This window comes from Candidatus Limnocylindrales bacterium (assembly GCA_035559535.1).
Taxonomy (GTDB): domain Bacteria; phylum Moduliflexota; class Moduliflexia; order Moduliflexales; family JAUQPW01; genus JAUQPW01.
This window is the reverse complement of sequence record DATMBG010000051.1, coordinates 461371-519041: the sequence shown is the minus strand read 5'-3', so window position 1 is coordinate 519041 and position 57671 is coordinate 461371. Positions and strand designations below refer to the sequence as shown.

Below are 57671 nucleotides of genomic sequence, written 5' to 3'. Positions count from 1 at the left end.
ATCAAAGGACTTCTTTTCCTGGGATAGGAGTGGGATTAGGTTTTTAGTTTTTCTAAGGCTTCCAGCAAACGCTTGGAGGTTGAAACGCTTCCGAAGACGCCTCCCTGCATTTTAATCATTTTAATAGCTGCCAGGTAATTTCCATAATCAGTAGCCCCTGTACAATCTTCCAGAAGAAGGCACTCATATCCCCGGTCATTAGCATCTCGCAGAGTTGTGTGGACACATACATCGGTTGTAATACCTGTAAGGATCAGATGGGTAATCCCCCGATTTCTAAGGATCAACTCCAGGTCCGTAGCATAAAAACTTCCTTTCCCCGGTTTATCCAAAATAAGTTCTCCGGGAAGTGGTTTAAGCTCTTCAATGATATTCCATCCCGGTTCACCTCGTATAAGGATACGACCCCGGGGTCCCAGATCTCCGATTCCGGCACCGATTCTTTTACTTCGCCATAATTTATTTGCTGGAAGATCGGATAGATCAGGCTTATGACCCTCGCGGGTATGGATAATAGTAAAACCTGGGATTTTTCGTATAGCAGTTAAAACCGTTTGGATAGGCTTAATAGCGGCTCGGGTCAAAGAAATATCATATCCCATCTGATCTATATAACCCCCTTTCCCACAGAAGTCGATCTGCATATCAATTACCAGAAGAGCCGTTCGTTCGGGGACCAAATTTCCGTCATAGGGCCAATCGTAGGGGTCTGCCTGGACAATAACCGGGGATTTTACCATAAATTTCTCCAGGGAATCTACTTACCCCATGAACCAGGGAAGGAGGATTTTTGTTCACAGTCCATGGGGTAAAGTCCTTCTATCTTGAATCTTCTATGCTGGATTTTTATAACCTGAGACAGATAAAAATTTCAAAATAAAGGTGATAGGAAGTTGATTATTTGAACAGATCTCCTTTCACCCGAGGTTGTTCTTCCAGAGCTTCTTTAATTTGAGGAACCAGATCTTCAATAACCATTTGAAAGAGTGCTTCTCCCCACTCGGCGGTAGATTCCGTTGTTTTTCTACCGACGATACCTGTCGGAGTATATTGATCCATTCGATAATCCCAGAACACTTTAATATCGTCGTAATTAGAGGCTTTACTCATATCTACCAGGTCTGGACGTATGGCCAGTACACAGGAAGTCTCGGCAATATTGGCATGAATCCATGTGGGATCTTCTGGGTTATCTTCGGCAGCTTTATTACGAACCCGTTCGGAGACTTCCCACCAATTCATAAAACGGACCCGCATATCCCGGGGGAATTCGTCCAGAATTTTATCCCGAACAGCCTGTAAAGAACCGATATTCCACATATGTCCGTTCAGCAGTAGCAGTTTACGGATTCCAGCCTTATAAAGCCAGTGAGCAATGTCTAAAACGGCCATCATAAAGGTTTCCGGTCTGAAGGCAATGGTTCCTGGGAAGTCTCCATGGCGTTGGGAAACCCCATACCAAAAGGGTTGTAGGACGGGTACCCCGGTTGCCGCTGAAATTCGTTTGGCTACCTCATAGACATCCAGAGTATCCACACACAATGGGAGATGTGGACCATGCTGTTCAATTGCTCCACACGGTAAAATGGCCATTTTCATGGTTTTAGTAAGTTCTTGAACCTCTGTCCAAGAAAGTTCTTCCCAAAGTAGAGGTTTTCCTTTTTGAGGTATCATGATCTACGGACTCAAGGGCCATGAACCCTAAACCCCTGTTTAGAGTTCATAGTCCTTGGTACACTCTTTTTAGTGTAGTGGTTTTAGCCTCGGGCGTATAAGCTCTCATTAAGTCCATCTCCCAATAGAGAAAAACCTAAAAGGAGGGTAAACAGGGCTATTCCCGGGAAGAAGGAAATCCACCAATCTCCGGAAACAATATAATTACTCCCTTCATTGATCATAAGCCCCCATTCCGGGGCCGGAGGTTGAATGCCAAAACCTAGATAGCTAATTCCGGCGGCTGTAAGGATTACCCAGGAAATGGTCATAGGAAACTGGGTGATCACAGGATTCAAACTATTGAACAAGAGATGATGAACCAACATCCGATTTTTAGAACATCCTGTAACGACGGCCGCATCGGCGTATTGTCGTCTTTTCTGTTGCAAGATTTCCCCTCGAATAAGTCTGGCATAAATGGGAATGGAGACCAGAATTAAGGATAGGATGAGGTTTACCACCCCAGAGCCTAGGATTCCAGCAAATATCAGGGCTAAGATAAAGCTGGGGAAGGCAAAGAGAAGATCCATGATCCGCATGATCACCTGATCTACCCCCCCTCCATAAAATCCGGCTATAGCCCCCAGACCGATTCCCATGAATACCGCTCCAGTTGTTGAAATAATGCCGATGAGTAACTCATATTTCGCTCCGTATAATATTCGGCTGAGAAGGTCACGTCCAAATTGATCTGTTCCAAGCCAGTATTTATCCAGGGGTTTAAGTCGTTTATCGCCTTGAAAAACCTCTTCTGGACCATAGGGCGCTATGAAAGGAGCCAGGAGGGCCACCAGAACCCAGAACGTAATTAAAATTAGACCGATTTGGATCCGTCGATTGCAGGTCAGTCCCAGAAATACCCCCAGCCTTCGAAGGGGACTTTGCATCCTTTGCCGGAAGATTTCTTCAGCCTGAAAAAGACTTTCCCTTTCAACAGCCATTAAAAGTTCAGAAAACAGAGACCATGGGCAGTTTTTTACTCCACTTCTTCCTGCCCCCTAGCTGCTGCTTTTAGCCTAAATCGTTGGTTTTCTCCATGAGGCTGAATCGAGGCATAGAATCTGGAAAGTAAACAAATCCCTTCAGGTTCTTTCGGTGGGGATAAATCCACTGAGGGGCAAAGAGATAAACGGCATGAACGTCATTAATTAACAGGGTTTGATGTTTCTTCATGAGTTCAATGCGTCGGGGATCTTTAGGATCCATATAGATAAATTCTTTAGCGATTTTATCAGCCTCGGGATTTTTATAATTAAAAAAATTGGCAAAACTATCTTCCAGGAGATTCCAGTGGGTATGATATCCTCCATCGGCAATCCAGGGCATAAAAGCAGCCACGGCAGAGTCAATTTTCCTGGCAATCAAGGATTCCCATTTTTTAGCGGCCGTCATTTTCTGGATACTTACATTGATTCCAATTTTTTTGAGGGCATCCTGGATCAGGATAGCCGTTCGTTCTTCATTGATATTATCGTTATCCACTGCCATCTCCACCTCAAATCCTTTGGGACGACTCGACTGATTGAGATATCCTTTTGCTTTATCCAGATCATATTCGTAAGGCCATAGAGTTGGATCATACCCGGGTACCGGAATGGGATAGCAACTCTTGAGGCGGGTAGCAAAATTGTACCAGACCGTATTAATGATTTCATCGTAGGGAATGGCGTGGGCAATGGCTTTGCGAACATTTAAATCCTCAAAGGGAGGCGTTTTCCAATTCATACCCAGGTACCACCAATCCAGGGTTTCGTATCCTTCGACCAGGAAGTTGGGATCTTTTTTCAAAATTTCCAGATCCTTCATATCCAGATTAGCCGGCATATCCAGTTCGCCCCTTTGGGCCATCATGTAACGGGTTGAAGGGTCCGGGATAATTTTAAAAATAATCCGGTCTATTTTCGGTTTACCCTTATAGTAATCTTCCCGTGCGGTCACCACGAATTGATCTCCTGTTATCCACTTCTCTATCTTGTAAGGACCTGAACATACCGTTTCCCGCTCCAACCACTTTACCCCATAGGGATCGCTCTCGGTGGCATGTTTCATAATTTCATCTACATCCACGATGCTGAGCAGTTGAATATAATTGGCAATGGCCCCCCAAGGAGCTGGATAGGTAAGCTGGTGGACCAGGGTCCTTGCATCCACAGCATACACATCCTCTAGCCGGGTAATTCCATCGACCTTCATCTGGGCAGCCCCAATACTATCCCGCTTAAAGTACCATCGGAAGCACTTCTCACAGGCATAAGCATCAATCTTCTTCCCGTTGGAGAAGGTCCATCCATCCCGAATGGTCCATGTAAGGGTCTTACGGTCATCAGAAACCTTAAGGTCACTGGCAATGAGCATATCATAACGATCATTGTCATAATAGAGTTTCCCATTGACCTCTTGAGTCTGGTAATGGAGCAGGCAGTCGTAGATGGTGCGTTTGATGACATGTTCGGTCATTCCCGCCCAAACATCCGGGAGCAAAGAAGCGATATCCGCAGGAAAAGCCACCGTCAGGGTTACTTTTTTACCGGCAGCTTCCCCGACCTTCTCCCATCCGGTTAGTAAATCCCCTGCGGCCATCAAACTTCCTGTAGCTCCCACAAGCTTTAGAAAGGAGCGCCGGTCAAGGGTAAGGTTGACCATATCCGCTTCTGTATGATGATTTTGAACTCTGCCTTTCCTCATCTTCTGACTCCTTTTTATAAGGGGGATGGGACTTACTTATACCAAATTCCCATAGATATAGGTCCTATCCCATTTGTTCTAAGCCTGAAAAAAGATGAATGGGGTATAGCCCGTGGCCAGCTTCCATGTGAAGTCAATATGACACTTCCCTATACCTGTGTGGCAAGAACCATCCACTTCTCTGGATTACTGAATATACCGGCTATCTGAAAGAGCAAGGCCTATACCACCCCAGGTCTAAATATTGAAAATTTAACTAACTCTTTACAAAATAAGAGATTAGGAGATAAAGGGCAGAAAGACAGGTCGATCAAGGGTGCTAATTTTCTATACAGTTCTGGGATTATTCGCTTATTTTGTGGGCGTTTCTGGAGTCTTTCTTTGGGAAGGTAGGGGGAAATTTCAAAACAAAGGGGACTATAAAACTGGAGGTAGGGGTCATATTCCTTATCCCTTTATTCGGGGGTCTAGATAAAAGTAGATAAGATCTATGATAAAATTTACGAGGAGGGAACAGACGATAACCACGAGAATAAACGCACGAACCGGGGCCAGATCGGCAACCTGCAGGCTGTTTACGGCATAACGCCCGATACCATTCCAGGCAAATACGACTTCGACCAGTACGATTCCTCCAATGAGGTGGGTAAATAATTGACCGCAAAGGGTTATGACCGGAATCAGAGCATTTCTTAGGGCGTATCGATAGCGGATAAGGCGTTCTGGGAGTCCGTAGGCTTTAGCCGTTCGGATATAGTTTGAGGATAAAACATTTAAAATGGAGGTATAAACCATACGGGAAATCGGAGGGATGAGCAGTATGTCCAGACAGAGGACCGGCAAAATCAAGTAGTGAAGACTCTTAAAGAACAGGTCAAGATCTCCTTCCAGAAGGCTATCCAGGACGTAAAACCCGGTAATCGGAGAGGGGGGTTCATCTAAGATACCCAGACGGCCAGTGGGTGCCGGGGCGAGATGAAGAAGAAAGTAGAAAACATAAACTCCCATCAAGGCCAGCCAAAAAATAGGAATGGCTCCTCCCAAGATTCCAAATACCTGCGTGGCAATATCTGCCAATCCTCCTTTACGAAAGGCACTGACAACTCCCCAAACTAATCCTAAGAAAAAGGAAGAAAACATGGCCCAGAAGGCCAGTTCCAGTGTGGCCGGGAGACGAACTTTAAGGTCTTCTACCACCTCGTTTCCTGTCTTCCAGGAATGACCCAATTCTCCTTGCAGAATATTTTTTAAATAAATTAAATATTGTCGGTGAAGAGGTTCATCCAGTCCCATCAATTTTCGCATGTTGGCTATGGCCGTGGGGTCTGCAAATTGACCCACCTTCATAATGGCGGCATCTCCCGGGATGACCTGAGTCAGAAAAAACGTCAGGGTCAGGGCCCCGATCAGGGTCGTGAGCATCCCTAAAAACCTTTTAATTAAAAAAGTTAGAAACATAGATTAAATGGAATGCTCCCCAGGCTTTCCAGATAGCAGAGGGACCCGACTCTGGCCGGATGAAGTCTTACCAGAGGTGACAGGCCACCCTATGCTCCTTGGAAAGGTAACGCTCCTCAGGTTGTACTTCTCTACATATTTCCTTGTGCTCCCTGCAACGGGAATAAAACGCGCAACCTGTCCAGGTATGCGAATCGCCCGGGAACCCGGTGGTTTTATGGTTTATCTCCCCTTCTAATAGAAAAGTATCCGAACCGGGGATACTGGAGAGAAGAAGTCTTGTATACGGGTGTTTGGGGGAAGCAAAAATATCTTGGGTCCTGGCTAATTCTACCATTCGTCCTCGATACATGACGGCGACCCAGTTACAGCAGTATCCGATGACCCCCAGGTCATGGGAAACCATCAAATAAGCCAGTGAAAGCCTTTGTTGAAGATCTTTAAGGAGGTTTAAAATATTTGCCTGGGTAGATACATCCAGGGCGGAAGTAACCTCGTCCAAAAGAAGTAATTTGGGTTTTAAGGCTAAGGCCCGTGCTAAGCCTACGCGTTGACGTTGCCCACCACTTAATTCATAAGGGAATCGCTCCATATAACTTGCGTTTAACCCGACCAGATCCAAAAGCCTAACCACCTCATCGATCCGTTTTTCCTCCGAAAGATTATCATGGATCTGGAGAGGTTCTTCGATAATCTGCCGAACGCTAAAACGAGGATTCAAAGATGAATAAGGATCCTGAAAGACCATCTGAATGTGTCGTCTACGGAGTCTCATTTCTTCATAGGATAATTTGGCAATATCCTCGCCATTGAGCAAAATCTGCCCTTCTGTGGGGTCCAATAGCCTGACAATCGTTTTAACCAGCGTTGTTTTACCTGAGCCGGATTCCCCCACAACACCCAGCGTTTCTCCACGAAGGAGTTGAAAGCTGACCCCATCTACAGCTTTTATATAAGCCTTTGGGCGAAAGAATCTTGGTTTCAGTGGAAAATAGGTTTTTAAATTTATTACTCTCAGTAAAGGAGCCTCGAGAACTCCTGATTTTTCTGGGTTCTTATTCAAGATGGTTTCGGTTTTCATAGAGAAAACAACTTACTTGATGGTTGGGTTCAAACTCGATGAGAATAGGTTTTTCCAACTTACAGACAAGCATTCTACTTGAACATCGCGGTTCAAATCGACATCCTGGAGGAGGTTCTGTAAAATCACAAACCGTCCCTTCTATACCGGTTAATCTCTTATCCAACTCACGACTCGGAATGGCATTAATAAGTTTTTGGGTATAGGGATGTGCAGGCTTATGGATCACCGTCTCGACATCCCCTGACTCTACGATTTCACCCGCATACATGACATAAACCCGATGGCATAGAGAACGGATAATACCCAGATCATGGGATATGAGGAGCAGGGCCGTCTTACGTTCCTGAACCCTCTGTTTCAAAAGTTTGAGAATTTGGACTTGTAGGGTCACATCCAGGGAGGCCGTAGGTTCATCGGCGATAATCAATCGGGGATTACATAGAAGCGCCATCGCGATCAAAACCCTTTGTCCCATCCCACCACTTAGCTCATGGGGATAGCTCCTCAAAATTACTTCCTGTCTGGGAATCCCAACATCCTTGAGGATTTGAAGGGCATGAGCGGTAGCTTTTTTTCGTAGATCCCCTTTGTATAAAGGAAATCGCCGAGAACTTTCTCCCAGAAGGTTATGAGCCAGAATAACATCCACCAGTTGTCTTCCCACCGTCAAAACAGGATTTAAATAACTCATCGGATCCTGGAAAATAATACAAATCCTGCTCCCCCGAATGGTTCGAAGATAATCCTCATCCTCTTGAAGTAAATCTCTTCCCTCGAAAAACACTTCTCCTTCTACAGAAGCCGATATCGAAGGTGGAAGTAAACGAAGCGCTGTGAGTGCTGTTAATGACTTTCCACTACCAGTTTCTCCTATCAATCCCACAACTTCCGATTCTCTAATATAAAGATCAATGTTATTCAAAATGCGAGCTGGTTTTCCCTGACCGTACAGAGTAAGACTCAGGTCTTTAATCTGGAACAACATTTCATCTGTTTGCTTTCTGTTTGTAAGAAGTTGGGTACCGTACATAATCTTACCGATGACCCACCGTCAAACGAGGACGTTTGACCGACCTTGCCTGTTGAAATCTTTTGAAACCTCTGAAAATATAAAAGCAAAGGGAGTACCATCTTGTGGTTGGTTAAATACCTGTGTAAGGTACCATAATTTCTAAAGTTCTGGGAAAAGAAGTAAGATTCCCCCCTGATGAAAATGCCAGCTTTTTAGGCAAGGATACCAGATACCTGCTTAATAAATTGGCCATCAGGAAGGAGTTAACTCAGGACGAGGAATATATGCAGGATATAACGTGATCAGCCCCTCTTTGACGGGTGATTATTTCACCGCTGCACCTGGTATGCTGGTGTTAAAGAAGGGAAACGTAAACAAAAAGAAGAAACAAAATATAGACCGTTATTATCGTTCTGATACCCTTGATTCAAGTGGACTTCCAGGGGAAAATATTTTTACAAGGGGAGAGTATCTCGATTTTTTCCCAGCCTGGACAAAAAAGTCTGCAAAGAAGTTTGTGATAAGGCGATCAGATAAAGACATGGAGATCACAAAATATGGGAAAGGTCATAGTTTTTTAGTTTGATAATTTCCCTTAAAGCCGATTTCTCTAAGGATTTGTCGATACAATCGAAGGCTCCATAAGCTCGAGCTTTAATATACATTTCCGCCCCTAAGTTAGGAGCAATCAAAATTATTTTGGCTTTGGATCTTAAACGCCGCACAAATTCTAAAATTTGGGTTTCATCGGATCCTGGAAATCCAAACTCACCGATAATCAGAGAAAAATTTTCATCCTTAAAAAACGGGGCTGCTTCACCTATTCCCCCAACCCCTCTGACCTGATAACCCTGTTCATTCAGCATTTCCTCCAGACTTTTTCGACTACTGGGATCCGAGTCTATGACCAAAGCCTTGGGAAAATGATCTGTTTCTAGCATGGTAACGCCTCCTTGTTTTTACTGGGACTACCCACTACCTTTGTATCTTTATCCTTATCATTCAATCCAATTGACTCATATTAAGAATCTATGAGTTAAGATAGGAATAAATTAAAACCGGTCGGAAGAATTTTTGTGATATATTCTATGCACATATTCCCTAAGTAGTCAACGGAAATTTATAGGGTAAAAAATACTAAAAATAATCGAATAGCATAAAACAATACAAATGATAATAAAAAAGCTGTTATTCTGATAGTTAGAACTCTTAATACGAGAAGAAGTCTCATTTATCTTTACTTAAGTCAAGGATAGGGCTTAATGATTAAAAAAATATAAAAAAATAATGAAAGGAATATTAAATTTGCCGGCTTTATAAGCCGGGGAGCCTTCAAGTCTTGCTTTTCCGATTCCTCGCTCACCTATTCTTTTTATCCTCCAGAGAGATCAGGAGGGATGAGGGGGTCAGGTTAGAAAAAACTACCTCTTAGTCAAAGGGGATTTCGATTATCCCTCTAACCGGGGTGTCCTTTGTATCCGAGTTAGAGATCAAAGGTTATTACAAATACTCAAAACCTTCAGCTGAATTGGTTTACTGCTGAAAAAATGATAAAATCCTATTGACAGTTTTCATCCCCTGGTATACTTAATACATAGCTGTGAGCTTGAATGGGATTGATCCCCCGTTATGATCTAAAGGTCGTAGGGGAATCTTATATCAATATAAGAATTTCTTATTTTATGGATCCTGGAATCCTGCAAGAACCGGAGATCCTAAAGTAGGACGGTTTAACTATGAAAACGATTAATCCATCTACAATCTATCGTTTCAATGGAGCAATACCCTTGAGGAGTAATTCGAGGAGTGATTGTTTATCCTATCCTTACTATTCCCTGGTTCCCTTTAAGGGAAGTGTATTACCTGCCTCTGTGAAAACCTCCCCCCATACTTTAACCTTCCTCCGAGCCTCCATGTCCTCCCCCTGTTGTTGCAACATGTGTTGTTGTAGCTAGTTCTGAGTTCCTTCATAAAAATTTCCCAATAAACCGTTATGAGCGGCAAATAACTCAAGTTTCTTAAAATTTTATTTTGGTACCTATTGGGGTCCAAGGGTTTTGCCGGCAGTTTTCTGTCTATGCCGGGTTCTTTATCAAAGGTCTTTAGTCCCATGAGCAGATGATGTGGGGAAAATAACCCACGGAAAATTTTAAAAGGGAATTATTAGAACCCTGAAGGTTATCCCCTGGAAAGAGAGAAGGGAATTATGGACTTTAGACCCATAACTTTTTGTGTTTAAGATACGGAGGACCTTTCTTGAAACCAGGTAAGCAAACTCAAGGAGAAAGATATGGGTGAAATAGGGACGTATGATCAAATCATCAAAAAGAATCCTCGAGAACGGTTGAAGAAGGAGAAAATGCCGTTGGAGATTATCCACGAACTTCCTGAACTGATCCAGAAAGGCTACGAGGATATTCCCGAGGAAGATATGGTTCGTCTTCAATGGTACGGGTTGTATCATGACAAACCTAAAATGGGTACTTTCATGATGCGTATTAAGATCCCTAACGGCATTTTGACCCCTCAAAAATTAAGAACCATCGGAGAGATTTCCAGGAAATTTGGTAAGGGCTATGGAGAAATTACGACCCGACAGGATATTCAACTTCACTGGATTCGACTGGAAACCTTGCCGGAGATCTTCCAAATCCTTCAGGAAGCAGGTTTATCCACGGTGGGAGCCTGTGGGGATGTGGTAAGAAATATAACCGGGTGTCCGGTAGCCGGATTGGATAGGCAGGAATTGTTCGATGCATCGCCCCTTGTAAGGGAAATTGCCCGATTCCTGGATGGGAATCCAGAATATTCAGATCTTCCCAGGAAACATAAAATAACACTTTCCGCCTGTGCCTATCGATGTAATGCCCCAGAGATTCACTGCCAGGCCTTTGTAGGGGTTAAAAGGATGGTAGCAGGTCAGGAGCAACTGGGCTTTACAGTTTGGGTCGGAGGAGGTCTCTCAACAGTACCAAGGATTGCAAAACCGTTGGGGGTTTTCGTTTCCATGGCAGATACTTTACCTGTGATTCGGGCCATTCTGGATGTCTGGAAAGATGACCTGACCTATCGCCGATCTTTTATCAAGGCACGCCTGAAGTTCATGGTCGATGATTACGGTCCGGAAGCTTTTCGAAACCTCATTGAGAACAAGTTAGGAAGGAAGCTGGAAGATTTCCCGGAACTACCTCTGCTGGAGCAATCTGTTGGTCGAACTTCCCACCTGGGTATTTGTGAACAGAAACAAAGGGGATTCTACTACCTGGGGTTTCCGGTGTTCACAGGACGCCTTAGCAGTGAGCAGATGATTCAGATAGCAGAGCTTGTTGCCCAGGAGGGAAAGGATATTCGTCTAACCCGAGAGCAGAATTTTATTATCACCTATATTCCCGAATCCCGACTAACCCAGGTTCTTGAAAGAATGGAAGCAATAGGTTTTACACTCAAAGTCAGTCGGCTCCGGGGACCCGGAATTGCCTGTACCGGACAACCTCATTGTAACTTTGCCGTCACCGAAACAAAGGGAAGACTTGCCGAGATCATTTCCCATCTGGAGAATGCCATGGGGGAAGGAGTCGACGATCTTCGGATTTACCTGGACGGGTGTCCCCATGCCTGTGGGGCCCACTGGGTGGGAGATATCGGTCTTCAAGGGACCACGGCCCGATCTCCTGAAGGAGAAAAAATAGAAGCTTATGATATCTTCCTGGGAGGTGGATTGGGAAATAAGCCCCTTATCGGCAAGGCCATAGGACGAAGAGTACCGGCAGATCAAGTTAAATACTACCTGGAGAGGTTGATCCGGGCTTATCAGGCTTACCGGAAAGAAAAGGAGGCTATAAGTTTTCAAGAATTTTGTCTCAAACATCAGGACGAACAACTTAAAAATTTAATGGAGGGAAAATAAATTGGAAACGACCAACTTATTACAATCAGAACCTCGACGAAAGTTAGACGACTTAGAAGTCGGAGAACTGGCCGTTCAGTTCGACGACCAGGAACCAACAGAAGTCATCCGATGGGCTTTCCAAGAGTTTCATCCGAGATTGGCGTTGATTACCAGTTTTCAAATAGATGGGATGGTTCTTCTGGATATGGCCTGGCGAATCAATCCCGAGGTACGGGTCATCACCCTGGATACCGGTCGACTTCCAGAGGAGACTTACGAACTCATGGAGGAAGTAAGGGGGCAATATGGAATCAACATAGAGGTCTACTATCCCAATACCCACGAGGTGGAGAAGTTGGTCAAAAAACATGGAGTCAACCTCTTTTACCGAAGTGTTAAACTCCGATTGATGTGCTGCGAAGTTCGAAAGGTGCGCCCCTTACTTCGGGCTTTAACTGGGTTGGACGCCTGGATAACCGGATTGAGAAGAGATCAATGGGCCTCCCGAACCAATATTCGGAAAATCGAGCTGGATCACGATCACGGGGGTGTGGTGAAGGTTAATCCTCTGGCCGATTGGACGGAGGAAGAGGTTTGGGATTATATCAGAACTCATCGGGTTCCCTACAACAGACTTTACGATAAAGGTTATACCAGTATCGGTTGCTATCCCTGCACGCGTCCTGTTAAACCCGGCGAGAATCCCCGGGCAGGCCGCTGGTGGTGGGAAATTAATGCACCTAAGGAGTGTGGTATGCATTGCAGCCTTCTCACAGGCGGATTTGAGCACGAACTGGAAGCTTTATTGAAAGAAGAGGAAGGATGAAGGAAAGGGCTTAGAATGGCTAGAGTTTTCTCCAACTCTAGCTCACTTTAAGCCCTTTAAGGATGGATACCTGAAAACTTTTTAAATGGAAATAGATCTTCAAGAAAAAGAACTCCTTATACGGGAAATAAAAGCCCTTACTGGGCAGCTTCAGGGAGAAACCCGTAATAAATATATTTCACTCCTGGAATCCCTTGAAAAGGGAGAAGTTCCGGAAGAACTCATGGGCTATGTGGAAAGACTCCTGGAAATAGGTTTTGAAACAGGTAGAATCGGGAAGGTTTACGATCGTGAAGATGAGCAAGTTTTTCTACGAATTTATCACAAAACTTTAAGAGGCTCCAGGATCCTGAGTTTGATCAAAGAAACCAATCGGTCGCTGACCACCCTAAAGGATCAATTAATCCGAAATATTTCTTTCTCCCTTAAAAATCCAGGAGCCTATCGCCTGACCATCGATACCCACCTTTGTCATATCATCTTGGGTATCGATGCAGATGGGGCCAGGATAGAAAATATTGAGGTAGGTATTTAAGGATGGGCCGTAGACTATGACCGTACATGGGAGGTAGCCGGTTTTACTTCCCATGGTCTAGGGCCTACTCCTTATGGATTGCGGTGTCTTATTATCCCATTTGCCTCGAATTAAAAGGCCGAAAATGCCTGGTTATAGGCGGAGGAGAGATAGCCGAGCAGAAAGTCAATTCTTTGTTAGCCTGTGAAGCCTCGGTAATGGTCATCAGTCCCGAAGTGACCGCAGGATTGAAAGATTTAATTGATCAGAAAAAGGTCACGTATCTACCCAAAAAATATGACGAGAAAGATCTGGACCAGGCGTTCCTCGTCATAGCCGCTACAAACCGACCTGAGGTTAATGCCCGGGTTTATCGGGATGCTTCGAGAAGAAACATCCTGGTTAATGTAGTGGATTGTCCCAGATATTGTAACTTTATTGTTCCGGCTTTGGTTAAGCGAGGTGATCTGTTGTTGAGTATTTCTACCAGTGGCAAGAGTCCGGCGTTGGCTAAAAAAATTCGAGAAAAACTGGAAAGGGAATTTGGGGAGGAGTACGAACCCTTTCTGAAAATCCTGGGAGAATTAAGGGAAAACATACACCGGCAGGTTAAAGACCCCTTTCTGAGAAGAACGCTTGTTCATCAAATTTTAGATTGGGATATTTTAGATCTTCTCAAAAAAGGGGAACTGAAATCTGTTCAGGAGAAAAAGTTAACTATCCTGGAGAAGCTGGGATTACAGAATTAAGAAACCTCTCTATTCAAGGGTTTTCCCAGGTAAGTAAAGGCATGGGTTTTAATTAAGCAGTAAACGGGCATACCTTCTTTTAGATTAAGATCATGGAAGGCTTTAATGGTTAATTCTGCCAGTACCACGACGCCGATATCTACCTCCACCAATATCCGGTTGCCCACATCCGTCATTCCGAGAATCTCTCCTTCAAGCTGATTTTGAATGGAAGTGCCTGTCACAGGCTGAATAGCCAGGGCAATATCTTCTGGTCGAACCGATACAAAGGTTCTTTCTCCCTCTGGAATAGAGGAGAAGGGTAGATTCAAGGTTTGATGGTGGAGCTTTGCCAAGGTGAGTCCCAACTCCCGCTCGTGTCCTACCACCTCTACGGGTATGACATTCTCCAGCCCGGATAATTTAGCCAGTTCCAGGATTTTTTCATCTTTCATAACTTTCAGAAAAGAACCCTGACCAAGAATTCGTCCATTCTTAATTACGACCATTTGATCGGTTAACTGGAGAATTTCGCCGATGGCATGGCTCACATAAATCATGGGGATATGGGTTTCAATGGCAATTCTTTTCAAAAAAGGCAGAATCTGCCTCTTAAGGCCTTCATCTAGAGAAGCCAGAGGTTCGTCCAATAACAGGAGCCTGGGAGACGTTAAAAGGGCTCGGCCTAGAGCAACCCTTTGCTTCTCGCCCCCAGAGAGGTTTCGGGGATAGCGAGAAAGTAGGGATTGAATTTCCAGCAAATTTACGATTTGATCAAGTTTAAAACGTCTTTGGTTTCGAGGAACAAGACAATAACCATAGAGGAGATTGTTTTTTACAGAAAGATGGGGAAAAAGTTGACCATCCTGAAATACATATCCGATTCTTCGTTTATGGGGCGGCAGGTTAATTTTCTTTTCTGTATCATAGAGCAGGATCTCTCCCAGTTTGATTTTACCCGCTTGAGGAGTGATAAGACCTGCAATGACATGGAGGAGCGTACTCTTGCCGGAACCCGAGGGTCCAAAAACGCCCGTGATGGGTTCATGGAGTCTCAAGCTTGCCTCCAAACTGAAACTACCGCGGCTTAATTGGATGTCTAAATCTAACAAGTTATCCTGTCTTCTACCTTCCCAGTAATTTTTCAACCCTTTTGGCCAGTATTTCACTGGTCATCAAAGCCATGAAGGCCAGAGTCAGGGACAAGATCACCAGACGAAGGGCAGGCTTATCCCCCTGGGGGGTTTGGGTATAGGTATAGATGGCTAAAGGTAGCGTCTGCGTTTCTCCTACAATGTTGGATACAAAGGTAATGGTAGCCCCAAATTCTCCCAAACTTCGAGCAAAAGAGAGAATCAGACCGACCAGGATTCCTGGAAACGCAAGGGGTAGGGTGACGGTAAAAAAAACCCATAAAGGTCCGGCTCCGAGGGTACGGGCAGCTTCTTCTAGCTTTGGTTCCACCAGTTCCATAGAGAGGCGGACCGAGCGAACCATAAGAGGAAATCCCATAACCGCGGAAGCTAATACGGCTCCCTTCCAGGTAAAAGCAATGGAAATACCCAGCATTTCTCGAAGCCATTTACCTAAAAACCCTTGATTGCCGAAGGTTAAAAGCAAAAGATATCCCACTACAACGGGAGGGAGAACCAAGGATAAATGAAAAAATCCGTCCAGCAGGGATTTTCCGAAAAAATTCTTTTTAGCCAAAAGCCAACCGCAGATCACGCCCGGAATGGAAGTGATCCCTGCACACCAGAACCCTACTTTAATAGAAAGCCAAATCGCAGAGACTTCTTCAGGTGTGAGTGGAAACAAGGAGAAATTCATATCCGTCAATGTCTACAAAAATTCACCCTAACAACCTGAAAAGGCTTCTCACCTCTGGTAGGGGAAGGATCCTTAATCTTTATTTTGTTTTTATGGTTACTTCTCATCTGCCTGCCTGCGAGGGTCTAATGTTTTAAGACGATAAAACCGTATTTGGTAAAAATATTTCCGGCCTGTTCGGAGGAAAGAAAATCTAAAAACGCTTTAGCCGAGCTTCCGGCACCCTGTATCAATGCGGCAGGATAGGTAATCGGTTTATGGCTCTCCTCGGGAAAAGTTCCCAGGACTTCGACTTTATCAGACTGTTTAGCATCGGTTGCATACACAATCCCTGCATCAGCTTCTCCGCGCTCTACAAAGGCTAAAGCTGCACGAACATTTTCCCCCCTTACGATCCTTGGAGTAAGGGCGTCCCACCATCCCATATAAATCAGCGCTTCTTTTCCATACTTCCCGGCCGGTACATGATCCGGATCTCCCATGGCCAATTTACCGTGAAAAGCTTCAGCGAAGTTAAAACCCTTTTCCATTTTAAGGGCAAAGGCTTTACCCTTAGGAGCAATCACTACAAGGGAATTACTCAACAAATTCCGGCGGCTCTTCGGTTCGATTTTGTTTTTTCCCTCTAAATAATCCATCCACTCAAGATCGGCGGATATGAAAATGTCTGCGGGAGCTCCGGCTTCAATCTGTTTGGCTAAGACAGATGACGAGGCAAAGGAAGTCTGAATTTTTACTCCCATCCTCTGTTCATAGAGGGTTGCAAGCTCTTTAAGGGCATTGGTGAGGCTGGCGGCCACGTAAACGGTTATTTTGTCTTGAGCCAGGCTGACGGTTCCAAAAACATTACTCAAGATGATGAGACTAATTAGAAAACCCAGGAAGACATTTAGTTTTTTCATATCTGCTCCTTTCTTTATCCTTCGTCTAACTCTTTACTTCAGAGAGAAGCACCGGGTGGAATAGAAATTGCCGGGATCCTTCATTCTTGAATTGTTGAATAGTTTTTTGTTCTTGAGAAGTCAACCAGCCGATCAAAGTCATGGCCATTACGTAATTGACCTGAGGGTGTTTGACAGGGTCAATGGCCATGATACTGTAGAGATTGTAAAGGATGGGATCTCCTTCAAAGAGGAGGTCCAGATCAGACAATTCTTTCAAAGCCAGGAATTTGTTTCGCTCTGCAAGGAGGTAAGCCCTTCGCTCCTGAGCAAGCTCAAGGATCTCCGAGAGCTGTTTTCCTGTTTTTATATACCAGTCCCCTTGAGGGTTTATGTGGGCTAAGGCCCAGATTTCTTTCTCCTTGAGGTAAGTACCGGAGTTATCTCCCCGGGAGAGGAAGGGGACCTGTTTGTCGGCTATACGTTTGAAGGCTTCTACAGCAGTTCGGGCCTGCCGGACTTGAGCCGGATCCTGGGTCGGTCCTACTAAAACAAACTGTCTATACAGGATATCCCGTCGATTGACTCCATAGTCCAGAGGAACGGAGTGTTCCTCTAATTTCCGGGTATGAACCAAAATGGCGTCTACCTGTCCTAAGGAAGCTAACTCTAAGGCTTTTCTTGTGCCGACGGGAAATACATCCACTTTGATATTAAATCGTTTCTCAAAGGGGGGAAGCAAAGCCGTTAATAATCCGGAACTGACAGAACAACTGGTGGTGGCCAGTCGTAAACATTTGAAGGTTTTATCAAACTCGTCCCGAATGAAATTCTCTACGTTTCTTTGGAAGGTCAAATACCTAGAAAGCCACTCCTTCCCTTGCTGGGTAAGAAAACAATGGGTCCCTCCCCTCCCACCTACCCGCATGTGTACAAATTTAATTCCCGAGGCTGCTTCCATCTCACGTAAGAGCCCCCAGGCATTTCGATAGGATAGTCCACAGGTATCTACCGCCCTTCTTAAGGAACCGGATTCATCAATGGCCTTTAGGAGCCTGGCCATTTTGTTATTTAAAATGACTTTACCCTGTACTTCAATCCAGACCTCGGATCTGGCATCCATAACCGGTGTTACTTCCCTTCAGGCAATATCTTATTCAGTCTGTGGCAATCATGACATGGGTTGCTTTAATAACCACATAGATTTCTTTGCCTTCGGTTAAACCTAACTTTTCGGCTGAGGTTTTGGTGATTACCGAAACGATTTCGGTTCCACCGGGTAACTCAACAATAACCTCTGAATTTACCAAGCCGTGGGTGATACTTTTTACTTTGCCTTTTAAGACATTCCGGGCACTGATTTGCATCGTTGGGGACTCCTATAGGGAAAATTTAATATGTTTTATAAAGCATATTGACTGCCGGGCTAAATACCGGAAAACTTCCTGGTGTTAATCCCAGCCTTAGATTAAAACCCATTACCGGATGGTAACTAGATAATAATTAATACCTTTAAGAAAGAATTGACAAATTTTTTTAGAAAATTTTTTATTATGAATAGAAAAACATAATGAAAAAGTCAGCCACCCGGACCTGGAAAGTAAAGGAAAGTCCCATAAAGACGGAAGGATAGGCTAGAATAACCGGCGGATGACCAAAGAACTTCTGTTCCCTGGACCGTTAAAAATCGACAGGAAAACTCCGCTCCGGTATGCACGCTCTTATTCAATCAGACCGGAGGGAAGTTTTTACAAAGATCTTTTTTTCACTGGGTGGTCTTTCTGTTGGCTGCCTCAAGCCTTTGAAGTTCCCCATCGCTCATGGATATGGGCTTCCCAGCGGCCAAAAAGGGCCTTATCGGTTATTAACCCAATGGCAATGATAATGAGCATAACCCCTATCACCCGGGGCATATCCAGTAGTTCACGTCCCATGTGGAGGATATGACCCAGGCCAGAAACTCCGATGGTGAAGAGAATCATTTCTCCGGCCATCAAAGACCTCCAGGCAAAAGACCATCCCATTTTCATACCCGTTACAATGGCCGGAAGAGAGGCCGGAATGCTGACCTTTAAATAGGTGTGTAATCCTCGGGATCCCATGGTTCTTGCGGCCCGTACATAAATAGGGGAAACACTTTGAACTCCCGCTTGAGTGGAAATAATAATTGAACCCAGGGCTCCCATAACCACAATGAACAGAATCGCCGTTTCATTTTGTCCGATCCACAAAATGGCCAGAGGAGTCCAGCAAATACTGGGCAGATTTTGTAATCCCAGGGTTAAAGCTCCCAGGGTATCTTGGAGAAGAGGAGATTGTGCCAGCAGTAGGCCCAGGGGAATTCCTATTGCCACAGAGATTGAGTAACCCAGTAGCAATCGACGTAGAGTAATATAAATTCCCTCCAGGAGGGAATGGTCCTTAAACCCTTCGACGATATATCGTCCCACCTCTATAGGAGAAGGAAAAAGAACCGGAGAATAAATGTGCATTCTGTAGACCCATTCCCAGACCAGAAGGAGCAGAATAAAGAAGCCGGTCATTTTTAAGGTTCTTGGCATGGTTACACCTCCGCTTTGCTAAGCATATGGGTTCTTAAAGCCTGTGTAACTTCCGTGGCATAGCGGGCCAGTTCTACGTCGTTGATATCTCGGGGTCGTTTCAAATGGATTTGAAACTCCTCGCAGATCCGGCCCGGTCGAGGGGAAAAAATAACCACCCGATCCCCTAAACAACAAGCCTCCCGAACGTTGTGGGTTACAAAGACAATAGTTTTTCGTCGTTTCTCCCAAATTTCCTGGAGATCTGTGTAAAGCTGTTCCCGGGTCATGGCATCCAAGGCGGTAAAGGGTTCATCCATGAGTAAAATCCTGGGATTAGGAGCCAGGGCTCGTGCCAGAGCGACCCGTTGCTTCATCCCACCCGAGAGTTCATGGATGTGGGCTTGCTTAAACTGTTCTAGATGAACCAGTTGGAGATAAAATTCGGCTACCTCGCGACACTCCGCCTGGGTCAAACCGGGTTTCAACTTTAATCCGAATAAAACATTTCCCAGTACATTTAACCAGGGAAAAAGAGCCGGCTCCTGGAACATCATCCCCCGATCCCTCCCTGGACCTGTCACAGGTTTTCCATCGACCAGAATGGTTCCGGAATCGGGTTTCTCCAGTCCGGCAATGATATTGAGTAGGGTCGATTTCCCACACCCTGAAGGACCTACCAGACAGACAAATTCTCCTTCTTTCAAACTTAAAGAAACCTCCTCTAAAGCCTGGGTACGACCCGCCTTAGTCTGGAAAGATTTTGTTATCCCATCGATCATGAGCTTTGGAGGAGTTTCCTCCCTTAAAAGCTGATTTTTTACCAGGCTACTCAAATTCTTACCTCCTTCTTGTGCTAAATTAGGGAATCTCCGGCAGCCCTTTTTCTCTCAAAACTTCATTTAAAATAGAGAGATCATAAATCCGAGATAAATCCGGTTTTTCTTTGCCCAGGAAACCAATTTTAAAAGCATCCTCGGCAGCTTTAAAAAGTGAATCCCTAATGGGATTATAGGTTAGTTCCAGACGTGCGAAGGATCCTTCCAATATCTGGGGCGAAAGAGATTTTCCGGTTTCAACGGCGATTTCCTCATTAAGGATTTTCTTGGCTTCGTCCGGATTCTGGTTGATCCATTGGGTCAATTCTATATGGGCCGCAATCCATTTTTTAAGAATGTCTCGATGATCTTTAAGAAACTGAACACTGGTCACAAGATGGGTGGTTACGTACTTTCCGTCCTTCCAGAGATCCTTTTCTTCAAGGTAAATGACCCCTTTTCCTTCCACCAAAAGACGGGTCACCCAGGGTTCTACGGTCCAAACCCCATCTACTTCTCCTTTGAGAAACAAAGCCAGCTGGTCTGGATTTTGAGTGGGTATAACATATACATCCCCTCCCGAGGGGGTCACTTTATAACCTTTAGAGAGAAGATAGGCCCTTGCTGCTACATCTTGTGTATTCCCAAGCTGAGGGGTTGCAATTTTTTTGCCTTTAAGATCGGCATCGGTCTTAATCCTTCCATCGGGTTGTACCACAAAAGCTGCTCCCCCACTGGCTGCACCGGCAATAATCCGAATGTCCTCCCCTTTGGATTTTATATAGGCATTAATAGCCGGATTGGGACCTACATAGGTAAAATCCACAGTCCGGGCAAAAATGGCTTCCATAGCCGAAGGACCGGCATTGTAAGTGAACCACTCGAGGGAGTACTCCGGACCTAATCTCTGTTCAAACCACCCTTCCCCTTTTCGGGATAATCCATGGCCGATAACTGCCTGGGCATGGGTAATATTGGGAAAATGTCCCACCCGAATTTTTACTTTTTCACCTGACTCCGCAGGGGATAGGTAAAGGGTTAGAAGTATCAACCCGACGATGAGAACAATTCCTCCTAAACTCTCTGCTACCATCCTGACTGTTTTAGAATTCATGGTTTCTGTCCCTCCCCCTTAAAATCCTGGGCACAAGAATTTTTCTTACCTCAGGCTCGGTTCCAAAAAAAAAGCCTTTTGGAGAAAAGAATACTTCTCCCAAAAGGCTCCCATAGCCGGGTATCACAAAGCAACCGTGGGTTTGTGATACTCTGGTAATTTTTTATTCCTGTTATTATAAAATAGTCATTCCAGAATCTTTGTCAATTCTTCATCCAGAGTTACCTCTCGCATATAAACTCCTTCTTCTCTTATCCTGGGCTTTTTCCTGTTATTAAAAATTTTGCCCCTGTAAGGTCCATGGCCATCGCCTTGAAGACGAAAAATGGGGAGAGAACGCTATCATGGGAAATTCTCTATTTTTATTGGGGTCTTGAGGAATTTCGTTTTTTGGATTTCTACCTTTTAAGCCAATAGATCTTGAGCCATGAGGATGGCCTTAGCTATTTCGACCAGTTTCTTACGATGGTTACGGCTCTGCTCTTGCAGCCGCTTCATAGCCTCAGCTTCGGATATACCCAACTTTTCCATCAAAATTCCTTTGGCGCGTTCGATGAGTTTTCTGGCTTCAAGGGCTTCCTTCAAGTTACTGACCTCGGTACGGAGTGCCTGAAGTTCTCTGAATCGAGCCATGGCTACGCGAATAGCTGGTTTTAGAGCTTCCTCCTGGATAGGTTTAACCAAGTACGCTAAAGCCCCGGCTTTTTCTGCCCGTTGGATCAAAACCTCATCGGTATAGGCCGTAAGCATGATAATGGCAAGGGGATATTCTGCCAGAATTCTGGTAGCAGCTTCTATTCCATCCAGTTCCGGCATCTTAATATCCAACAGAAGGAGATCCGGTTTCAGTTCTCGAGCCAGTCGAAGGGCTTCCACTCCCGTTGAAGCCTCTCCGATTACCCGATGCCCCAGGGATTCCAGGGCTTCTCGGAGATCCATAGCAATCACCGTATCATCTTCTGCAATCAAAACCCGTAATGGTTCAGGCATATTTTCCTTTCTGGCCATAGAAAATAAACTTAAGGTTCGAATACGATTTGCGCCGTGGTTCCTTGGGAAAGGTTTTTACTTAAATGAAAAGTCCCTTTTAGATCCCGGCTCACAAATCGTTGGACCAATTGTAGTCCCAGGTTATAGAAATCCTGGGAGGCGGGACTTTCTTCGGGAAGACCCTGTCCATCATCCTGGATTCGTAAAATAACCCGGCTACCTTCTGGGATCAAGTGTATTTGAATCAAACCCTTATCCCGATTTTTAAATCCATGCTTAATCGCATTAACCACCAACTCATGGGTGATAAAAGCCAGGGGGAGAGCGGTCGTCGAATTCATCAAGATGTCTTGACCTGTTACGGAGATTTCGATCGTTTGATTGGATTGGACCAGGGTCTTAAGGCAGGCTTCTCCAATTCGACCAAGCAAATCCAGGGCATGGATGGAATCCTTTTCCCTACAGGAGAGGAACTCATGGGTTAAGGCAATATTTTGAATACGTTCCAAGGTGGATCGGATAAGGGCTTCGGGATCCTGGATGTTTTTACGTCGTAGCTGAAGTTGTAATAAACTGCTAATCATCTGAAGATTGTTTTTGATCCGATGGTGCATTTCCCGGGTTTGTTCTATCAAGCTGTCTTCAACCTGTTTTCGTTGAAGGATCATTTGTTCAAAAGAACGGGCCAGTTCTCCGATTTCATCCCTTCGAGAAGTTTCAGGTACTCTCCCCTGCCATTTCCCCCGAGCTATCTCCCGAGAAGCCTCTGTTAAGCGGAGGATAGGTCGAACCAGACTTCGAAAACCAAAGAAAATTAATCCTATGAGGATCAAATGGATCCCCACTATCAGCATCAAGAGTACTTTCTGTTCATTCCTCACCATGGCTTCTCGCTCGTGATAGGGAAGAATTCCTGCCAGAATCCAGGAACCTGGCTGAGAATAACGCATTGCCTGTTTAAACGCCACATCGAATTTTTCCTGATCGATAAGGAAGGTTTGAAAAGTATCAAAGGTAAGGGAATCCGGTAGACTGGCAAGGCCTTTATAAGAACCTAGCACCTTGGAACCCCGGAAGTAGATGCCAATTCCTAATCCAATGATACGACTATAGCTTTCTATAACCTGGGGGGTAATCCGACTTCCTATCAAACAGGTTCCTATGATCTGATTACCAATTTTAATCGGGACAGCTACGGCCAATACAAAATCAGACGGTGAGATCAGGATCCGACGAGCTGCCTCTCCTTTTAAGGCTTGTTCTATAAATTCCATCAGGTCGGTATCCTTGAAAGGTTCCGATAATCCGAAAATCGAGTCTCCAGGTACCTGGGTAACCAGATGACCCTCGTTATCTGTTATGAGCATAAGATTAATTGCTACCCGCTTTTTCAGTTCGGTTTCCAGATTCCTTTGAAGTTGTAGGTAATTTTTTTGTTGTAAAGGTTGAAGGAGTTTTTCCTCATCCTGGCTGAGAAATAAGGCCCGCTCCAGATTTTCCTGGAGGATTCTTTCAAACATAGCTTCCAGTCGTATAAATCCTTTTTCAAACTTTTCTTGGGTTCTTTCTGTCGCCGTTTGCCAGATGAAGGTCGAAGTGAATATAAAAAGCGTTATGAGACTTACAATGAGAAAGATAGCCAGGATGAAACTCCACTTTATGGCCAGTTTTCTTGTAATCATGGAGAAAAAATTCGAAATCATCAACCGGAGACAGGGACCTACCCTTGTTATAGGAGAAAATCTTCTTTTACTTTAGGAGAAAATCTTCTTTTACTTTAATAACTTATTCTTCTGCTTAGAGGAGGTCAAGGTAGGGTTTCTTAATAGGGTCTGTATCGATTTCATGTGAAAATAGCCGTGAAGACTCTGGTACCTGAGGCAGTTTAATCAATCTGAGCTATTTTCATGCATTGTGGTGACCCAACGGGCCAGGACCGTTTAGTAGATGGAAGAAGAATCACCTGCCGGGTCCGCCTGGAGGGGGGACTTCAATAGGAACAATCCCGCATCAGTCCCCCCTTGAGGGTATATGTGCCAGCCACGGTTCGCCCTTAACGGGGCTTTTCAGCTTAACCCGGCGCGTATGGATGGGGGATGTTTAGACAGAAAAAATGACACCGGTTAAAGGGTTACCGTTACTTCTTCCTACCCTATCCGTTGTGCGGTGAAGAGGTATAAAAAGAGCAAAGGTAGATTTTATAGGTCTTAGGCTTGAGGTAAACAGGTGAGAAGGAGTAAATTTTAAGTGACCGTAGAGTGACCGTAGATGGAGAAATATCCCCATCGGTTACCCATCATTTCATTGACTTATTTAACCGAGTTAATCCAGGCTAAGGTACTTGACCCTTCAAAGGTACCCGGTACCGTGATAACTCTTCTAAAAGGAGGCATCGGTATGTATTTCTTCCCCCTTACCATTCCCTTTATCCTGTTGTTCTTTCTGGTTTTGGCCGTTCTTGTAGTTATGATCGAAATAGGAATCATCAGCTATGCCTATGAGAAGGCCGGCGTTAATTCCAGGTATATTCTGATTTTACTGTTTTTATCCTTGATAGGGAGTTACATCAACATCCCCATCATGGAAATTCCCGGGGAACGATTTATCGAAAACAAGGTGGTTAATTTCTTCGGTATGCGATATGTTATTCCTACCCTTGTAAGCACGGGAAGGACGGTTATTGCCATCAATGTAGGAGGAGCTGTGGTTCCCATTCTGATTTCACTCTACCTTTTAATTAAAAATCTGCATCTGTTGCTCCAGAGCGGTATCGCCGTTTTAATTATGACGATGGTAGTCCATTGGATAGCCCGGCCGGTACCGGGTGTAGGGATAGCCGTACCCATGTTTCTTCCCCCTCTTTTAGCTGCATTCCTGGCCTATCTCCTTGCCCCGCAAAATGCACCGCCGATAGCCTATATTGCTGGAAGTCTGGGTAGTTTGATTGGTGCCGATTTGCTTAATCTACATGTTATTCCCCGTTTAGGGGCCCCCATCGCTTCCATTGGGGGTGCAGGCCGATTCGATGGGATATTCCTCACGGGGATCATTGCCGTTCTATTGGCATGAAGGAAAAAATCTATAAGCACTCCAAAAGAGGAGGGAAAGAGGAAGATTATTAGGGAATAAAGGAGAAGTATGGTCTCTATGAAACCCAAAATTCAGATTGTAACCGATGCCGAGGCCTTATATCGTGCAGCAGCTACAGAGTTTATGCGCCGGGCCAGAGAAGCGGTAGAAGCAAAAGGTTCCTTTACGGTGGTACTGTCCGGTGGTTCAACGCCCAAGGGATTTTACTCATTGTTGGTCGATGATGCAACCTTTCGAAACCAGATACCTTGGGACCGGATTTACTTCTTCTGGGGGGATGAACGTCCCGTTCCACCTGATCATATAGAGAGTAACTATCGCATGGCCAACGAGGTAATGTTATCCAAAGTACCCGTTCCACCAACCCATATCCATCGGATCAGAGGTGAGAATCCGGATGCCGGGAAAGCAGCCGAGGAATATGAGCAGGTATTACGAGATTTCTTTCAATTGTCGGCCGAACAACTTCCACGTTTCGATCTGGTGTTCCTGGGTCTTGGGTCCGATGCCCATACCGCTTCACTTTTTCCCTGTACAAGAGCATTACAGGAACAAAAACGACTGGTCGTCTCCAACTGGGTCGGAAAGTTGTATACCAATCGGGTAACCTTGACGGTACCCGTCTTGAACCGTGCAGCCTGTGTGATCTTCCTGGTGAGTGGAGATGAAAAAGCCCTGCCTTTGAAGGCAGTCCTTGAAGGAAGATATGAACCCCAACAACTCCCTGCCCAGTTGATTCGTCCAGACCCCGGAGAGTTACTCTGGCTGGTCGATCACGCCGCCGCACGTTTACTTCAAGGAGATGAATCCTGCAGCTAAAAATTTCATCGGCTTGACCAAAATAAATTTTAGTTTTCCCTTTCAATTCCTACGACGGATTTTTCCGGAATGTTACGGATAAAAACTTCTACTTTTTTCTTCCAGTTTTCCTGATTCGGACTGAGGGTTCGGATTCTTACCATGAGATAAGGAGAAGCATCCTGGGGTACAGGGATTGAGGGAGAGGCAGAGGATTGAATCTCGGTCAAAGGTTCTGTTGAACCGTCTTGGTTATTAAATCGGAACCATTGATACTCGTATGAATTAGCCGTAGAAATTCTGGCTTCTACTCCTAGATTTTTGAAATTCAGGAAAGGAGTAGCTTCCTCAGGCTGTTCCGGAGTAGTTTGGGGAGTTGTTTCTGGGATGACTAACCGAAAATCATCTAAGGGGTTAATCTGGTTTAGATAATAATGAAGGATCTTATCTCGTCTTTGAAGGAGAGTTTTTACGAGAAAATTCTCGGCTTCCGGGTTAGAAATTTGACCGGTTTTTACAATGGCCCGGACCATCTCATCGGTAAAACGCATTACCGTCCGGGTAGCCCAGAAGGCATCTTCATTCTGCATCCGAATGCCGGCAGGATTGGGATAATCTGGTTTCCAGTGTTCGGGTCGGAAATAAGAAGCTTCAAACCGTCCGATTTCCGGATATTCTTGATATTGGATGTGTCTCCAAGGGGGGTCCCAGAGGCCTAAAGTAAGGGCCGATTTCAGAGTGGGCTTCCCTTCAAAGTAGTAGGCATTCCCTTCCCGGGGACCATGGGGAGCAATGGCCGCACTCCCCAGGGTGGTTCCAAAATCGATGAGGTAATGCTTAACGTAGCTACGACCTGCTTCCGTTACATACATATCTAAAGTATTGGTCGCATCGGAATCATTATCGTTCAACCAGGAGAAAAAAACTTGCAATCCTCGTAACTCACGACGGTTCTCATGGGGAAATATATCGTTGGGGTCGTCACTTCGGGTTCCATAATATTTAAAAGGACCCAGGGGTTCTCCTGGAAGCTTGAGACTGGCAAGAGCCTGAATGGTTCCATCGGAACGCTTCGGCACTTTACACAGGATCGCATCGATATCGGCTTTGGTCATCGGTCGTTTTTTACCATCCCTACCGGGAACTTTAGCTTCCGGTCCAATTTTAAGTTGCTCCGGTCGGAAGAAGGCGAGATAGTTCTCCGGAACATTATATCCAAAGGCGTAGAAAAACTTCGTGCTTATGACCTCGGCTGAGGTTGCCATTTGGGGGTATTTCTTGGGATCTAACTTGATAAAATAAGTATCTCCTCGGCTATCCTTCATGACGAATCCCGGGGTAACGCCCTGAGTTTTGGCTGAGATGATGGTCCAGGGGCCGGACATATCCGGTCCATCGCTTCGATTGGGGCCCCGAGCGAGTTGTTCTAAAGTCATGGGGTGGAGTCCAATTCGGTTGGTAAACCAACTGGAATCGGGAACTTCTCCCAGGGTGTTGATGTTCTGAGCCCGCCGAATCGTTGGATCTCCAGGCTTACTAAAGGTGTTCTCTGCAAAATCATATATCTTACTCAACTCAATAGGTTTTGGCTTGGGAATGGAAATCTGGTCTCGATCTACCCATACAGGATCATAGGGAAAGAATTTGGGTTTTTGATCCGCGACCGGTTCTACGTTCCTTGTCTCAGGTCGGGTTGAAGGATCGTTGGATTGTTGTTGGTTGTCCCAGGCAATTGCTCCCGAAAGGTTGATTACGGATAACAAGAGTCCAAGCCAGAGTATTTTGGAAAGTTGCTTTAGTAAATCTTTCATATTTTTACCTAGTATCGGTTGTACATGAGATCTTGCAAATGACAACCGGCCTTAAGCAGGATTTAAAACGTGGATCCAAAGGCAAAATAAAGTTGAGTACCTTCGACGCTGTGACCTATATCAAACCGGAAGATGACCGAACTCGGTGCTTTAAATCGGACTCCAAAGCCGTAACTATCTTCTAAATCGGTAAGATTAAAATCAGACCGGTCGGCAAAAACCTTACCTGTATCATAAAAAAGGGCAAATTCCAGATAATCTAAGGCTTCCCATCGATATTCGGCGGCGAGGTATAGCAAGTTTGTATCCTGAAAACGAAAGGAACGAAAGCCTTGCAGCGTATTACTTCCTCCTAAAGTTTCCTGGAGGTAAAAAGGAACCCGATTTCCTTCATCGGTGTCATCCAGGGAAGTAAAGAATCGAACAGCAAGAACCCGGGCAGGTGACCCTAAAGGTAAGTAATGTCGAGCATCAAAGGCGAAACGATTGAAGCTGAATTGATCCTCATCAAGATCCTGATATCGGGTAAACATAAACCCTAAGACTCCACCCCGGTGAGGATTTCCCGGTACATCCCGATAGTTAAAGATTAGAGAGCTACTCAGGCGAAAAAAGTCCGGTTGTTTGGCCAATCCCGGGGCTGAAATATCATTGAATACGTCTTGTGTGGCTGGAATGCTCTCATCGGTACCCCGATCGATATTTACCTGTATAAACCCCACCCGGAGGCCGGTACGAAGCCAACGGTTAAACTGATACCCTACGACGGCATCATAGGTAGCTCCTTCCAGTTTATAATCAGTTCGATTGTCTTCCAGGGAGTTCGGACCAATACCAAAAAAATCTTGCTGAGGAAAATTGCGATAATCCAGATCCGCGTAAAGGAAAAAATCCCGATCCTCCTGTCGAATATCACCAAATTGGAAGATATCCCCGATAAAATGAGGGAATTCTAAAAAGAGGGTCGGTTTTTGGGTAACCCTTCCGATTTGCAACTCGTATTCCTGATAGCCCAAGATTGAATAGCCACCAGAAACTTGAAGGTCAATGATCGAGCCGCCGATATTGGGCTTCCAGTAAAGTCCTCCAAAAGCGATGCTGGAACCCGATGTAATGGTTCCTACTTGAGGGGTAAATCCTTTATAATTGGGAAGTATGCCTTCAAGAAAATAGCCTTCTAACCAGACAAGCCCTCGTTCCACGCCACTCTGGTTGGGAGGCTGGATGTTTTGAAGCTTTTGAAGACGTTGTCGCTCCGCTTCGGTTTGCAGCTCGGAACTTTCTTCGGAGGCGCTGAAAACTTCGTTTTGGACAAAAAATAGATTTACAAAAAAGAGGAGGAAAACAATCCTTTTTGTTATTGGGTTCATATTTCATTTTCTGTTGTTTCGGGTTCCTCTGACTACACAGTAACCCATCTCTTAAAAGGGAGAGGTTTTACACGACCGTTTACTTTTTCATTATTTAAAGAATAAAGACAAAGAAGTTTTTTGTCTATGGGGGTTTTGTTTTTGAATAGGGATATTTTACATAAAAACTAATCCAATTGTATGGATTTTAATCACCTTTTCCGGGATTTGCCTAAAATCTACTCGTATTTGAAGACTGCTTAGAAGGAGCATCTTCATTCTAAGTATCTGTTTTTAAAGAGAATATCCCTTAAAACCTTTCCTTTGGTCTGGATGGTACCACCTTTGCGTATTCTGGAGGTAACGATCTTGGATATCTTTAAACCCCTTGTCCTTATCAGGTAGGGAGGTACATCATGGAACCAACAAATGGGTTAAGTAAGGCCCTGGTTATAAATTCCGATCCCGACGATCGAAAATTTTTAGAAGAAATGCTGAATGAGCATGGCTATCAGGTTAAAGGAGTGGCGCGGGCGTATGAAGCCGCACAACTTTTCAGGGAGGAGGCTTTCTCTTTAATTATCAGCGAGCTTGGATTTCCGGAGTTTGAGGGAATGAAAATTTTAGATCTTGTTCGACGTTTTGAATCTCAAGCCAAAGTAGTACTCATCACCCCACAGGTAGGGGCAGAGGTATTTATTAAAGCCCAGGTTTGTGGAGTCTTTGATTGCCTGGATAAACCCTTAGAAAGATCTATGTTGGAGCAAGTCCTTGCAGCCATCCGATGTACGGGCGGACGGCCGTCCGCCCCTACGTTTTGGGTTTACAGGTAGAGGGATAGGTTTTCGGAAAAGGAAACAACATGAAGGTTTTAGTTGTAGGAGCAGATCATCTGGGATCGCTTACAAGGAATCTCCAGGACTTAGGGATTAAGCAGATCCTTCATTGGAAGGGACGGAGCCATGAGGAGGTTCGAAAAAAAATTCCAGATGGAATTGAAGTCATTATTCTTCTTTGTGATTTTGTTAATCACACCCTGGTCTATCGCCTTAAATCAGAAGCCAGAAGACGAGGGATTCCGGTGATCCACGCCAGAAAATCGCAAGTTTATTTTAAAACCCTCAATACCCTCTTAACGACTTCACCCCTGGGATAAAGTAAGTAAACGGTTCTGGCTGACTATCCCAAACCCCTTATTCCGAACAGGTTTATAAAAAATAACACTGCCTTAAAGGCCTGGTTCTGGGTTGAGGCCGACACCTTTCGGGTCACCGCCAAAAACTTCAAGAATTCCCTGACAAGGGTAGGTCCAACGCCTCGTTTGTCGGTAGAAAAGAGCCATTGCAGATCCTTGCCTCGAGTAAAAATTTGAAAGTGTCGTACCCATCGGGTATAGGTTTCTAAGGTTTTCGGGGAATAATGCCCAACCTAGATTTCGTTGACTAACCAAGTGTACCCGTTTTCCAGGAAACTCCCGTTGCGGGGTCCTGGGCTTGCAGGGTCTGGGGCTTATGGAAGGGTGGAAGGGATGTTTTTGCGATGTGGGAGGAAGAGAAAGCCTTAGGAGCGGGGTCCTGAACTGGTCGAAGGGATGATTCCTCGGTAGGGGCACACGGCCGTGTGCCCCCACTCGTAATCCAGCAAGATGGCATGGGACGCCGGCTGTTATTGCGCCTGGGTTTGCTTCTTTTCCTGTAATTTGTGGAGAAAGTGAGGAAGACTCTCTCTACGTGTGGGGGAAATGGTACTTCTGGCAAAAATCCAGATCCTGGCGCAGCCATTTTGTATAAGCAGTCTGGGCATGTTTCGGAATTGCCATGTTCCGTAAGCCCGTTTCAAATTGTGTCCGTAAGGCTGGAGACCCCCACTCCATCCCTCCCCGTGGACGGGGAGGAATATTGAGCCTAGGGTGTTTTCCTGAAGTAGAATAGATTTCCAGATAGTTTTCTCCTGACAGGATATCCAGAGAGAAGAAGCTAAAATAGCAGGTACCTGTATCAATTTAGTAGGTGGAAAAAGAAACACCCCCCCTTAACCCCCCTCCAGGGGGAACTGACGTGGGATTGCCGCTGCTGAATCCCCCTGGAGGGGGGTTAAGGGGGGGGTGTTCAGGCAGAAAAGTGACACCTACTAAGCTGTTACAGTTACAAATAGCAGAAAAAACTTGTCAAGGATCTATGTATGGAGCATAATATATTCAATATAGCAAAAAACGATGTAGAAGGTCATAGCACCGGCGAGTGACTCCGGGTCAGGGAGTTTGTTGCCGCTTAGAGGCGCGTGGAACCTTCCAAGTAGGTTAAACGTCTTATTTGATGTTGTGGTGGAGTTATCCAGAAACTGTACAATAACTTGTTGGATGCTTTGTGAAGCGTAGGTTAAATATCAAGAATGAACCAACAATCTACTGCAACAAGGCACGCTGACTATGGTATTGATGCTCCGGGTGTTGTGCTTCGTTTTGCCATTTTCGGAGTAATGCTGATCATTGTAGCCTTTACTTTCCTGTATCTGTTACACGGAGTGTTGACGTCTAACTTAAGAGTTGGGAGTGTGATTCAGGTTCGCACGCAAGATATTCTGCCTCAGGGTTTGGGAAGTCGGTTGGTACAGATATTACGTCAGTACGAGCCCGTGCTTGAAAGTGGTACGCTGATTACTGTAAACGGAGTGGTTCTTAACCGTCTGGTAAAGGTCTATCAGATTGGTTTACCGGTATGGTTCGAGTCGGCTCACTGTTCGAGTCATTCGATCTGGAGTGTGTCTCTATCGCCAGCACTTTAAGCCAGATGCCTGAACTGCATGGCATACGCACCCGCCGGGTCGGATCTTGATCGTGACGACCGGCTGCAGTTGGGCGTAACGCGGGAGCGGACCGGTCGAGGAAATCTGATTGGGCGAGAAGCACTGGCACGGAGTGACCCCGACAACGGTAATAATGCACATCGCTATCCAAGAGAAGCTCGACAACAAAGCGGTGGACTGGATGGAGCAGATTAGCGACCAGCAGTACCGCGAGTAGATCGAGCGGCGATCAGTTTGAAAGAATCGGAGGGTCTTTAACATGCCTCATGTAATCTTGAAGCTCTGGCCTGGCAGGTCCGAGCAACAGAAGGCCCGGCTCGCAGAAGCTATCACCAAGGATGTCATGAGCATCCTGGGCTGCGGAGAGGAATCCGTCTCGGTCTCGATAGAAGAGGTCGAGCCCCAGGACTGGGCAGAGAAGGTGTATAAGCCTGACATTGTCAACAAACCGAAGCAGCTTTACAAGAGACCGGGCTACGATCTATCGGAATTGTCACGACCGTAAGTATCGGCGACCAGAAGTCAAATCATGCGAGGAGTTATTCTTTACGGCCTGCACAAAGTATCCTGCCTTAACAAAGGCTAGGAGTTAATTCATAAGTTCGTCCCTTAACCAAACACGCGTCCTGCAAGCATCTCTCCCTGCACATCCTGTGCGTGCTAAAACCAGAAGGTGCACGAGCGGACATAGACGATAAGGAGAGAATACTATGACCGACCCCACGAAAGGAGAGAAGACGAGGACTCACCATGCGGCCGGAACACGTAAACAGTGGCTTGCAGCGCGGCTCGAGCGGCTCGGGGCGGAGAAGAAACTCACGTAGCACAGCGACGAACTGGCACGGCGGCGACAGGAGCTGCCGTGGGTTCAGATCGATAAGGCGTATCGGTTTGAGACCGACAAGGGGAACGCCTCGCTGGCAGACCTCTTCCGAGGGCGTTCGCAACTCCTCGTCTACCACAGTCATCAGAACCGAAAATTTGCAGTTACAATACCGTTCCAAAGTACGCAGTTCTAAGGATTTAAGGCTTTTTCCTTTCTTAGCTTGATGTATATGCCCCTTACCCCCTTCCCGCAGCTTAGCCCGGTCGTTAGGTAACTTTATAATTCATGATAATTCATGTGGATGGATCCACCTGTTCTCTCCAACCACAGTCTCAAGGAAGGAGGCCATTAAATTGCTTGTGAATGACATAATAGAACGACTCTTGCAGGGAAATCGCCGATTTTCTCTCGGCGAGGCACTGCGTTCTGACATAAGTATTGCCCGTCGTTATCAACTCAGCGTTTCTCAACAGCCATTTGCCATGATTCTGGGATGTTCAGATTCTCGTGTCCCTCCTGAAATAGTTTTCGATTGTGGGCTGGGTGATTTGTTCGTGATACGAACAGCCGGGCATACCATTGACAAAGTTGTGATGGAGAGCATTCTATTTGGCATCAAATCGCTTTATATTCCTCTGATAGTAGTGCTTGGGCATGCACGTTGTGGTGCAGTATCACTTGTAATCCAAAAGAGGCAACAATTAGGAAACGCTGATGATGCATCTTGCATAACAGAACAAATCGCGCTGGCAATAGAACAGCACGGGAATATACCACAATACAAGAATGAGGACGATTTGTTAAATAGTATTGTCAAAACCCATGTAAAAATGACCCTTGCTCGGATAGAGAACCTCATAATGCCTATATCCAAGGATGTGAATGTCCTGGGAGCATACTACGATTTGAATACAGGTATTGTCGAAGTTATAAGCCGTCCAACACGCGCTTGCACCTAACCCTGCTCCGCTGTACTTCGCAGCACAGGTAAAGCGGAGGTCATTGGATATGGTGTCACGGGAACAGCACATGATTCGTGATCCAGCTCATAAGGTTTATTTTAGTGTTGTCTCGGTTTAAGAGGCCATCGTCAAACATCAGCTTGGAAAGCCGGCTTTGCCACAACCTCCTAGCATCTACATACCCCAAGCGACGTCAGCATAAGTTTTCCCCTTAATGAAGGGAGTGTAGTTCAAGTCGCTCAACTACCGGCATTATATTGTTTCGTGAAGTAATCGAGATGCCCTAAGTGGGGGAATGAGGAGAAGCTAGAGGCGAAGAAAGGGGAGATTTTTCTAACTGAGCGTGTAGCCGATAAGGTGGGAGCATGCTTTTAAGGGTAGGTTTCTTTAAGTAACCTTAGCGTAGGAAGCCTTATTAATCCTCAAGAAAGGGTACTAATCCAGGCTACAGGAAAGGGAAGAGTTAGGATCCAAACCATCTCCGAGTTCCCCCTTCCCGCATCAGGAAGGGGGTTAGAGGGTCAGGTTAGAAACATCTACCCCGGAAAGGGAGTCAGGAGGGTGTCCAGACGCCCTACTTAATCCTTAACTTGATGCACATGGGAACCACCCCACCCTGACCCTCCCTGCCTGTGAGAAAGGAAGGGCAGGATGGCCTACATAAAAGCTCCGCAGAGTCGCCCCTCCCCAGGAGCCACCTCTTTAGTCAGGGTCAGCATAAGATTTCCAGGGTTGTTTTCGTGAAATCTTCGGGCTTTCAGACGTTTAAAAATTTACTGCAAGGACTTAGGGTCAGTTCCTTTAGCCTCTTTTTTAGACAGATCCCCTCCCTACCTGCCCAAGTATTAGGCATTTTTTCCAGACGGGTTTTTTTAAGTTGTTGAGATTACATAAGTTAGTTTTTGACTGAATTGGCATTTGAGTTGCTCTTCAGATCTATCAACCAAGCAAGCTTAATCTAGGTTTTAACACTCCTTCTGAAAGTACCGGTGAACTCCCCACTTTTTTCTAAAAAAGATTGGGGAGTTCATTTGTTCCTTCGAAGGTCTATGAAGAGAAAGAAGAAGAGGATGAAGATGTCGGATACAAAGGGTCCTAAGGGGCTTCAAAATCCGGGTCGTAGGGAGTTTTTAAAACAGACGGCTGCAGCCGGACTGGGTCTTGCCGCCGGCAGCTTTATAGGGGGTACGCCGCTGCCACGACTGGCCAGAGCCCAGGGTAAGGGAATTAAAATAGGCGTGCTTCATTCATTAAGTGGGACGATGGCCATCAGTGAGGTGTCTTTACGGGATGTGGTTCTGATGGCCGTTGAAGAAATTAACGCCAGTGGAGGTGTACTCGGTCAACCGATTCAACCTGTAGTGGTGGATCCTGCATCGGATTGGGACCTCTTTGCAGAGAAAGCCAAACAACTCCTGTTGCAGGAGAAGGTAGCCGTTGTTTTCGGGTGCTGGACCTCGGTAAGTCGTAAGTCTGTATTGCCTGTTTTTGAGCAGAACAATGGATTGCTTTTCTATCCGGTCCAATATGAGGGTGAGGAATGTTCCCGTAATGTTTTCTATACAGGCGCAACCCCCAATCAACAATTGATTCCGGCTGCCGAGTATTTGATGAGCAAAGAGGGAGGAGGGTATAAAAAATTCTATCTGTTAGGAACGGATTATGTGTTCCCCCGTACGGCTAATAAAATCCTGCGGGCTATGCTGTTAGCTAAGGGTATTCCTGAAGAAAATATTATGGAAGAGTACACGCCTTTCCATCATCAAGATTATCAAACCATTGTAGGAAAAATTAAGAAATTTGCCAGCGGGGGGGATGCCGCAGTCCTCAGCACGATTAATGGAGATAGTAATGTGCCTTTCTACAAGGAATTTGTTAATCAAGGGATTACGTCGGAGCAAGTGCCGATCATGGCCTTCAGTGTAGCCGAGGATGAATTGCGAGGTATGGATACCTCTGCCTTGGTAGGTCATTTGGCTACCTGGAACTATTTTCAATCCATTGATACCCCGGAGAACAAGAAGTTTGTAGCTAATTTTAAAGCCTATTGTAAGAAAAATAATTTACCGGGTGGAGAATCTCGGGTTACCGACGATCCCATCGAGGCTGCTTATTACGGAGTCTATGTCTGGAGGATGGCCGTTGAAAAAGCCGGTACTACCGACGTGGATGCTGTCCGCCAGGCCGTTTACGGACTGGAGTTTATGGCACCCGGTGGAAAGAAAAAAATGGATGAGAACAATCATCACACCTATAAGCCGGTTCTCATTGGAGAAATTCAGAAGGATGGGCAATTTCGAATTGTTTGGCAATCCGAGGGGTTAGTCCGTGCCGAGCCCTGGAGCCAATATACCAGTCCGGATAAAGGTTGTGATTGGGTTAATCACAAGGGGACTTATACCAAAGGTTAGGAGGAAATTTTTATTGGATAACTTCCACAAGGTCTAAACCATTTCCGTGTTAGCCGGTAAGGCAGTTTTCTCTAATTACCCTTACACGTAGCGAAGGGCGCGTGGTGAATTACGAAGGGAAACCCTGTAGGGCAGGTTTCAAACCTGCCCTACAGGGAGCGAAGGGTGAGCAGCGAGTTACGAAGGGAATCCCGTTAAAGGGTTACCCGATGGGTCGCTCTTTACAGGTAGCGGATGGGGACAGGCTCCTATTCTAACTCTTCCTTGCCATGGAAGGGGAAAGAGTAGGGAAGGGGGTCTGTCTATCAGCCCTTGAAAGTCAGGTTGTCCTTACCTTCAGGCAACATTTTCACGGTAAATGGGAGACAAAGGTTCATGGCTACAATACCAGCCGGTAGAAAGAAAAAACAGAAACATGGGATTGCGTGTCGTTGGGCATTTATCTGGGGTTTAGGGTTATTATTGATTTTAATCCCGAATGGGTTAGGGGGATGGCTCCAGAGGGTGGAAGGCGCGGAAGGTGAGTTAACCTCAAAGATGGCTACCGGTGGGTCGGCTCCCGGAGCCGAGATCTCCCAAGAGATAGCCGCCCTGGCCAGTCAGGATGCTGCGACCCTTGAAGCAGCGGTCCTGGCCTTGGGTAAACGGAATGATCTTCAATTACTTCCGCTTTTTATTGCTCTTCGAGAAGGGGGGCTTTATGTATGGAAGTCTGCCGACGGAGGATCCCAGATAGTCATCGGAGGGGAAATCCTGACCCAGGGGGAGACCAAAATTGTACCTCTGTTCAGTGCATATGGTAAACAACCCTTGTTGGATGCCAAGGGTCAAATCCTCCAGGTTCCACTCACAGAACTTAAGGAAATTCAAGCGAATCGAAATTTACGCAAAATAATTAAGCCTTTTATTGATGATCTTACCAACCGGCTCAGCCTCTTCAGCCCGGATAGCAGTACCCGTCGGGCGTCTGCTATTAAGCTGGGTCAGATGGGAGATCCGGCTTCTATACCCTTGTTGACAGAGGCTTTGGCCGCCGAATCGGATCGATGGAACCGTTACGCTATTGAGGCCGCGATTCAACTCATCAAATTAACAGACGCAGATCCTACTGTACGACGTACTGCGGCCCGACGGCTTGGAGAGTTAGGTGTTGAAGAGGCGATTCCCGGCCTTCAAAAATTACAGGATACAACTCCCGATGGCTCTGGAGGGGACCCGGATCCAACTGTGCGTGAAGCTGCCGGACAGGCAATTAAGAAGATAGAAAATTGGGCAATCTTTACCCGGGTCGTGGAGACCCTGTTTCGAGGGATTAGTCTCAGTTCTATTTTGCTCTTGATGGCTTTAGGGCTGGCCATCGTCTTCGGTTTAATGGGTGTCATTAATATGGCCCACGGTGAACTTATGATGTTGGGAGCCTATGCCACCTATGTGATGCAACAATGGTTTGTGAACTCTTTACCTGCTAGTCTTTTTAATTACTACTTTTTACTGGCTCTTCCCTTCTCCTTTGTAGTGGCCAGTGGGATGGGTTTACTTTTGGAGCGGTGTCTGATTCGTTTCCTTTACGGGCGACCCCTGGAAACTTTACTGGCTACCTGGGGTGTTAGCTTGATTCTGCAACAGGCGGTACGACAGATCTTTGGTGCAGCAAACGTCTCGGTAGTTTCTCCAAATTGGCTCAGTGGCGGTATCCAGATTCTGGTGGGGGTTTATCTTCCCTACAATCGACTTTTCATTATCGGATTGGCGGTGGTATGCGTTATAATCACTTACGCTGTGCTTTTTCGTTCGAATATAGGATTGAAAATTCGGGCCGTCACACAAAATCGCTCTATGAGCTCCTGTCTTGGAATTGCAACCCGTAAAATAGATGCCTGGACGTTTGGATTTGGAGCAGGTATGGCCGGGCTGGCGGGATGCGCCTTAAGCCAGATCGGTAATGTGGGACCCGATTTAGGTCAAACCTATGTGGTGGATTCTTTTATGGTTGTAGTTACCGGGGGTGTAGGTAAATTGGCAGGTTCTATTTTAGCCGCTCTTGGGATTGGAAGTCTCAATAAAATCTTCGAACCCAGTCTGGGTTCGGTTTTTAGTAAAGTTGCAATTCTTATCCTGGTTATCCTACTCCTTCAGGCGAAGCCTTCAGGGCTTTTTGCACTTAAAGGACGAAGCATTGAAAATTAACAATTATCAAGGAATTGCTAGGTATTAATTACCGGGGGATCGGTTATGGGTAAAGTATCTGCTTCATTATTCAGAACATGGCTGCCTTTTATGATCGTAGCCCTATTTTTAGTGGTCATCCTGCCTCTTCTCAATGTACTTCCCGACGAAGGGGCCTGGTATCGGGTATCGAATTTTTCTTTAAATCTGTTTGGCAAGTTCCTCGCCTATGCTATTCTCGCCCTGGGGCTCGACCTGATCTGGGGTTATACCGGGATTCTGAGTCTGGGTCATGGGGTCTTCTTTGGCCTGGGGGCTTATTGCATGGGCATGCATCTGGCTTTATCCATAGGTACCGAAGGGGTATATCGGAGTAACTTACCCGATTTTATGGTTTGGAACCGGGTCACCGAACTACCTCTCTTCTGGAAGCCTTTTTATAGTTTTGGATTTACTCTACTGGCTGTATTCCTGGTGCCCATGTTGTTTGCTACCATATTCGGTTTCTTTGCATTTCGCAGCCGCATCCGGGGGGTCTATTTTTCCATTATTACCCAGGCCCTTGCGCTGTCTGCCTGGCTAACCTTTAACCGTAATTCCCTGAACCTGGGAGGAACCAACGGATTAACAGATTTTAAAACCCTGCTCGGTTTTCCTTTGCAGAATCCGGGTACCAAACGGGGGTTATATATAATAACGGCCATCTGCTTGTTGGGAGCTTATCTGCTCTGTCGTTGGATAGTACGTTCGCGCCTGGGTCGCATGTTGATAGCCATCCGGGATGGTGAGAATCGAGTCCGTTTTTTAGGCTACTCTCCGGCTGAATTTAAGTTGTTTGTATTTGTTCTATCGGCAGGTTTGGCAGGTCTGGCTGGAGCCCTGTATGTTCCACAGGTAGGGATTATTACACCGGGTGCTATTGGGGTGCTTCCTTCCATTGAAATGGTAGTCTGGGTGGCAGTCGGCGGGCGTGGTACTCTCGTGGGAGCTGCTTTAGGCGCTGTCGTGGTTAACTGGATGCGGAGTTTCCTGACCACCCATTATCCCGATTTCTGGCTATATTTCCTGGGAGGCTTATTCATTGCCGTCGTTCTGTTGTTTCCAGATGGGATTATAGGATCGTTACGACAACTCCATCGCAATTATTTACGAGAACGCTCATTCTTTAAAAGAAAACAGGCTGCACTGGCCGTTAATCCTTAATCTCTGGAATCATGTTAAGGGTTAATGGGGGAAGTTAATTTAAAATGCAAGGATCCATTATCTATCTAGAAGACGTAACGGTAAGCTTTGACGGTTTCAAGGCTCTGCAGAGGTTAAACTTTTATATGGATTATCCCGAGCTGCGAGTGGTTATCGGTCCCAATGGAGCAGGTAAAACCACCTTGCTGGATGTGATTTCAGGGCGGGTCAGACCTGCAGAGGGTCGGGTGATTTTCGGAATGAATACCGATATCACCCGACTCCGTGAACATGAAATCGTTCGGCTGGGCGTAGGTCGTAAATTTCAAACTCCTTCGGTATTCAATCACCTGACCGTTTTTGAAAATCTAGAGCTTTCCCTTTACCAACCCAAGCGAGGTGTGTTTGCAACCCTGCTGTCCCCTCTTTCATCCAGGCAATTACAAAGTATCGAGACGGTATTGGATATCACCGGATTGGCATCCAAAGCCCATGTGCCGGCAGGAGTCCTGGCCCATGGTGAAAAACAGTGGTTAGAGATCGGCATGGTTTTGTTACAGGAACCTAAACTTTTGCTCATTGATGAACCGGTTGCCGGTATGACCGATCAAGAAACGGCCCACACGGCCAAGCTATTGGAAAGAATTGCAGAGGATCATTCTGTGTTGGTTATTGAACATGATATGGCCTTTGTACGTCAGATTGCACGGAAAATTACGGTTCTTCACGAGGGGCAGGTTTTGTGTGAGGGCCCGGTAGAAGTGGTCCAAAACGATCCACGGGTTGTGGAGATCTATCTGGGAAGGAAACGTAACGACAATTCAACGGGGAGGTAAAAGTTAAAAACCACGGTTATGTTGAGTGTTGAGAATCTGAATGTTTATTACGGTCAGAGTCATATTTTGAGGCAGGTAAGCCTGCAGGTACCGGCCGGGCAGATAGTCTGTCTGATGGGACGTAATGGGGCCGGCAAGACTACCTTGCTTAAAGGAATCATGGGTCTCCTCCCGGTCCGTAGCGGTCGGGTCATCTTTCAAGGGAAAGACATTACCCGACGTAGTACCCATGAACGGGTCCGCATGGGGATTGGCTATGTACCCCAGGGACGAGAAATCTTTCCCCAACTCAGTGTAGGTGAAAATTTACGACTGGGATTAGAAGCCCGAAAAGATAAGCAACAGACCCTCCCGGAGGAGGTATTTCGCTTGTTCCCGGTTCTCAAGACCATGCTTCAGCGTCAGGGTGGGGTATTGAGCGGAGGTCAACAACAACAACTGGCCATTGCCCGGGCCCTGGTAGGAGAACCCCAACTCTTATTACTGGATGAGCCCACAGAAGGTATTCAACCGTCCATTATTCTCGAAATCGAGGAAGTTATTGCCCACCTTAAAGCCGAAGGCAAAATTACAATTTTGTTGGTCGAGCAGTACATCGAGTTCGCTGAACGTCTGGCCGATACTTATTATATCATGGACAAAGGTACTATTGTTGCCCAGGGAACAAGGCAGGAAATTGGAGAAGAGATTGTCCGCAGGCACTTAACGGTATAATACATTTTGATTCTCAAACCCCCTCAGGTGATATAACCCTTTATGTCCGGGTTATGTCGGACGATTTTACCTGTGATCAGATAAATGGTGTCTTCGGCAATATTGGTGATAAGATCGGAAACCCGCTCCAATTCCCTGGCAAATCTATGCAAATAAAGCGCATGGTCAAAATTTAAAATTCCTGCCTCACGGGCTTTTTTTGTTTCAGCGTAAATATACTCTTCCAGTTCGTCCACGGTCCGATCTTCTCTACAAATTACCCGGGCCATTTCCAGATCCCCATCTATAAATGCCTGGAATCCCCGTTGGCAAATATCGGTGACCTTTTGGGTCATCTCTCCCAGATGGGGAGGGAAATTTTTAATGGGGTTATCCCGAAGGCTTAAAGTCATTTGGGCGATATTAACAGCATGATCTCCGATTCGTTCTAAGTCGTTGTTGGCTTTTAAGATGGCTGCAATCAGACGTAAGTCCCGGGATACCGGCTGATAGAGGGCTATAATCTTCAGGCACTCTTCTTCGATCAAGACTTCCTGATGGTCTATATCTGAGTCCTCTTCGATGACTTTTTGAGCCAGTTCATAGTTATCGGTTAATAAAGAAGAAATCGCATCATCCAACTGGGTAATGACATGCCGACTCAGATCGATCCATTTTGCTTTTAGTCCCATAAGTTCTCGGACAAGGTGTTCTCTCATATCTCCAGGAGTCAGAATTCAGGAATCAGGGACCGGCGTCATACCTATTTCTGATTGAAATGAGCCGGCAGCCGTATACCGTTCGTCCTGAATTTATCAAAGTCCGAACGGGGAGAGGTCATCCAGCCTGTGGCGTATTTCAATAGAGATTTGGTATTCCTTCTTTCCTTCCGGTCCCTGATCCCCGGCTCCTGATTTCCTATTATCCAAATCGACCTGTGATATAGGCCTCGGTTTGAGGCCTTATAGGATTTTGGTAAATAACTGCCGTGGGTCCGAATTCAATAAGCTTTCCAAGGTACATGAAAGCCGTATAGTCTGAGATTCGGGCCGCTTGCTGTAGGTTATGGGTTACGATCACCACGGTATACTCCCCTTTGAGGGCGTGGATAAGATCCTCGATTTTTCCCGTTGCGATGGGATCCAGGGCCGAGCAAGGTTCATCCATGAGTAGCACTTCCGGTTCCTGGGCAATAGCCCGGGCGATGCAGAGACGTTGTTGTTGACCACCGGAAAGTTCCAGCGCCGAATGGTGAAGTCGGTCTTTGACTTCCTCCCACAGCGCAGCACTTTTTAAGCTTCGCTCCACAACCTCATCCAAAACAGCTTTGCGATTTTCTCCATCGATTCGAAGTGGATAAACTACGTTTTCGTAAATGCTCATGGGGAAGGGGTTGGATTTTTGAAAAACCATACCAATCCGTTTTCGGAGTTCGATCACATCCACATCTGGAGCATAAATGGGATCTTTATTGAGATACATTTCCCCTTTGATACGAACGTTATCTATTAAATCGTTCAATCGGTTGATACAGCGGATCAATGTAGACTTTCCACAACCCGAGGGTCCCATAAGGGCCGTCACTTTCCCATAAGGAATACGCATGTTGATATTATAGAGTGCCTGTTGAGACCCGTACCAGAGATTAAAGTCCTTTATTTCGATAATAGCATTTTCGGTGTCCAGTTCTGGATGAATGGTCGACTCCAGTTCTGCAAATTCTTCTAACTTCTCTTCTACAGACTTAGACCTGATCCAATGAGTAGAATTTTTCATGGTCTTCATAAAGCCCTGCTAAAGGGTATCTTCGCCCTATTCCTTCCCTGTTTTACAGAGAAAGAAACTTTGGCGCAAATTTCTTTCCCTGCAAAGCGGGGAAAGGTCGGGGAGGAAGCATTAGCTTAAGGTATAGGGGATTAACCTCCATATTCTATTCTCGGGCAACTTAGAAATGTCCTACCTTATATTTTCTTTTGAGTTTATTGCGCAAGTAAATGGCCGTTGCATTCAAGGTTACGATCAAAAGAATGAGGAGAAGCGTTGTCGTGAATACCATAGGTTTTCCGGCTTCTGAATTTCGAGATTGAAATCCGACATCATAAATGTGAAATCCCAGATGCATAAAACTTCGCTCCAGGTGGAAATAGGGGAAGCGATCATCCAGGGGTAGTTGGGGAGCCAGTTTAACGACCCCGGTAATCATCAGGGGGGCGACTTCTCCGGCTCCCCGCGCCATGGCCAGAATTAATCCCGTCATAATGCCAGGGGTTGCTTGAGGAAGTACGACCCTTCGAATGGTTTGCCACTTGCTGGCACCACAGGCATAGGAACCTTCTCGCATACTTCTGGGGACGGCGGCCAGGGCTTCTTCCGTAGCGACAATAACCACAGGAACCGTCAATAAAGCCAGGGTCAGCGAAGCCCAAAGGATTCCACCTGTACCGAAGGTGGGTACCGGAAGCTTTTCAGGGAAAAATATCGAATCGATCGTTCCACCTACTATATAGCAGAAAAAGCCAAGACCGAAAACACCAAAAACAATACTGGGTACCCCGGCTAAATTATTGACCGCAATCCGTACCCCGGATACCAAAGGTCCCTGTTTGGCATATTCCCTTAAATATAAGGCAGCAATAACCCCAAAGGGAGCTACAGCCAGGGACATGATAACGGTCATTACAAAAGTCCCAAAAATAGCCGGAAAAACCCCTCCTTCCGTATTGGCTTCCCGGGGCTCACTGCTTAGAAACTCCCACCAACGGGAGAGGTAGATTTTTAATCTCTCCCAAAAGTTCAACTCATTGGCCCGATAGGCGCGAACCACTTCAAATAAACCGATTTCTTTAGGAGTCCCACCCACTTCTTTCAGCAAAATTTTATAACGATTGTTTTCTTCCTGGAGTCGGGTTATTTGTTCACTTATTTGATGATAGTGTATGGTTAAAGCGTTTTCTTCCTTTTCGATCTGAGCCCGTATTTTCTTATAACGATCCGAGTTCTTTCCATAAATTAACTCGGCTTTTCTGAGCTTTAATCTAGATTCCTCAATTTGCGTATTAACCCCATCCAGATCCTTTTTCTCCATCTGTTTGATTTTTAGATAACGTTCCCTGGCCTGATCATGGAATTCTTGGAATTTTTTCCAGGTTTCTGTAGGTCCCTGGGCTATAGGATTGCCATCGATTCGAAACTCTTCCATAAATCCATAGAAAGGTCCCCACTCTAAACGTTCCACAGTAATAGCCTCCGGAGGGTACTCTTTTTCCTGAATCTCGAAAAGCGAGATCCATTTAAAATCATCTCCGTAGAGATCGTAATTTCCCGTTCTTATCAAGATTCTCTCGGCAATTCCCCTCTTCAGGAGACTTTTAGCCCTGGGATCTTGGGGTTCCGGGAGTTGTTTTAGAACCTCCTGACCGGGATGATAGCTTTCTTTACGGGTAATTTCCCCCAGATAGACTCTTCCTTGTCGATCTACTACTTTGACGAGGGGTTCAGGCCAAAAAGTCAAGATACCTTGATAAAAAACCAAAAAGAGCAATCCGGTGACCATCAAAGTGGCAAGAGCCAGACCTCCACCGGTCAGCCAGACCAGAGGCTCCCCTTGCAGGGTAGGACGGGAAGCGTGCTTTTTTTTCTGAAATTTTTCCGGGCCGGCTGGCTTCTGCAAGTTCGGTTCTTCTTTCAAGCGGGTTCTATCGATTTTTCTCATTTTCTTCTTCCTGTTAGAGTTGATAGGCCTTCTTTCTAAATCTGAGTCGAATAATTTCAGCTAAGGTATTAACGATAAAAGTCATTACAAAGAGCAGTAGCGCTGCCAGGAAAAGCATCCGATACAGGGTACTGTCTTTAACTGCTTCCGGTAATTCCACGGCGATGTTGGCAGATAAGGCACGAAGTCCGTTGAAAATATTTAGATCCAGAACCGGTGTATTTCCGGCTGCCATGACCACAATCATGGTTTCCCCAACGGCTCTCCCCAGGCCGACCATAACAGCCGAAAAGATCCCACTGGCCGCCGTGGGAAGAACAATTCGAATGGCCGTCTGCCATCGTGTCGCTCCACAGGCTAAGGAGGCTGCACGAAGAGATTCAGGAACCGCAGCCAGAGCATCTTCGGTGATGGTATAGATAATGGGAATAACCGCAAATCCCATGGCAAACCCGACGATCAGAGTATTTCTTTGTACATAAGTTCCAACCAACTCGCCCCGCGCATCCCATCCCAGGGTTGTCAGTAATAGGCCTGTTCCATAACTTAGAAAAACGGATACTATAAAGACGGAGAGGGCCCCCATAAATTCTATTAACCCTGCTCTCAGGTGATTTTTATAAGAGATCCTTTCCCAGATTATCCTGTTTAGGAACCTTTTTTTAAATAGAGAAACCAGGAGGATTGAAAAGGGGAAAAACAGGATAAACCAGAGAGGGGTACCCGTTCCAATGCGCCCATCCAGCCAGGCTTTAAAATCTCCATGGAAAATCAGCTTTTCTACCCTCACGCCTAAATTCTCGGCCAAATTAAAACCGATTATCATCACGGCCAGGATAATGATAAATTGAAGGGCTCCTGAGAGTCGGATGGTAATTTGGGGGGGTAAAAGCTGCCAGATATAGCCCCAGAAGAGAAGAATCAAAGGTAGCATCCCAAAGGCAAACAAGATGGACAGGACCCAGTTCTCCACGAAAGGAGCCAACACCAAGGCCGCAATAAAACCTAAAACTACACTGGGTAGGGAAGCCATCGTCTCTATACCGGGTTTTAGAATAGATTTAAGTTTTTTATCCAGGAACTCAGAAGTATAAATTGCAGCCAGAAGAGCCACCGGTACCGCAAACAGGAGAGAGTAAAACGTTGCCTTCAGGGTACCGAAGATTAAGGGGACCAGACTGAGTTTTGGCTCAAAATCGTCGGTTCCACTGGAGGATTGCCAGGTATAAGTAGGTTTCGGATATCCCTCATACCAGACTTTACCAAAGATAGACTTCCAGGTTGTTTCTGGATGCGGATTATGGATTTTCCAGAGATAAGCCGTTAGCGATTTATCGACGGCAAAGATACCATCCAATTTAGGAGTTAATTGGATGGTAAGGATCTCTTCTTTGGAAGGAAGGGACAACCGGGCAAGAACCTGTTCTGAAGTCATATGCCGGAGGAAAACTTCCCCATCGGAAGTTGCCGTAACCAGGCTTTTATCCCGGGGCGACACGGCCAAAGCCGATACCGGGCCATGATGCTTTTCCAGTATATGGGCCGGAACAAGTTCATAGCCGTCGCTTCCCCGGGCCTGGGGTCCTTTTTCTACCCGAAACCAGGCGATAACGTTTCCCGCAGAATCTGTAGAGATAAGGGATTGATCTCCGATCATGAACTTTAATTGGGTAAGGATTCGTTGTTGAGTATTCGTTGTATTCCATTGAATCAGATTAGTTTTCTCGACAACAACGGCTTTTTCCGGATTCCGAAGGTCGTATCGATGGAGTGTTCCATCCTTCCAGGCCAGGTAAAGCTGATCTCCCTGCCCACTTACCAAAAGTTTTATGGGCAGGCCTGGTTCTAACTCCCCGGTTTTCGACTTTTGGTTCTCAGACTCTGAGTAGGGTATTTCCCTCCTGTCTAAACTGGTGGTTACTTTACCGGTCAGGAGATTCTTCTTCCTGGTCACCCTGCTCAAGAACAACCGACCATCTGCCTGGAGGGTAACTAATTCCTCTATCTGGCCTTCCAGGGGCCTGTAATCTATCAAAACTACCGAAGCTTGACTTGTTCCTACTTTTACAGGTGGAGCAAATTCTATCTGTTCTTCAATCTTTCGGAATTGACCTTCCGGGGCTCTCTCTAAGATCCCTTTTCCAAATACCACTGAGGCTCCAGGACTCAAATTCTTAAATTCTTCCGGAACCTCTTCTTCCGTAGGAAAGGAAATCTTAAACGAGAGGTTTCCCAGAGAAACCTCTCCATTGGACAACCCTAGAGCCACATAACCTCTGCGTAAGGTCCTGGAGAAGGCAGTTATCTCGGCGTCGGAAGGGACTATTCTCTCTTCAAACATCTTCTTTCCTGTCGAAGCCTGGAAGGTAGTCAGAAAGCCATCTCTGGATAAAGCCATCCCTAACGATAAATAATCGTCCATCTCCGCAAAGAGTAACTCCCGATCTGTGAGAGGAAGGTTATAAGAGGTAAAAGAAATTACCCTGGCACCCCGGAAGAGAGGAACTACGACCGTTATTAGAAATATCAAGATTCCCAGTACGGCTATGATTACCAGAATACCCCCAAGACTGATAATAGTTGTAGAAAACTTATCAATGAAGATAACGCTTCTTTTGGTTTTTCTTGGGCGTTTCGATCTGACCGGCAGCCTATGATCTGTAGTTCGTTGTCCGTCCTCCATGTTCCTTTATTTATTCTATTCCTTCACCCATTGCCCGTTGTCCGCTACCGTTATCCCTGACAACGGGACCCGGCGGACAACGAACAATAGATTCAGGTTACGGTCTTAACCTTTATTATTCTCCATGAGGCCTAGTTTGCTTCTTTCTTCCTGAATCAAACTGGCGGGTAAAGGAATAAATCCATCCTTCACGACAACTTCCTGACCTTGTTTGCTTAAAACGAAACTCAGAAATTCTCGTCGCAGTGGATCGAGGCTCTTACCCGGGGCTTTATTGACATAGATATATAAGAATCGGGCAATGGGATATTCGCCGCTGTAAGCATTTTCCATATTAGCCTCATAGCAGGTAGCCCCTTCCTTGGCTGCAAGGGGTACAGCCCGTACATCTGCCGTCTTGTAACCAATTCCACTGTAGCCGATTCCGAATTTATCTGAAGCAACGCCCTGCACAACTGATGAGCTTCCGGGTTGTTCTTTGACTTCATCCTTGTAATCACCCTTAAATAAGGCATGCTCCTTGAAGTATCCATAAGTACCGGAAGCGCTATTACGCCCATACAGACTGATAGGTTTATCAGCCCATTCCCCTGTTAAACCCAGATCTCCCCAGGTTCGTATATCCTTTTCATAACCTCCCCGTCGGGTTTTGGAAAAGATCGCATCGATCTGCGGAAGACTCAGGCATTGGATAGGATTATCTTTGTGAACATAAACCGCCAGAACATCCAGAGAGGTTTTCACTTCTGTGGGTTTGTAACCATACTTTTTCTCAAACTCATCGATCTCTTGAGCCTTCATCTCTCGAGACATAGGACCAAAATGGGCGGTTCCGGCAGTCAATGCAGGTGGAGCCGTACTGGAACCTTTTCCTTCAATTTCAATTTTAACCCCAGGATAAAACTTATTAAAGCCTTCTGCCCATAGGGTCATCAAGTTATTCATGGTATCCGAACCGACACTCTTAAGATTTCCTGAAATACCTTTGGTCGGCTTATAATCGGGAATGGCGGGATCTACTTTAACAGAGGTCTCCTGGGCAAGGGTATATCCGACCAGTAAAAGTATCCCAACTGGAATGAATAGATAACGGATCCAAAAGTTTTGGTTTCTCATAAATTTAACCTCCTTTATCTTTAGTGGGTAAACAATACCATGGTCTGTAAAGGACCATCTGATGAGAATTGGGTTAATCCGATTCTTTATCCTAAAGAAGTCACTCTTAATAAGCCGCCTGATTATTATGTTTGTATGATGACGGTATTAAAATTGTATTAAATCCGAATCTTTTATAACTTCACTCCTGCCGTGTTATAGTTCCGTGACGTTTCTGTTAAGATTTTATTAAAGGAAATAAAACTGATACCAGGTCAGTAAGGAAATGGGATGTAAAGTGGATAGGGTCCTACTTTAACTCTCTCTCCATGCGGGGAGGGAAGGATTACCTGCCTAAGGGCCCTGTACAGCCGTCCCTCCTCAGGATGTAACCTTTTCAGGGGGAGTGCCTAGGGTGCGACCTACTTAATCAGAATTGGGATAAAGGACGGGTAAAGGAGGTCATTTCTATGAGTAGGTAAGTAATGAAAAAATTATAAAAATTGCTAACCACCTGTAGGGCAAGGAACTATTTTTATGATGTTAACTCCCTGTGGGGTTAATCTTTTGAGATTTTTATAATAACTGGTACACAAACAAAGATAAAAAAAGGAGGTTTATTATGGCTCTTTTAGATGATCTTAGGGATGGTTTAGGAGGTAGTATTGCAACCGGACTTGCAATAGGCGTAGGAGCAACGATCCTCTCGCCGGTTGTAATTCCCATTGCAGCCAATGTAGTTAAACCTTTAGCCAAAGCCGCTATAAAAAGTGGGATCCTTATCTATGAAAAGGGTAGAGAACTAGTTGCTGAAGCTGGAGAGATGGTTGAAGATATAATCGCGGAGGCAAAGGCGGAACTCTCAGAAACATCCCAAAAAACGTCCCCTATTGTTAACGCTAAAGGAGAACCCATCCATTGATGCTTCCCGATGCTTATATCGTTCATTCTACAACCGAAAGGCTACGTATAAAAATTCCCTCGAAAAGAGGAGATGAAGTTTATTTTTCATCTCTGAAGACTCTGTTTTCTACCTATCCGGGAATTAAAAAGCTAGAAGTAAACCCCTTAACGGGAAGCATACTTTTTGTTCATACGGGGGACACTCGGGACTGGAAAGCCCTTGCAGCATATGCTCAAAAAAATAATCTTTTTCAACTTGGAGATCTGAACCCTCAGTCAGAGAACTTATCCTGGACGATATCCAGACAACTTCAAGAGTTAGAGAATCGAATGAAGGAGTTTACCCGGGGTACTCTGGATTTTCCAGGCCTGGTGTTTTTAGGTCTGGTGAGCGCAGGTCTTTTTCAAATTCTCAGGGGAAATCTCGCACCTATTCCCTGGTATACGGCTTTTTGGTACGGATTCAGTGTTTATGAGTTTTTTAAGTTTAAGTCAGATAAGAACAGAAAGGACCCGTGAAAAGCCAATAGAAAAGCTTTTGGGGGATTTTAAAGGAGGTTTATATGAATGATCATAAGGACAACACATCAAATGCCACTCTGGGAGGGGAATTAGGGAAAGCTGGGAAAACGGTTAAGGAAGGGATTATAGGGAGTTTGAGAGGGATCAACGAAATCGAGGCCGAGATTACTACGCTGGTCAGGAATACTGTTTCGCACACCCTGCGAACTACAGGATCAACAGCTACAGAAAGTATCCATATCACCAAGGAGATTATAAATGGAGCCATTCAGGCTACCGAAGAGGTAGGAACAGGATTAATCTTGAGCGCCAAAAATGTCGCCAAGGGGGTTATCATGGGAGTTAGCGATGTGGGAGGGGATGTGGTTACCGTCGCAGTTCAAACCGTTAAAGGGACGTTCAAAGGTGCTGCTGAAATTGGAGCAGATATCGGTCTTGTAACAAGGCGCTCGGTAGATGGGATTATCGAAGCAACTCGAGAAATGGGTGGGAATGTAGAAGCTGTTGCGAGAGAAGTTGTTCTCGGTGCCATTGAAGCAGCCAGTACCATTGGAAACACGGCAGTCAAAGCTGTTAAGGATATGCTCGTTGGAGTTGCGGAGGGGGCGAAGGAAGTTGTAGGAGCTGCACTACCTAAACCTTCTCCAACTTCTTCAAGTTTAGAAGAGAAGAAACTTTCTAAGGAAACTCCTCAAGAAGCTCCTGAAAAGCCGGAGATTACGACAAGGACAAAGGGAAGAAAACAGGAATAAATCGATCTCTTATTACAGATTTCAGGTTTCAGCTTAAAATCCATGGTCTGAAATCGGAAGTCTCAAGTGTGAAGGTGTTAATCCAGGCGATCCACACCGCAGTAAAGGGAAGAGCCCGATACAAAGTATCTTTGCTTTATCGTTCAAACTCCTTTAAAAAAGAACTTGAGTTCAGGCTCCTAAATAAGGAAGGAATCTATCAGGTCTCTGCCAACGTATTGACCGGAAATGTTCTGGTTGTTTTTAACTCAGATAACACGGTATCAGAAATAGCGGCCCTTATTGAGGATATTGCGCTTAAATATGAAAACCAGGAAACTGGGCGATCCGAAAACCTCGGTCCTTCTTTTCTTCCAGGAGGATCAACCCGGCAAGAAAATTTATCCTTTTCTTTTTCCAAAGAGAACTTACCAAAGCCTTTAAATCCCCCTTCTGAGAGATTAATAACCTCAGCTTTCCCCCTATCTTATAGAAAAGAAGAAAAACCGGCGGATTTGGATGCTTCTTCCCTGCCTGCTATCAGAAGAACCTTAAGAAAGCTGATTACTCAAGAGGAAGAGCAGGTTCTCAAACCCTGGTATCTGGTGGATACCGAGGAGGTTATAACTGCCTTTAATAGCTCAGGGGAATCCGGTTTATCCGGTGAGGTTGCCAGGGAACGTTTGAAGACATATGGGCCCAATGTCTTACCTGAATCGGCTCCTCGCTCCGGGCTTAGTATCTTTTTTGATCAACTAAACTCTCTTCCTGTAGCTCTTTTAACTGTAGCGGCGGGTATTTCCCTTTTTACCGGTGGACTTGCAGATGCAGTGGTTATTATGGGGGTTGTTGCCATCAACGCAACGATTGGTTATATAACAGAAACCCAATCGGAGAAAACCATTCATGCTCTCAAGAGCTTAATCAGACCTTCCGCTTTGGTAATCCGGCAGGGTTACCTCCAGGAAATAAGGGCAGAGGAAGTCGTTCCAGGAGATGTGCTGGTCCTTAGACCCGGAAGCTACGTGGTTGCTGATGGTCGACTCATTGAGAGCCATCATCTTAGTATAGATGAATCTGCTCTAACCGGGGAAAGTGTGCCGGTTCTTAAAACCTCTCAACCTATTCTCTCTTCAAAAGCTGTCCCTTTGGCCGATAGAGTAAATATGGTTTATATGGGAACTTTGGTTACCGGGGGACAGGGACTTGCCGTTGTTGTGGCTACTGGTAAGTTTACGGAGATGGGCCAGATTCAAACCCTTGTTGGAGAGGCGGAAACCCCTGAAACTCCCATGGAAAGGCAGTTAAACAGAATGGGACGTCAGCTGGTTCTGATAGGTGGTACGATTTGTGGTTTGGTTTTCGTAATTGGACTCCTGCGGGGATATGGTTTCACTCAAATGCTGACCACCTCTATCTCTCTGGCCGTAGCTGCTGTTCCTGAAGGACTTCCAACCGTTGCAACCACCACCCTGGCCCTGGGTATTCGGAATATGCGGAAACAGAAAGTTCTTATCCGCCATCTCGATGCTGTAGAGACTCTGGGTTCTGTTCAAACCCTTTGTTTGGATAAGACAGGAACCATTACTTTGAATAAAATGGCTGTGGTTGCTATCCATACGGGAATGAAATCCTTGAGAGTATCCGAGGGCAAATTCATGACGGGAAAGGAGTCGATTAACCCTTTCACCTGTGAAGAATTATTGAGGTTGATTCATATCTCAGTTCTCTGTAATGAAACTGAAATCATTAGAACAGACAATGAGTATATTCTTAAAGGTTCTCCTACTGAAAATGCGCTGATTCACATGGGGATCAGTGCGGGGGTTGATGTGATAGAACTTCGGAAAGTACATCCCATAGTGAAGATCAGTCACCGTTCCGAAAATCGTAACTTTATGAGCACCCTTCATAGGACTCATGATATAGGGGAATCCGGTAAGTCTTCTCTGCTTCTGGCCTTAAAAGGGAGTCCTACAGAGGTTTTATCCCTTTGTGATTGGCAGATCAAAGATGGAATAAAGATCCCACTTACGGAAGAGGATCGACTACGCATAGAAATGGAGAATGAATTCATGGCCGGAGAGGCCCTTCGGGTTCTGGGGGTTGCCCATACTTACTTCGATGAGGGAGAGGAAAATCTTAACGTCCAGAAAGGGTTGATATGGCTCGGTCTTATCGGGATGATAGATCCCATAAGAAAAGGGGTCAAGGAAGTTCTTGGAGTTCTTCACCAAGCCGGAATCAATACGGTCATGATAACAGGAGATCAAAGCCCGACGGCTTACGCCATAGGAAAGGAACTCCATCTAAGTCAGGATAAGCAACTGGAAATTCTGGATTCAACCCATCTTACCGAAATGGACCCGGAGATTTTAAAGGGATTAGCCGAACGGGTACACGTTTTCGCAAGGGTCAGCCCTGCCCATAAGCTGCGGATTGTTCAAGCTCTCCAGAGGGCCGGAAAAGTCGTTGCCATGACAGGCGATGGAATTAATGATGGACCGGCTTTAAAGGCAGCAAATATCGGAATTGCCATGGGAAAGACAGGGACCGATGTGGCTCGAGAAGTAGCCGATATTATACTTGAAGACGATAACCTCGAAACTATGATTGTTGCCCTAAGCCAGGGACGGACTATTTATAATAACATACGGAAATCGGTTCATTTCCTCTTGGCTACTAACCTGAGTGAAATCATGGTGATGTTTGTGGCCCTTACGGCAGGTCTGGGTCATCCTTTGAACGCCATGCAACTCCTGTGGATTAACTTAATTTCGGATATCTTTCCAGGTCTTGCTCTTGCTCTGGAATCTCCAGAACCTGATATCCTTAGCCGACCTCCCCGAGACCCCGAGGAACCTATCCTTAAAACATCCGATTTTAAAAGAATAATCTTCGAAGCGGGAACAATAGCCGGTGGTGCCTTGGGAGCTTATGGTTACGGGATTCTAAAATATGGTCGGGGGCCCCAGGCAAGTACTCTGGCCTTTATGGGATTAACCTCAAGTCAGCTTCTTCATGCTATGAGTTGCCGCTCTGAGAAATACGGTTTATGGGATAAAGGGAAACTTCCGTCTAACACTTATCTTACGATGGCTTTAGGAGGCTCCTTTGCATTACAAATCGTCGCTCTCCTGATTCCAGGAATCCGGAATCTCCTCGGCATTACCCCTATAAGTCTGACTGATAGCCTGGTCGTAGGGAGTAGTGCCCTGGTTCCGCTTATATTAAATGAAATAACGAAAAATAAAAAGATATTCTAAGAATCGTTTGATAGAAGCCATGTGAAAATGATCCTGGGTTGGTGAAGAAAGCTACTTCCAACCGAGATTATCCCCTAAATTTACTCCTAATTAAGGGTAGGCATTTATGAAAAAAGATTTCATGTTTACATCGGAATCTGTCACGGAAGGGCATCCTGATAAGCTTTGTGATCAAATCAGTGATGCCATCATCGATAGATTCCTTCAACAGGATCCTTATTCCAGTATTATTGCGGAATGTGCAGTATCTACGGCTATCCTCTTCATAGCGGCCCGATTTGCATCTACCGCCAGCGTGGATATTCCAAATACTGCAAGACAGGTCATCAGTCAAGTCGGTTATGAATACCCGGATTTTAACAGTAAGACTTGCAGTATTGTAACCAGTCTTAAGGAGTCACCCCTAGAAGAGCAAATGTATTTTGACGAAAAAAAGCTGTCAGAGGAGGAAATAGACCAGATTCCTGTAAAAAACCAGGTTACGGTTTTTGGCTTTGCATGTGACCAAACTCCCGCCCTGATGCCTCTTCCAATCTGGCTTGCCCATAAGCTTGCAAGGCGGATTACCTCCGTAAGATTCCAAAAAATACTCCCCTATCTCACTCCCGATGGCAAGACCCAGGTAGGCGTCGAATATAGAAATCGTAAGCCCTATCGGATTCATAGTATCACAGTTATAGCCAGTCAAAATAAACCCAAAGATCCCGATTTAGCGAAGCTGAGAGAAGATCTCCGGGAGGTTATTATTGGTCCGGTATTTCAAGATGAAGAAATTCAGCCCGACGAAAAAACCCGAATATTCATCAACCCAGATGGCCCACTCATTATAGGCGGTCCCTCCAGCCACTCTGGCCTTACCGGAAGAAAAACGGCCATAGATACCTATGGAGAATATTCTCGACATAGTGGTGCTGCTCTGAGCGGAAAGGATCCTATGCGAATAGATCGGATCGGTGCCTATGTAGCCCGATATGCTGCTAAAAATGTGGTTGCCGCCGGCCTTGCCTCTGAATGCGAGGTTCAGTTAAGTTATTCCATCGGCCTTTCACGACCCGTAAGTGTTCAGGTAGAAACCTTTGGCACAGGTAAAATCCCCGATGAAGAAATCATGACGCGCATTCAGAAACATTTCGATTTTCGCCTTGCGGGGATCATTAAACAATTTAACCTGAGATTTCTTCCTGCTACCGTTAAGGGAGGTTTCTATAGAAAACTGGCTGCCTATGGCCATGTTGGCAGGATGGATTTGGGACTTCCCTGGGAAGTTACCGATAAGGTTCAGGTTCTATCCGGATCATAACCCTCCACGGTCCAGTTCCGGGATAACTTGTTGGGTTTGATAAGGGCCAGAACTGCCTTACCGACCTTGGTTAAAAAATGGGAATAAAAGGGTAAGTTTATTTCACCCTTGAAAATTTGGTACCAAAAGATAAAGTGATGAAGGGAAGCACCCTGTTATATAAGAACCTTTATGAAGGAGAGAGAAGAGCCTTCTAAGGCTTCTTCTACCAAGGTTCCAAAAAAAGCTTTCCAAATTACCTTACCTATTTTTGCGACTATATCCCGTATATATTGATCATTTGTTACCGCCCGGGACCAGTCAAAATAATCTTGCTGATTCAGGGTATTCAAGATTTCTTCCGAGTTCACTACCTCAGGATCATAGTGAATAACAATACTCCCTGTAAGAGGGTTTACAAGGGTTGAAAGAATGCCAGGTATCGAGTGAAGAATTCTTTGGATGGCTTTAGCCTGCTGAGAGCTGCTTTTAGCAACAGGAGTCTTGATGCGTAGTCTTCCTGGAATGTTATGAATATAATAGCTCATTTTATCCCTCCTTCATTAGGGTTTTCAGGTACGTTCTGCACTCTGGATAATTTGAACACCTGAATCGAAGGGTTTTTTCTTCCCTCTTATAGAGATGCATGAACTTTCCACAGGTAGGACAGGTAGGTCTATTCCTTACCTCAGATTTTTTGGCTCCAAAGGTAAATTGCTTTCCACATAAGAGGCATAGGAAGCGCTGTTTTCCTGTTCGTGCCTTTCCATATCGATAAATTGCATCTGAACTACAATAAGGACACTTCACATGAAGTCCCTCTAATTTCAAGTGAAATTCTTCTGATGTATATAACTTGCTCATAATCTGGCCGATAGCTCCGAGAATTTGAATCTGATAGGCAGGGGCATAAGTTCTATATTGTTAATAGCAACCGACCATTATGCCATTATGAATGATTCGTTAAATTTCTGTTAAACCCCATCGAAAAAGTAAAGGATGCCGTCAGGGTAAAGTAGAGAGATAAATTCGTACGGAGTCTTTAGATACGCCCGGGAGAAACAAAAAAAATATTGGACCTGACTCTTCCAACTTTCCTTCCCTCCCAAAAAAAGAGAGAGTGAGGTCCCCAAGCCCTCTCCAAATTCTCCTTTCCTGACACAAAAAGGGTTAGGCGAGGAAAAACCTATTCCTGAAAGGGGACAGGAGGCTTTCAAGAAGATCCGGTAAAAAAGGAAATAAGAGAAACTGACCTTAACAGACTTGTATCAGTTTAACCCCGGGGTACTGAATCAAAGTCTTTAGAAGTTTCTTAAAAGCACTGACTTCTTTAAAAACCGTATAAAAAGCGAATTTAGCTTTGAGAGGCAGGAGTCGTTAATTGTTGGTTCTTTTTGCCGATAAAAATTGCAAGGATGAACCAGATGACCACAAGCCCAAGGTTTACCAGGGCAAAATTTTTGGTGTTGAAGGCCAGCTTATTGACCCCGACATAGACCAATCCTGCGGAGAGAACATCTCCGGCCCGCACAAAGAAGGTGTCAACAGCCTGTTTAGCTTTGTATTTTTCTTCTCGTGTAGTGGGTAAAAACAAAGCGTTGCGAACGGTATTTTGTAGACTATAGTCGGTTGCATTCTCTGCAATCTTTACCCAACGGACTACACCCAAGATGGGATAGAAGGCAAGTAAGGCATAACCACTCAGGGCAATTATTGGTAGAATAAGGATCGCAATCTGTATGCCCAGGTATTTGAGGATACGAGAAACCAGGAAAAGCTGGGCCAGGAGTCCCAACATGTTTACCCAGGTAAAAAAGTCCGAGTAAAACTTTCCTATAAATTCTTTTTCGGAGAGCCCTCCCGAGTTTCCTGAAGCTACTGCCTCAATGGCCGCCTTTGATACCGTTTTTCCCAGGATATATTCTCCGTTGGTATTTACCCAGTTCAAAAATAACATAAGGCAGGCGATTAAAAGCAGGTACTTACTCTTAATAACCAGTTGAAAGCCGCCTCCTTTGCCAATGGGCGCTTCTCCTGGTGACAAGGCAGGTTTCGGTCCCGCCTTTATTTTAACTTGGTATTGTTCTCGCTGATCGATGAAATTTGTAATGAGAAGGCTTAGAATCAAAATAGCTGCACCGACCAAAAGAAGTTGATACACTCCGAGCAGGCCGATAAGATGGCTGGTAATAAAACTTCCAAATACAGCTCCTGAGGAAGCCCCAAAGGCTACAATAGGGAAGAGACGTTTTCCTTCTTCTGGAGTATAAAGGTCGTTGGCAAAGGACCAGATTTGAGCTATAACCATCAGGTTAAAGATTCCCATCCACAAATAAAACACAACTCCCAGGGGGACATTAAGATGGGCGAGAAGGTAGAAAAATACCAGACAAGCAGTGAAGAAAACCGTAACAGTATTGATAAGTCGGCGTCTTGTGAAACGGCTTGCCAGTGCAGAATAGAGGG

General features: G+C 45.5%; 49 protein-coding genes (1 of these 49 running past the window's edge). 22 read left to right on the top strand and 27 right to left on the bottom strand.

The annotated features are described in order from the left end of the window. Positions 1-35 precede the first annotated feature (35 nt). The 8 genes from VNM22_20735 to VNM22_20700 all read right to left on the bottom strand — a co-directional run bounded on the left by VNM22_20735 (position 36) and on the right by VNM22_20700 (position 8896). A complete protein-coding gene (locus VNM22_20735; protein HWP49598.1) occupies positions 36-740 on the bottom strand; it encodes an isochorismatase family cysteine hydrolase in 705 nt (234 codons plus the stop codon). Positions 741-897: 157 nt separating this feature from the next. Further along, positions 898-1674: a creatininase family protein gene (locus VNM22_20730; GenBank protein ID HWP49597.1), complete on the bottom strand. Its 777-nt coding sequence runs from the start codon at positions 1672-1674 to the stop codon at positions 898-900. A gap of 83 nt (positions 1675-1757) precedes the next feature. Continuing rightward, positions 1758-2657 (bottom strand): ABC transporter permease, encoded by a 900-nt coding sequence (locus VNM22_20725; protein HWP49596.1) that lies wholly within the window; start codon positions 2655-2657, stop codon positions 1758-1760. A gap of 70 nt (positions 2658-2727) precedes the next feature. After that, positions 2728-4401, bottom strand: coding sequence for an ABC transporter substrate-binding protein (locus tag VNM22_20720; protein ID HWP49595.1), 1674 nt, complete (start codon positions 4399-4401; stop codon positions 2728-2730). 447 nt (positions 4402-4848) lie between these two features. Continuing rightward, complete coding sequence (locus tag VNM22_20715; protein HWP49594.1) at positions 4849-5859, bottom strand: ABC transporter permease; 1011 nt, start codon at positions 5857-5859, stop codon at positions 4849-4851. Between the two features lie 67 nt (positions 5860-5926). Beyond that, positions 5927-6940, bottom strand: coding sequence for an oligopeptide/dipeptide ABC transporter ATP-binding protein (locus VNM22_20710; protein ID HWP49593.1), 1014 nt, complete (start codon positions 6938-6940; stop codon positions 5927-5929). Then, a complete protein-coding gene (locus VNM22_20705) occupies positions 6915-7973 on the bottom strand; it encodes an ABC transporter ATP-binding protein (GenBank protein ID HWP49592.1) in 1059 nt (352 codons plus the stop codon). Before VNM22_20705 ends, VNM22_20710 begins: the two co-directional genes overlap by 26 nt. 530 nt (positions 7974-8503) lie before the next feature. After that, complete coding sequence (locus VNM22_20700; GenBank protein ID HWP49591.1) at positions 8504-8896, bottom strand: response regulator; 393 nt, start codon at positions 8894-8896, stop codon at positions 8504-8506. 1349 nt (positions 8897-10245) lie between these two features. On the opposite strand from VNM22_20700, the gene VNM22_20695 reads away from it, so the two are divergent. From VNM22_20695 to VNM22_20680, 4 genes are all read left to right on the top strand, one after another. Then, positions 10246-11862: a nitrite/sulfite reductase gene (locus VNM22_20695; protein ID HWP49590.1), complete on the top strand. Its 1617-nt coding sequence runs from the start codon at positions 10246-10248 to the stop codon at positions 11860-11862. A 1-nt stretch (position 11863) separates the two neighbouring features. After that, positions 11864-12670 (top strand): phosphoadenylyl-sulfate reductase, encoded by an 807-nt coding sequence (locus tag VNM22_20690; protein HWP49589.1) that lies wholly within the window; start codon positions 11864-11866, stop codon positions 12668-12670. An 85-nt stretch (positions 12671-12755) separates the two neighbouring features. Next, the gene (locus tag VNM22_20685) at positions 12756-13205 is read left to right on the top strand and encodes a hypothetical protein (protein HWP49588.1); all 450 of its coding nucleotides are present in this window, start codon (positions 12756-12758) and stop codon (positions 13203-13205) included. 83 nt (positions 13206-13288) lie between these two features. Then, positions 13289-13933 (top strand): bifunctional precorrin-2 dehydrogenase/sirohydrochlorin ferrochelatase, encoded by a 645-nt coding sequence (locus VNM22_20680; GenBank protein HWP49587.1) that lies wholly within the window; start codon positions 13289-13291, stop codon positions 13931-13933. Here VNM22_20680 and modC read toward each other — a convergent pair. The 10 genes from modC to VNM22_20630 form a co-directional block, all read right to left on the bottom strand. After that, entirely contained in the window at positions 13930-15024 is a 1095-nt protein-coding gene (gene modC, locus VNM22_20675; GenBank protein ID HWP49586.1) for a molybdenum ABC transporter ATP-binding protein, read from the bottom strand. The genes VNM22_20680 and modC overlap by 4 nt on opposite strands. A gap of 13 nt (positions 15025-15037) precedes the next feature. After that, positions 15038-15742, bottom strand: coding sequence for a molybdate ABC transporter permease subunit (gene modB / locus VNM22_20670; protein HWP49585.1), 705 nt, complete (start codon positions 15740-15742; stop codon positions 15038-15040). Positions 15743-15867: 125 nt separating this feature from the next. Next, positions 15868-16644: a molybdate ABC transporter substrate-binding protein gene (gene modA, locus VNM22_20665; GenBank protein HWP49584.1), complete on the bottom strand. Its 777-nt coding sequence runs from the start codon at positions 16642-16644 to the stop codon at positions 15868-15870. 25 nt (positions 16645-16669) lie between these two features. After that, entirely contained in the window at positions 16670-17746 is a 1077-nt protein-coding gene (locus tag VNM22_20660) for a substrate-binding domain-containing protein (protein ID HWP49583.1), read from the bottom strand. Between the two features lie 34 nt (positions 17747-17780). Next, positions 17781-17990 (bottom strand): TOBE domain-containing protein, encoded by a 210-nt coding sequence (locus tag VNM22_20655; GenBank protein HWP49582.1) that lies wholly within the window; start codon positions 17988-17990, stop codon positions 17781-17783. 426 nt (positions 17991-18416) lie between these two features. Continuing rightward, the gene (locus VNM22_20650; GenBank protein HWP49581.1) at positions 18417-19184 is read right to left on the bottom strand and encodes an ABC transporter permease; all 768 of its coding nucleotides are present in this window, start codon (positions 19182-19184) and stop codon (positions 18417-18419) included. 2 nt (positions 19185-19186) lie between these two features. Continuing rightward, complete coding sequence (locus VNM22_20645) at positions 19187-19999, bottom strand: ABC transporter ATP-binding protein (GenBank protein HWP49580.1); 813 nt, start codon at positions 19997-19999, stop codon at positions 19187-19189. Positions 20000-20024: 25 nt separating this feature from the next. Further along, positions 20025-21095, bottom strand: a complete 1071-nt coding sequence (locus VNM22_20640) for an aliphatic sulfonate ABC transporter substrate-binding protein (GenBank protein ID HWP49579.1) — start codon at positions 21093-21095, stop codon at positions 20025-20027. A gap of 405 nt (positions 21096-21500) precedes the next feature. Then, positions 21501-22085 (bottom strand): response regulator, encoded by a 585-nt coding sequence (locus tag VNM22_20635; protein HWP49578.1) that lies wholly within the window; start codon positions 22083-22085, stop codon positions 21501-21503. 29 nt (positions 22086-22114) lie between these two features. After that, on the bottom strand, positions 22115-23767 hold the full coding sequence (locus VNM22_20630) for a histidine kinase dimerization/phosphoacceptor domain -containing protein (protein HWP49577.1): 1653 nt from the start codon (positions 23765-23767) through the stop codon (positions 22115-22117). Positions 23768-24353: 586 nt separating this feature from the next. Between VNM22_20630 and VNM22_20625 the strand changes: the two genes are divergently transcribed. Beyond that, positions 24354-25154, top strand: a complete 801-nt coding sequence (locus tag VNM22_20625) for a DUF1614 domain-containing protein (GenBank protein ID HWP49576.1) — start codon at positions 24354-24356, stop codon at positions 25152-25154. Between the two features lie 78 nt (positions 25155-25232). Beyond that, on the top strand, positions 25233-25994 hold the full coding sequence (pgl, locus tag VNM22_20620) for a 6-phosphogluconolactonase (protein HWP49575.1): 762 nt from the start codon (positions 25233-25235) through the stop codon (positions 25992-25994). A gap of 29 nt (positions 25995-26023) precedes the next feature. On the opposite strand, the gene VNM22_20615 is transcribed toward pgl, so the two are convergent. Both VNM22_20615 and VNM22_20610 read right to left on the bottom strand, forming a co-directional pair. Further along, positions 26024-27784, bottom strand: a complete 1761-nt coding sequence (locus VNM22_20615) for a hypothetical protein (GenBank protein HWP49574.1) — start codon at positions 27782-27784, stop codon at positions 26024-26026. A 62-nt stretch (positions 27785-27846) separates the two neighbouring features. Next, positions 27847-29154 carry a BamA/TamA family outer membrane protein gene (locus tag VNM22_20610; protein ID HWP49573.1) on the bottom strand — a complete coding sequence of 436 codons (1308 nt, stop codon included), beginning with the start codon at positions 29152-29154 and terminating at the stop codon, positions 27847-27849. A 395-nt stretch (positions 29155-29549) separates the two neighbouring features. Here VNM22_20610 and VNM22_20605 point away from each other — a divergent pair, with 395 nt between their 5' ends. The 11 genes from VNM22_20605 to urtE all read left to right on the top strand — a co-directional run bounded on the left by VNM22_20605 (position 29550) and on the right by urtE (position 41035). Then, entirely contained in the window at positions 29550-29966 is a 417-nt protein-coding gene (locus tag VNM22_20605) for a response regulator (protein ID HWP49572.1), read from the top strand. A gap of 29 nt (positions 29967-29995) precedes the next feature. Continuing rightward, positions 29996-30289 (top strand): DUF2325 domain-containing protein, encoded by a 294-nt coding sequence (locus VNM22_20600; GenBank protein ID HWP49571.1) that lies wholly within the window; start codon positions 29996-29998, stop codon positions 30287-30289. 1322 nt (positions 30290-31611) lie between these two features. Continuing rightward, on the top strand, positions 31612-31917 hold the full coding sequence (locus VNM22_20595; protein ID HWP49570.1) for a hypothetical protein: 306 nt from the start codon (positions 31612-31614) through the stop codon (positions 31915-31917). Positions 31918-31935: 18 nt separating this feature from the next. After that, on the top strand, positions 31936-32133 hold the full coding sequence (locus VNM22_20590) for a hypothetical protein (protein HWP49569.1): 198 nt from the start codon (positions 31936-31938) through the stop codon (positions 32131-32133). A gap of 64 nt (positions 32134-32197) precedes the next feature. Next, positions 32198-32443 carry a tautomerase family protein gene (locus tag VNM22_20585; protein ID HWP49568.1) on the top strand — a complete coding sequence of 82 codons (246 nt, stop codon included), beginning with the start codon at positions 32198-32200 and terminating at the stop codon, positions 32441-32443. Positions 32444-33123: 680 nt separating this feature from the next. Then, on the top strand, positions 33124-33723 hold the full coding sequence (locus VNM22_20580) for a carbonic anhydrase (protein HWP49567.1): 600 nt from the start codon (positions 33124-33126) through the stop codon (positions 33721-33723). A gap of 1079 nt (positions 33724-34802) precedes the next feature. After that, positions 34803-36137 carry an urea ABC transporter substrate-binding protein gene (gene urtA / locus VNM22_20575; protein HWP49566.1) on the top strand — a complete coding sequence of 445 codons (1335 nt, stop codon included), beginning with the start codon at positions 34803-34805 and terminating at the stop codon, positions 36135-36137. A gap of 375 nt (positions 36138-36512) precedes the next feature. Next, positions 36513-38324: an urea ABC transporter permease subunit UrtB gene (gene urtB, locus VNM22_20570; GenBank protein HWP49565.1), complete on the top strand. Its 1812-nt coding sequence runs from the start codon at positions 36513-36515 to the stop codon at positions 38322-38324. Positions 38325-38369: 45 nt separating this feature from the next. Beyond that, positions 38370-39506 (top strand): urea ABC transporter permease subunit UrtC, encoded by a 1137-nt coding sequence (urtC, locus tag VNM22_20565; protein ID HWP49564.1) that lies wholly within the window; start codon positions 38370-38372, stop codon positions 39504-39506. Positions 39507-39550: 44 nt separating this feature from the next. Continuing rightward, positions 39551-40321 (top strand): urea ABC transporter ATP-binding protein UrtD, encoded by a 771-nt coding sequence (urtD, locus tag VNM22_20560; protein HWP49563.1) that lies wholly within the window; start codon positions 39551-39553, stop codon positions 40319-40321. Positions 40322-40339: 18 nt separating this feature from the next. Further along, the gene (gene urtE / locus VNM22_20555; protein HWP49562.1) at positions 40340-41035 is read left to right on the top strand and encodes an urea ABC transporter ATP-binding subunit UrtE; all 696 of its coding nucleotides are present in this window, start codon (positions 40340-40342) and stop codon (positions 41033-41035) included. Between the two features lie 23 nt (positions 41036-41058). Here urtE and phoU read toward each other — a convergent pair whose 3' ends face one another. The 5 genes from phoU to VNM22_20530 form a co-directional block, all read right to left on the bottom strand. Further along, positions 41059-41733 carry a phosphate signaling complex protein PhoU gene (phoU, locus tag VNM22_20550; protein ID HWP49561.1) on the bottom strand — a complete coding sequence of 225 codons (675 nt, stop codon included), beginning with the start codon at positions 41731-41733 and terminating at the stop codon, positions 41059-41061. Between the two features lie 202 nt (positions 41734-41935). Next, positions 41936-42799, bottom strand: a complete 864-nt coding sequence (gene pstB / locus VNM22_20545) for a phosphate ABC transporter ATP-binding protein PstB (GenBank protein ID HWP49560.1) — start codon at positions 42797-42799, stop codon at positions 41936-41938. 160 nt (positions 42800-42959) lie between these two features. After that, a complete protein-coding gene (gene pstA, locus VNM22_20540) occupies positions 42960-44726 on the bottom strand; it encodes a phosphate ABC transporter permease PstA (GenBank protein ID HWP49559.1) in 1767 nt (588 codons plus the stop codon). A 13-nt stretch (positions 44727-44739) separates the two neighbouring features. Continuing rightward, entirely contained in the window at positions 44740-47409 is a 2670-nt protein-coding gene (locus VNM22_20535) for an ABC transporter permease subunit (GenBank protein ID HWP49558.1), read from the bottom strand. Positions 47410-47514: 105 nt separating this feature from the next. Next, positions 47515-48525: a PstS family phosphate ABC transporter substrate-binding protein gene (locus VNM22_20530; GenBank protein HWP49557.1), complete on the bottom strand. Its 1011-nt coding sequence runs from the start codon at positions 48523-48525 to the stop codon at positions 47515-47517. Positions 48526-49126: 601 nt separating this feature from the next. Here VNM22_20530 and VNM22_20525 point away from each other — a divergent pair. The 5 genes from VNM22_20525 to metK all read left to right on the top strand — a co-directional run bounded on the left by VNM22_20525 (position 49127) and on the right by metK (position 55226). After that, on the top strand, positions 49127-49426 hold the full coding sequence (locus VNM22_20525) for a DUF5132 domain-containing protein (protein ID HWP49556.1): 300 nt from the start codon (positions 49127-49129) through the stop codon (positions 49424-49426). Beyond that, positions 49426-49926: a hypothetical protein gene (locus tag VNM22_20520; protein HWP49555.1), complete on the top strand. Its 501-nt coding sequence runs from the start codon at positions 49426-49428 to the stop codon at positions 49924-49926. Before VNM22_20525 ends, VNM22_20520 begins: the two co-directional genes overlap by 1 nt. Before the next feature lie 44 nt (positions 49927-49970). Continuing rightward, a complete protein-coding gene (locus tag VNM22_20515; GenBank protein HWP49554.1) occupies positions 49971-50681 on the top strand; it encodes a hypothetical protein in 711 nt (236 codons plus the stop codon). A 68-nt stretch (positions 50682-50749) separates the two neighbouring features. Continuing rightward, on the top strand, positions 50750-53926 hold the full coding sequence (locus VNM22_20510; protein HWP49553.1) for an HAD-IC family P-type ATPase: 3177 nt from the start codon (positions 50750-50752) through the stop codon (positions 53924-53926). A 106-nt stretch (positions 53927-54032) separates the two neighbouring features. Beyond that, entirely contained in the window at positions 54033-55226 is a 1194-nt protein-coding gene (metK, locus tag VNM22_20505) for a methionine adenosyltransferase (GenBank protein ID HWP49552.1), read from the top strand. A gap of 155 nt (positions 55227-55381) precedes the next feature. Here metK and VNM22_20500 read toward each other — a convergent pair whose 3' ends face one another. Beyond that, positions 55382-55753 (bottom strand): hypothetical protein, encoded by a 372-nt coding sequence (locus VNM22_20500; GenBank protein HWP49551.1) that lies wholly within the window; start codon positions 55751-55753, stop codon positions 55382-55384. 806 nt (positions 55754-56559) lie between these two features. After that, on the bottom strand, positions 56560-57671 hold the 3' portion of the coding sequence (locus VNM22_20495) for a hypothetical protein (protein ID HWP49550.1). It continues 241 nt past the right edge of the window; 1112 of the gene's 1353 nt are visible here — the last part of the coding sequence; its start codon lies off the right edge, out of view; its stop codon occupies positions 56560-56562.

Coding starts and splice junctions, on each gene's coding strand:
- VNM22_20735 (HWP49598.1), bottom strand. CDS start 740: ATGGTAAAATCCCCGGTTATTGTCCAGGCAGACCCCTACGATTGGCCC.
- VNM22_20730 (HWP49597.1), bottom strand. CDS start 1,674: ATGATACCTCAAAAAGGAAAACCTCTACTTTGGGAAGAACTTTCTTGG.
- VNM22_20725 (HWP49596.1), bottom strand. CDS start 2,657: ATGGCTGTTGAAAGGGAAAGTCTTTTTCAGGCTGAAGAAATCTTCCGG.
- VNM22_20720 (HWP49595.1), bottom strand. CDS start 4,401: ATGAGGAAAGGCAGAGTTCAAAATCATCATACAGAAGCGGATATGGTC.
- VNM22_20715 (HWP49594.1), bottom strand. CDS start 5,859: ATGTTTCTAACTTTTTTAATTAAAAGGTTTTTAGGGATGCTCACGACC.
- VNM22_20710 (HWP49593.1), bottom strand. CDS start 6,940: ATGAAAACCGAAACCATCTTGAATAAGAACCCAGAAAAATCAGGAGTT.
- VNM22_20705 (HWP49592.1), bottom strand. CDS start 7,973: ATGTACGGTACCCAACTTCTTACAAACAGAAAGCAAACAGATGAAATG.
- VNM22_20700 (HWP49591.1), bottom strand. CDS start 8,896: ATGCTAGAAACAGATCATTTTCCCAAGGCTTTGGTCATAGACTCGGAT.
- VNM22_20695 (HWP49590.1), top strand. CDS start 10,246: ATGGGTGAAATAGGGACGTATGATCAAATCATCAAAAAGAATCCTCGA.
- VNM22_20685 (HWP49588.1), top strand. CDS start 12,756: ATGGAAATAGATCTTCAAGAAAAAGAACTCCTTATACGGGAAATAAAA.
- modB (HWP49585.1), bottom strand. CDS start 15,742: ATGAATTTCTCCTTGTTTCCACTCACACCTGAAGAAGTCTCTGCGATT.
- modA (HWP49584.1), bottom strand. CDS start 16,644: ATGAAAAAACTAAATGTCTTCCTGGGTTTTCTAATTAGTCTCATCATC.
- VNM22_20660 (HWP49583.1), bottom strand. CDS start 17,746: ATGGATGCCAGATCCGAGGTCTGGATTGAAGTACAGGGTAAAGTCATT.
- VNM22_20655 (HWP49582.1), bottom strand. CDS start 17,990: ATGCAAATCAGTGCCCGGAATGTCTTAAAAGGCAAAGTAAAAAGTATC.
- VNM22_20650 (HWP49581.1), bottom strand. CDS start 19,184: ATGCCAAGAACCTTAAAAATGACCGGCTTCTTTATTCTGCTCCTTCTG.
- VNM22_20640 (HWP49579.1), bottom strand. CDS start 21,095: ATGAATTCTAAAACAGTCAGGATGGTAGCAGAGAGTTTAGGAGGAATT.
- VNM22_20635 (HWP49578.1), bottom strand. CDS start 22,085: ATGCCTGAACCATTACGGGTTTTGATTGCAGAAGATGATACGGTGATT.
- VNM22_20630 (HWP49577.1), bottom strand. CDS start 23,767: ATGATTACAAGAAAACTGGCCATAAAGTGGAGTTTCATCCTGGCTATC.
- VNM22_20625 (HWP49576.1), top strand. CDS start 24,354: ATGGAGAAATATCCCCATCGGTTACCCATCATTTCATTGACTTATTTA.
- pgl (HWP49575.1), top strand. CDS start 25,233: ATGAAACCCAAAATTCAGATTGTAACCGATGCCGAGGCCTTATATCGT.
- VNM22_20615 (HWP49574.1), bottom strand. CDS start 27,784: ATGAAAGATTTACTAAAGCAACTTTCCAAAATACTCTGGCTTGGACTC.
- VNM22_20610 (HWP49573.1), bottom strand. CDS start 29,154: ATGAACCCAATAACAAAAAGGATTGTTTTCCTCCTCTTTTTTGTAAAT.
- VNM22_20605 (HWP49572.1), top strand. CDS start 29,550: ATGGAACCAACAAATGGGTTAAGTAAGGCCCTGGTTATAAATTCCGAT.
- VNM22_20600 (HWP49571.1), top strand. CDS start 29,996: ATGAAGGTTTTAGTTGTAGGAGCAGATCATCTGGGATCGCTTACAAGG.
- VNM22_20595 (HWP49570.1), top strand. CDS start 31,612: ATGCTGATCATTGTAGCCTTTACTTTCCTGTATCTGTTACACGGAGTG.
- VNM22_20590 (HWP49569.1), top strand. CDS start 31,936: ATGGCATACGCACCCGCCGGGTCGGATCTTGATCGTGACGACCGGCTG.
- VNM22_20585 (HWP49568.1), top strand. CDS start 32,198: ATGCCTCATGTAATCTTGAAGCTCTGGCCTGGCAGGTCCGAGCAACAG.
- urtA (HWP49566.1), top strand. CDS start 34,803: ATGTCGGATACAAAGGGTCCTAAGGGGCTTCAAAATCCGGGTCGTAGG.
- urtB (HWP49565.1), top strand. CDS start 36,513: ATGGCTACAATACCAGCCGGTAGAAAGAAAAAACAGAAACATGGGATT.
- urtC (HWP49564.1), top strand. CDS start 38,370: ATGGGTAAAGTATCTGCTTCATTATTCAGAACATGGCTGCCTTTTATG.
- urtD (HWP49563.1), top strand. CDS start 39,551: ATGCAAGGATCCATTATCTATCTAGAAGACGTAACGGTAAGCTTTGAC.
- urtE (HWP49562.1), top strand. CDS start 40,340: ATGTTGAGTGTTGAGAATCTGAATGTTTATTACGGTCAGAGTCATATT.
- phoU (HWP49561.1), bottom strand. CDS start 41,733: ATGAGAGAACACCTTGTCCGAGAACTTATGGGACTAAAAGCAAAATGG.
- pstB (HWP49560.1), bottom strand. CDS start 42,799: ATGAAGACCATGAAAAATTCTACTCATTGGATCAGGTCTAAGTCTGTA.
- pstA (HWP49559.1), bottom strand. CDS start 44,726: ATGAGAAAAATCGATAGAACCCGCTTGAAAGAAGAACCGAACTTGCAG.
- VNM22_20535 (HWP49558.1), bottom strand. CDS start 47,409: ATGGAGGACGGACAACGAACTACAGATCATAGGCTGCCGGTCAGATCG.
- VNM22_20530 (HWP49557.1), bottom strand. CDS start 48,525: ATGAGAAACCAAAACTTTTGGATCCGTTATCTATTCATTCCAGTTGGG.
- VNM22_20525 (HWP49556.1), top strand. CDS start 49,127: ATGGCTCTTTTAGATGATCTTAGGGATGGTTTAGGAGGTAGTATTGCA.
- VNM22_20520 (HWP49555.1), top strand. CDS start 49,426: ATGCTTCCCGATGCTTATATCGTTCATTCTACAACCGAAAGGCTACGT.
- VNM22_20515 (HWP49554.1), top strand. CDS start 49,971: ATGAATGATCATAAGGACAACACATCAAATGCCACTCTGGGAGGGGAA.
- metK (HWP49552.1), top strand. CDS start 54,033: ATGAAAAAAGATTTCATGTTTACATCGGAATCTGTCACGGAAGGGCAT.
- VNM22_20500 (HWP49551.1), bottom strand. CDS start 55,753: ATGAGCTATTATATTCATAACATTCCAGGAAGACTACGCATCAAGACT.